Genomic DNA, 57,671 nt, shown 5'->3' with positions numbered 1-57,671 from the left:
TAGGCGTAAGCGAAAGCGAGTGTCACTGCAATAATTGTTGTCGCGCCCGAAATCCATATCGTATTTTGTAATGATTGAACTAGCGTTGGTGTTGTGAAATATTTACTGAAATTCGCAACACCAATGAAAGCTCCATCTTTATCATAAAAAGCTTGTGTAAACAATTGTAATAAAGGTAATACAAGCATGATCAAAAACGCGAGAAGCATACCAATAATTAATAGTCTTTGTATCCACTCTTCTTTACCGATACGTCTCTTAATCTTTTTTTTCGTACTTTCTACCTTGAAATCTTCTAACATCTCCATCTATACAATGACCTTCTTTCCATATGACAACATATGATTTTCTGAGAAAGAGATTTGAATCGGCTTTCCTTTTCTAATTGCGGTTGCTTCTACTTCTGATGCCAATATATCCACTACAATTTTCTCGTTATAAAGATGTGCTTTTTCTTCTACGACTCGCACTTCCGTCCGATATACAGATCCGCGAAATTCCATGTTTTCAACAACCGTTTTAATACCATCCTTTTGTACAACTGTTACATGCTCAGGACGAATTGCATGTTCTTCATTGTTTTTCGAAAAGAAATTAATAGAACCAATAAAATCTGCCACAAACGGATTGGCTGGTCTTTGATAAATCTCCTCTGGTGTGCCAATCTGCATAATTTCCGCATGATTCATTACAACAATTTTATCGGCCATCGTTAATGCCTCTTCTTGATCATGCGTAACCATAATAGTTGTTACTCCTACTTTTTCTTGCAAATCACGCATTTCTCTACGTAACTTTTCACGCACTTTTGCATCTAAAGCAGATAACGGCTCATCGAGTAACAAAATATCCGGAGACAGAGCGAGCGCACGTGCAAGTGCTACTCGCTGCTGTTGTCCACCAGACATTTGAGCAGGATATTTATCTTTTACATTCAGCAAATCTACAAGTTCTAACGCCTCTAACGCTTTCTCTTTTACTTCTGCTTTTCCATATTTTTTTGTCTTTAAGCCGTATTCAATGTTTTCAAGTGCTGTTAAATTCGGAAATAATGCATACGATTGAAACACCATTCCGAAATTCCTCTTTCCAGGAGGTAATGCTGTAATATCTTTTCCATCCACAGCTATACTACCTGTTGTTGCCTCTTCTAGCCCTGCTAAAATTCGAAGCAATGTTGTTTTCCCACAACCACTTGGGCCTAATAAACATACAAACTCATTTTTTTTCACAGTAAAAGAAATATCTTTTAACGCTGTAAATGCATCAAACTTTTTTTGAATGTGTTGAATTGATAAATATTCGCTCATTTTTTCTCTCTCCCACTCACTTACTTACTTTTTCGGTTCTGCTTTTTGGCCAAAATCTTTTTCCCATTTTTCTAAAATTTTGTCACGATTTTCTGCTGCCCACTTAAAGTCATTCTTTTTGTATAACTTTTCTGTCACATCTTTAGGGAATCCATCTGGAAGTTTATAATCATTTTTAATTGTCGCAAATCCATTTTTCTCGAAGTATAACTTCATTACATCATCAGTAATTGCCCAATCCAAAAATGCTTGCGCTAATTTTTCATTTTTTGCATTATCTTTTTTAATAAGTGCGTTCGCTTCTACTTCCCAACCTAATCCTTCTTTCGGCAATACAACTTCAACCGGTGCACCTTTTTGTTTCTCTTTCAAAGCACTATAAACCATTGATACGCCAACTGGATATTCACCTGCGCCTGCTAATTTCGCTGGTTTTGAACCTGAATGAGTATAAGTTGCCATATTATCATGAAGTTTCTTCATGTAATCCCAGCCTTTATCTTCACCCATAATTTGTAACCATGCAGAAACTGTTAAAAATCCTGTTCCAGAAGAAGCTGGATGTGGCATAACAAGCGTTCCTTTATATTCTGGTTTCGTTAAGTCTTCGTATGATTCTGGCATCGGTAAATTTTTCTTCTTTAATTCTTCTTTATTTATAGCAATCCCCGTCATAAATGCCGTATTACCTACCCATTTTTCTGGTTGCTTATCATCTTTAAATTGCGGAAGAACACGATCTGCGCCTTTTGGAGAGTATCCTTTTAACATATCTTTTTTATCTAAAGCTAATAGACTAGACGCTGCTGTTCCCCATACAACATCTGCTTGTGTATTTTTTCCTTCAGCTAGCAATTTCGCTGTAATAACTCCAGTTGAATCACGAACAATGTTCAGTTTCACATCTGGATACTTCTTTTTAAAAGAATCAAGATAAATTGGTACAAGTTCTTCTTCAATCGCTGTGTAAACAGTTAATGATCCAGATAATTTATCATCCTTTACTTTTGCCCCAGCACTTTCTTCTTTCTTTGCACCACACCCCATTAATAACGAAAATACCATTCCAGTTGCTACAGCTTTAAAGATTGTTTTTTTCACTGTCTCTCTCTCCTTTTATAAATCTTATGTACAACTCAAATATAAACAACTAGTGTAAAAGCAGTATTAAACCAACATTAATCTTTTGTTTGTTGTTTGTTTTTGTGTAATACGTTGCTATTTCTATGTTTTTTCGCATTTTTCTGCCAATAATGAACACTAAATTTACAAATAATTAAAAAAACCTTTATAATCCCACAAAAAAATGAGGCGTTTGTAAAAAACGCCTCATTTTTGTTTACCTTTTTTTGAATTACGATTTGCATACTTCGCGCTATTTTCTCCTTCATACTCTAATGCAAATTCTGCATCTGGTAAGCTTTCTTTCGGAGTTTTATTATTGTTGATTGCCGCATTTTGTTTCACTTTTCTTTTTACCAATACATTCACCTGCTCTCAAAAATTCACTTTCTACTCTAGTTTGAAGCAACATTAAATAATTATTACTGGCAAGTGTTAACAAGTACATAAGAGCCGCTAGATGGAAATACTACCTATGAAGAAAGTATTATAAAAGGGGCGATTATTTTGAAGAAGAAAGATAAAATTCAGTCACCAATTTTAGATGAAACGCTCCCGCATCAAATGAATTTCCCATCTTTTAAAGGAACAGGAAAGAAGATGCAACAACCTTTCATAAATCAATATGACGTCGTAATCGGAGACAGTAAATATGATTCCGAGAATAGTCCACTTCACAATTGGACTGATGAAGTAGACCCTGCCATTATGGCTGGAGAAGAATGGATTCATCCTACAAATGATATTGGGTGGATTTCAGAAGAAAATCAAGAGTTGCTAAAAAAAGAAGTGGATAATAAGAATGACGCTTTTATGCATCCGCAATTTGGCATTAACGACTAAAAAACCATTCTACCTCACATAGGTAGAATGGTTTCATACTATCCAATAATAATTCTCTCTTTCGGGTATTTATAGCGAGGTGGCTGTTCTCTTCCCCCACTAGCCAGTATAAATGTTAAAATACCGACACGCCCAATAAACATAAGTACAATGAGTACAAGTTTACCAACAGTTGTTAAATCTGGCGTAATACCTGTCGATAGCCCTGTCGTCCCGAAAGCAGAACACACTTCAACAATTAAACTCATAAGCGGTACATTTTCCGTAATAGATAAAATAAAGAGTGCTGTGGCACATAATAAAATCCCCATCGTCATAACGACAGATGCTTTTAGCACGTCCTCTTCATGTAACTGACGTTTGAAGACTCTGACCGTTCTTCCACCTCTTGCAAAAGTGTATAACGATAATATACTAACAGCAAATGTTGTTGTACGTATTCCGCCCCCAACCGAACTTGGAGATGCCCCTATAAACATTAATATACTCATAAATAAAAGCGTCGGTTGTGACAATTCACGTATATCCATTGTAGCCAGTCCACCACTTCGCGTCGTCACAGATTGGAATAATGTATAAAAAACTGTTTCATGCCATGACTTTCCTGCTAAAAACTGATTTCGCTCTAGTAGAAAAATCATAATTGTTCCAACGATAACGAGTGCAAAAAATGTCGTTGTCGTCAATTTTGTAAACAACGAAAAGCGGAATAGTTGCTGTCTCCTTTTACTAAAGAATTGCTTTACTTCCATTAACACCGGGAAGCCAATCGCTCCTAAAATAATAAGTAACATATGAATCATTTGCACAATATAATCTTTTTTGTACGGAATTAGTGATTGTCCAGTTAAATCAAATCCTCCGTTCGTAGTTGCACTAACAGCGGCAAAGAAACCGTGGAAATAAGCTTCTTGCCAAGTTGGAAAATAAAGTAGAAATCTTGTACCTAATAGTATTGCTCCAATAAGTTCTATCGAAATAATTACAATTAAAATAGAACGCATCAATTCTACAAGGCCTGATAAATTCCCTTGATTATGGTCTGCCATAATGAGTCTTCTTCTCTGCAAACCGATTTTTTTCCCCGTTATAATCCAAACAAATGTACCAAGTGCCATAATTCCTAAGCCGCCTAATTGTAAAATAAGGGCTAACATAATAATTCCTGCCGTAGTAAATGTATCTGAAATTGTAACAACAGACAGTCCCGTAACACTTACCGCACTAACAGATGTAAAGAGGGCATCGATAAATGTCCATTTCACACCAGCCTTCGTAACAAACGGGAAACTAAGCAATATCACCGATACAACTACTGCTAATAAATAAAACAAAACAATAAGTTGTACAGGACGTAATTTTTGTAAAAACTTTTTTATATCTCTCATTCCATCACTTCGCTACCTTTTTTCTATCGATTAAATAAAGAAAAATCTTCACTTTCTTTATTTGTAAATAACTGCTCAAATAATTTGGCAAATACCATTCCATACACAGTTCCATTACCTCCATACGGCAATGCGTAAAATAAATTATGTATCTCTTTGTCTTCTTTTAAAATAGGGAGACCATCATGACTACCGCCAAATGCTGCCGCCCAATAGTACTCTGCCTGTATATTCTTATACTGCGGGAACATCTCTTTTACAATGTTAATAAGGATATCACGCTTATGCAATAATTTCGTATCACCGATTGTTTGAATTTTCATCGCTTCATCTAATCCGCCTACAATAATACGGTTTTGATACGTTCGAAAATATAAGTAAGGCCGTGCTGTTTCCCAAATTAATGATTGTTCATGCCAGCCTTCAAATAAATCTACCTTATTTGTCACCACTGCATATGATGTTTCCACTGTTGTATTTTTTTCTTTCTTTCCGAAAAGTGCTTCATATCCTGTCGCCATAATAATATTCTTTGCTACAATTTGATTTCCTGTTTTCGTGTAACAAATTAAATCATTTTGGCGTTTTTTTATATGTATGGCCTCTGTATGCTCAAGTATAGTAGCTCCCATTTGATTTGCTTTATGCAAAAGGCTATGCGCTAATAAATACGGATTCACTTCGGCATCACCATGCGTATATAACGCTGCTTGTTTTATAAATGAATACTTCTTCTTCATATGTGAATCGGTAAAATATTCAACCGGGAATCCATAATGGCGTAACGTATTATATTCTTCTTGTAAAAACGATACATCCTCATTTCTACTTGCATAATACAAACTACTTCGCGGAATAAACTGGGGATCAATATCGAGAGTCGGTACAACTTGCTCCATTGTTCGTAACGCTTCGTAACATAGCTTATATGCTCGTACCCCTTTTTTTTCACCAAATGTATGGATAAGTGAGGTTAGCGGTTTATCATGAAGAAATTGTAGTAAACCTGTATTAGCAGCTGTGCTACCACATGCGATTGCTCGTTTTTCAATGAGCGTAACACGCATTCCAATTTTCGCTAACGAATAAGCTATATGAGCACCTGCTTCTCCGCTTCCGACTACAAGCACATCACATATCATATCATTTTCTAATGATGGATAACAAGGTATAGAAACTCCTGTATTCCAAAACAACTTACCAGTCATAAGTTTCATAATTATACTCCTAAAATATAAATTTCTCCTTTCTATCTTTTGTTATTTCCCATAAAAAAATCCAACTAACATACGCTAGTTGGATTTTTTATTTTTAATTAGAACGCTCCTCCAGCCAATTTCCAACCGTCGGATATGTTTGTTTTACCGCTGTTCCACCGTAAACGATCGACATATGTCCCGTTGGTAAACATACATATTGTTTATCTGTGCTAGAAATATGATTTAGCAAAGCTTCTACTTGGCAGGGCAGGGCAATATGATCACGTTTCGCAGAAATATTTAAGACATTCGCCTTAATATTTGCAAGGTCTACCTTTTGTCCGCGAATAACGAGTTCACCTTTCACTAATTTATTATTTTGATAAAAATCACGAATCCATTGTCTATACGATTCACCTGGGAATGGAATACCGTCACCAACCCACTTTTGAACTAATTTCCAGCTTTCGACGAAGCGCTCATTTTCTGAACGATCGAGTAAAGCAACATATGGACCTACAAAGTTTGTAATTGGTTTTAACATCTTATTTCCGAAATCAATCATTTCTGGCGGAATATTTCCGAATGTATCAACCGCTTTATCTAAATTGAAGTATTTCTCATCTAATAAAGGACCGTATAATCCTGTTTCGGAGAAATCAAAAGGACTTGTCATAAAGATTAAGTTGCGAATTGGCATGTGCGGATGAAGTGCTGCATAAATAGAAGTTAGCGTTCCACCCATGCAATAACCAAGTAAAGAAATCTCGTCCGATTTCGCAGTTCTCATTACTTTCTTCACTGCTTTTGCAATATAATCAAACACGAAATCATCAAATTTCAAATGACTATCTTCTAAACCAAATGTGCCCCAATCAAGCATATACACATCAAAACCACGATCTACTAAATATTCCACTAAACTATTTCCTGGAGTTAAATCCATAATATACGGTTTATTAATAAGCGCGTATATTAATAGGATTGGAACTCTCTGTGTTTTTTCTTGTTTTGGAATGTAACGATACAGCTTCGTTTTATTCTTCGTCCAAATAACTTCTTTCGGTGTTAAACCAACTTGTGGTTCTGGTTCGCGTAATAAAACTTCGCTCGCTCTTTTCACACGGCGATATGCTTTACGATATTCTTCTGGGTACAACTCCAATTGCTTTTCCCATTCCGTTACGAATGTAGTCATTTTTCTATCTCCTTTTCGGTCGATTTATTTCTAAAAAAAGAAGTGCATTCCTGCTATGGATATGCACTTTTTTCTTACTTCATTACATGTATAATCCGCCGTTAATGTTTAATTGCTGACCTGTGATATACGCACCGTCACGGCATAGATATACTACACCTTTTGCAATTTCATCAGCTTGACCAAAACGTTTTTTCGGGATTTTCGCAACGATTTTTTGACGCACTTCTTCTGGTACTTCTGCTACCATTTCAGTATCAATAAATCCTGGGCAAATTGCGTTTACAGTTACATTTGTTTTTGCAAGCTCTAATGCTAATGATTTTGTAAATCCTAACATACCTGCTTTTGCTGCAGAGTAGTTTGTTTGTCCAAATCCACCAGCTTGGCCAATAATAGAAGAAATACTAATGATTCTTCCTTCTTCTGCTTCCGATATGTATGGAAGTACCGCGCTTGTTGTATTAAATACACTGCTCAAGTTCACGTCAATTACGCGCTCCCAATCTTCACGATTTAATTTTTTGAATGTACGATCTCTTGTAATACCAGCATTATTAACAAGAATATCAACTTTACCAAAATGATTCACAGCTTCTTCTACAAGTCTGTTTGCATCTTCTACTTTAGAAACATCCGCTTGAACTGCATAAACGTCATGTCCTTCTTTTCCTAATTCATTTACTAAGTTTTCAGCTGCTTCTTTACTGCTGTTATAGTTAATAACTACTTTTGCTCCCTCTTGTGCTAATGCTACTGTAATTGCTTTTCCAATTCCTTTTGCCCCACCTGTTACGATTGCTACTTTGCCATTTAATTGAACCATTTCTTTTCCCCCTTAAATGAATTTGTGAACGATTGTTATGAATCATTTTGGTACTCATATGAATAGAGTCCATATATTAATTATGTTTCGTTGTTTATATATGAAAAAGAGATTCTCCCTTTCCCTTTTGCACGTTATAAACAAACGCTATTATCATTTTTTATTTTCCGGCTTATTCGCAGGTTTTACTTCTTCTTTTGCAGGTACTTGTAGTTTCTCTAGTACTGCATTTTGCTTTTCTAGTAACTCTAAAATTTGATCAACTTTCGTTTCTAGCGTGCGAATATCTTGTTTTACTTTCGTAACATCACGCTTTAATGTAGGAGCTTGTCCTAATGAATCCACTTTCTCTTCTAGAATTTCCTCAATGTTATCAACTTTATTTTCTAAATTGATAACAAGCGTAGCTACTCTAGCGATATCCTCTCTCGTCGGCACATTCACCTGTTCTAAATAATTTTTTGTCGTATCATTTAATGCTTTTTGATAAAACAAATTCAAATCTAGAACGCTGCCCATCCAAGCAGAATATTCTTCTGTTTTAATTGTTTCATTGAGCGCTTTTCCCCAAAATGTTTCGGTTTGTTCATAAGCATTTTTCCATGCTTGCAATGGATCGAATTTTTGATCAATCACTTCGCCTACACTCCCTTTTTCGTTTTTGAAACAATTCAACCTATTCACTATTTTCTAATATTCTGAATAAAACTTCAAGTCTATATTTTATTTTTCTTTATTTTCCAATAAATGTGTTGACATTAAAAACAGATAGGTGTAAATTGCACTTATAAGCAAAAAATTCCATCTAACTGATTCATGAGGTGATGCACAATCATGCTACATAATGAACCAGAACACCCAGAAAGTTTGGAAAAAAACCAAGCGAAACAACCAAACTCCATGCCAAAAAACTTCTTAGTTCCTTTCTTACTTCTCTGTCTAAAAGACTGGAGTCTTCATGGTTACAAACTCATTCAAATGCTAATGGACATCGGCTTTTCTTCTGTTGACCAAGGTAATGTGTATAGAACACTACGCAAATTAGAAAAAGAAAACCTTATTTCTTCTACTTGGGATACAAGCGAAGGCGGGCCAGCGAAACGAATTTATTCTTTAACAGAATATGGAGAGCAATATTTAACAACATGTGCGACTTCTTTTGAACATTATCAAAATATGTTGCGGACGTTTTTTACGTTATACACCAATGCATTCTTTCCATTTTCTACTTCTCCAGAAAAGGATGAAAAGGATTCTTCATCTTCACCTGGTGGTACAGCAGAGTAATCTGCGTTCACAATATGCAAAAAAACATTTGGAGGTCAAACAATGGAAACTAAGCCATACGAATTAGTCGATGCATTTTGGAAAAACTGGTCTCAATCTCTTTCCCTCTTCTCTTCAGCTGGGAAACAATTAGAGCAACTTACTTTAGAAACTTTAAAACAACAACAAGACGCTTTGCATAAATTAACATCAGGAGTAGATGAACTAGAAAAAGAACTACAACAATTCACTGCTCAGTTCAATAACCAATATACAGATTACGTGAAGCAATTAACTGGAAACTCCTTAAATGATCAAATTAACGAGTGGCAAGGAAAATGGAATGAACTTTCTACTCAAATGCACCAACTTACTGTTTCTCCTACGAAAACATCTTTGTCTATTCTTACTCAAACTAGCGGTCAATTTGAAGAAACAACAAAACAATTTATCGAACAACAACAATTACAACGTGACGAGGTTCAAAAACAGTTAGATGTTTTTTTGGGAGAGTTCAAGTCCAAACAACTAGAACTCGCAAAGCAGTTCGAGGAAAACTCAAAAAATTTATTTACTTCCATCAAGTAAGAAAGATGTGGGAGCTAACTGCAGCACAAACAAAACTCTTTCTTCCTCCTACTACATCAAGATGGCTGGCATTTTTCGATATGGAAAAGAAGGAGGCCAAAATGAATCCATTTCAAGAAGCACAAACTGTTCCGGAGCTTCGTTATGATGAGATTCAAGTCGGTGATCAAGCATCCCTTACAAAAACTATTACGGATGAGGACGTTATTAATTTCGCAAAATTAACTGGAGATGTGAATCCTATTCACATTTTAGATTCTTTTGCAAAAACGACAATGTTTAAAGAACGTATTGCTCATGGCATGCTCGTTTCCAGTTTCATTTCGACGATTCTTGGAACGAAACTCCCTGGCAAAAACACGATTTATTTATCTCAAAACGTTTCATTCCGTGCTCCTGTCAAAATTGGTGATACACTTCGCGTTGTGGCAGAAGTCATTAAAAAACGAGACGATAAAAAAATCATTACGTTGCAAACAAACATATATAATCAATCCGGTGATATTGTCGTGGAAGGTACAGCGACAATACTGAAAAAAGAGTAGCAAATTTGCTACTCTTTTTTCTATCCAATAACTTCTAATCACACCGATTACTTCCGCGTATGAGTACGTCGTTTCCACATAAAATAACGTTACCAGTTTAGATAGGTACTTAGCTGAACTGGACTACTTATAAGGATGTGTATCAACATGGTAAAAACAAACAAATTACTAGTTCCAGGTGCAGAACAAGCGCTTGAACAATTTAAATATGAAATCGCACAAGAATTCGGTGTTAGCTTAGGTTCTAATACAGCATCTCGTTCTAACGGTTCAGTTGGCGGTGAAGTAACGAAACGACTTGTTGCTTTAGCTCAACAACAATTACGTGGATAATACTATACCATATGGCTTAGAGGCAGATATTCTCTGCCTCTTTCTATTTTTAACATACATAATCGTGCTTTTTCACATACTAGTAAGAGCAAACTGAAAGGAACGATATGTAACATGAAACGGATTAATATTAGCATGAGTCCTCCCCGTGTTCTTACTTTGTCTTTTATTATGTTATCAATTATCGGTACATGCTTATTAAAGCTACCAATTGCTACAACAACGTCTATTTCATGGCTCGATGCTTTATTTACAACCGTTTCTGCTTGTACGGTTACAGGGCTTGGTGTTGTAGACACAGGAAAAGTATTTACCTTATTTGGCCAATGTGTCATTTTAACGCTTATACAAGTGGGCGGACTTGGCATTATGAGCTTTGCCGTTTTAATTGCGATTATGCTCGGCAGAAAAATTGGTCTTCAAAACCGAATTTTACTGCAACAAGCGTTAAATCAAACGAACATTGGTGGCGTCATTCGTCTTGCCAAAGCATTATTTTTATTCTCTTTTACAGTCGAATGTATCGCTACTTTAATTCTTTCTTTTGAATGGGTACCAAAATACGGGATTGCTAAAGGGATCTATTATAGCTTTTTTCATTCGATCTCTGCTTTTAACAATGCTGGTTTTTCTGTGTGGAGCGATAATTTAATGTCCCATTCTCATAGCATTCTTGTCAATCTCGTTATTTCCTCCCTCATTATTTTAGGTGGAATTGGTTTTACAGTAATCGTAGATATAAAAAGAAAGAAAAATTTTAAAAACCTTACATTACACTCAAAACTTATGCTCTCTTCTACTCTAATCGTCAATATTATTGCGACTGTTTTTATTTTTATATTCGAGTTCCACAATTCCCTTTCTATGAGAGAATTTACCCCATTTGAAGAAGGAATGGCCGCTTATTTCCAGGCGGTTTCAACTCGTACTGCCGGGTTTAATACAGTTGATATTTCTGCATTATCAAAGCCTTCCCTACTATTAATGATGCTCCTTATGTTTATTGGCGCTGGTAGTGCTTCAACCGGTGGTGGAATTAAGTTAACAACATTTTTAATCATGTTTTTTGGGGTGTTTAAATTTTTACAAGAACAAGATGATATTGTCGTTTTTAAAAAATCTATTAAAGATACTCTCATTGTCAAAGCATTGACCATCACTATTATTTCCATTTCATTTATCTTTTTTGCTATTTTAATTTTAAGTATTACTGAGCGAGTTCCTCTATTGATGAGTGCTTTCGAAGTATTTTCAGCATTTGGGACTGTCGGTCTCAGTATGAATTTCACACCACACTTAACTATGATCGGAAAAGCTATTATCCTCTTTATGATGTTTTTTGGGAAGATGGGACCTTTAACATTGGCTTTTTCATTTGCACGTAAAAAGAACCGAAAAATAAAATATCCGAATGAAGATATTTTAACAGGTTGACAACCGTATAAATTATCCATATAATGAGAGTACAATAGCATATCTCCAAAGGGGAGTAGCGTCCAAGAATATTTCTTGGAAACAAAGTCGTCATTACGTAGAACTTAGTTCTTCCGGCTTTGTTGGCATTTTCATTACATATGTCTAGCAAGACCTTTGCCTATTAACGGCAGAGGTCTTTTTTGTATTAATTTCCAAATTCTTCCAAAGTTAATAGGCAGGAGTATGGGGAAACTAAATAGTGGGGAAATTCTTCACTTATTTAGTACTTATAGAAATGAGAGGAGAATGTACATGGATGTATCATTATTATTGGAGTATGGTTGGGTATTACTCATCCTAATTGCACTAGAGGGGATTTTAGCGGCTGATAACGCTCTCGTTCTTGCAATTATGGTAAAACATTTACCAGAAGAAAAACGAAAGAAAGCACTATTTTACGGATTAGCGGGGGCATTTGTTTTCCGTTTCGGATCGCTATTTATGATTTCGTTCCTAGTCGACGTATGGCAAGTGCAAGCAATCGGTGCCATTTATCTTATGTTTATCGCTGGTAATCACTTATTTAAAACGTATGTTAAAAAGAATTCGGATGAAGACACAGAAGAAAAAGAAGCAAAGAAAAAACAAGAGAACTTTTGGTGGACTGTATTTAAAGTTGAGGTTGCTGATATCGCCTTTGCAGTTGATTCAATTTTAGCTGCTGTTGCATTAGCAATGACTTTACCAAAAACAGGCTTAGGTACAATTGGTAGTCTTGATACTGGGCAATTCGTTGTTATCTTTGTAGGTGGACTTATCGGATTAATCATTATGCGATTTGCAGCAACTGCTTTCGTACAAATATTAAAACGTAAACCAGGACTTGAAACCGCAGCATTTTTAATTGTAGGTTGGGTTGGTGTGAAATTAGCAATTTATACATTAGCACACCCTGCATTAAATGTAATTCCGCATTCATTCCCAGAATCTACGCCATGGAAACTTACATTCTGGATTGTATTAGTTGGAATCGCAGTTGGTGGCTGGTTCTTCTCGAAAGAAGTAGAAGTAAAAGTAGAAAAGAATTTAGACGAAAAAGCGCTGTAATTACAGCGCTTTTTTTTCCTTCCCCCTCTCAATGTCCAGAAAAAATTCAATTATACTATCTTTTGTAAACGTTTTCTTAATGTATGTATGTCCTTTTTGTGAAACATTGCACAAACTTATTGAAACTAAGAACAATTCCATGTACTTTATTCATATAAGGAGTATTTATAGATGATGTACTAAAGGAGCGTATTACTCATGCTAGAACAAGGATTAGATTATGTTGTCAAACTGGCAAAGAGCAAAAAACAAATGCTAGATACAAACCCGATGCAATATTTCATTCGTGCCGCACTTGCGGGTATTTATATCGGTTTTATTATTGTACTATGTTTTAAATTAGGTAACTTTTTTCACATTGCAGATTCACCAGCAACTTATTTAGCTGCTTCTATGTTTTTCGGAATTGCTCTCGTTCTTATTATATATGGCGGTGCTGAATTGTTTACTGGAAACACAATGTACTTCACTGTAGCAACTTTAAGAAAAGAAACAACGATTTCTGATACACTTCGTAACTGGTTCGCTTGTTATGCAGGGAATTTAGCTGGAGCTTTATTCTTTGCCTTACTATTTTATGCAACTGGAATTTTCGAAGCAATTGATCACGGCCATTTCATGAATAAAGTAGTAGAAGGAAAAATGAATACACCTACAATGCAATTATTCTTTAAAGCAATTTTATGTAACTGGCTTGTATGTCTTGCGTGTTTCTTACCTTCTCAAGTTAAAGGTGATACAGCAAAAATTATGATGATGATGCTACTCGTTTTCACATTCTTCTTATCTGGTTACGAGCATAGCATTGCAAACTTATCACTGTTTGCTCTATCTTTAGTTTCACCGCATCCGGAGACAATTTCTTTTGCAGGTGCTATTCATAACTTAATTCCAGTTACAATCGGTAACATTATTGGCGGGTCCGTCTTTGTCGGTATGGTATACCATTACTTAACAAAGAAAGTACCTGACGTGAAACAAGAAGAAACTGAATTAGTAGCAGCTCAACAAGAAGAAATCATTCCGTTACAAGCACATATGAAACATTAAAAACTCCAAAGTTTTACTTTGGAGTTTTTAGCTCCCCACATATTTAACAACAAGGTGCGGATTAATTTCTCCTTCTTCCTTTCCCTTATTAATTCTCTGTTTCATCTTGTGCATACCGATGACATCATTCGTATGAAGGTGAATTTCATTTACATATAAACCCTCTTTACAAAAAGCCTCTAGAAAATCTAATCCATTTCTTTCCCCCCATCCCATATTAAAATTAAGGGAAAGAATATTCACATCATAATCCCGAACCATGTGCAAAGCACATTCTACTGTAGTGGCGGGCACCTACCCGTACGGACAACTTCTTTGATCATCCATATATACATTCATTTTCTATCCCCTCTCTATTTTATATACGTGACCAACATGTAACATATTGCTCCAAGACTAATAAAAGGACCGAACGGAATTTGGCTCCTCATTTTCATACGTTTTAATACTATACCAACTCCAAAGAAACAAAGACTAAAGCAAGATGCTAAAAATAAGATCATAAAAATCCCTTTCAGTCCCACTATAAATCCAAGTAACGAAAGTAATTTTATATCCCCTTCACCAAGCCCCTCTGGATATATCTTTTGCATGCAATATAACAAAATGAATATAACGCCACTACCAACTATACTATCTGTCCAAGTCACTAACGGTACAAAAATACATTCTAAAATGAGTAAACAGGCAAACCAAGCTAAAATACGATTTGGGATTAACATATATATGTAATCTGTAACTGAAATAATAAGAAGTAGCGAAAATAGCGATAAAATGATGATAAGCTCTCGTTCCACCCCAATCATATATACAGTAAGAAAAAATATCATTCCGGTTACAAGTTCAAATACTACGTACAAAATTGAAATTTTCCTCTTACAATTCGTACAACGTCCCCGTTGTATACAAAATGAAATGATTGGGATCAATTCTTTTGGCTTTAGCACATACTTACAATAATGACAATGTGAACGAGGGGTAATGATAGACTCACCTAGCGGCACTCTCATCGCAATTAACATAAAAAAAGAACCAAACACCATCCCCACTAACAATGCATATAAATAAGTGAACATCCCTTCCTCTCCTTTCCAGAAGAACATAGCAAAAAAAGGAGAGAAATTCTACTTCATATTATTTCTATTCTATTAAAAAAGCAGGCCATTTTCTGGCCTGCTTTCCCCTCTTTTATACGATGAAATATACTGCTTTTAATGGTCCGTGTACTCCGACAACAAGATTCATTTCAATATCTGCCGAGTTACTAGGTCCTGTAATAAAGTTAATACAAGATGCTACTGCCTCGCCATTTTCTACACGTGTGTTCATATCCTGAACAGCTTGTGTAATACGAGGCACAAGTGTTTCACGTGGAATAATAGCAAAGTAAACAGTTGGTAAAAAGTGTAAAGAACGACCTTGACCTTTATGACTTTGTACAACAATCGTACCAGATTCAGCTAAAGTATAATCACTAAATGCGATTCCAATATTCGCTCTTTCTGCGATACGCATATTCTCTTCTTTTTTCTCAGGATCCCATACATTCACTTCAACATTTTGCTTTGGAAGCTCTTCTTTAAATAAAGAAGTCAATCCATAAGAATCAAAACGTTCATCTGCCGATAACATAATAGGTCCCCCGCCGTTTTCCACGATTACTTTTTGAATATCTTCACGTAAACGGTCGTTTGTCGTTTCCACTACAGTTGTATGAATGTTTGTACATTGATTTTTAAATACTTCTAACAATTCTTCTTGTGAATAATCTTTTAGCGTTTCTACATTCACATTACTTTTCCATGCTGGGCGCTTTACGCCTTCCGTTTTCCGCTCACGTCCAAGTTCTTTTGCAATATTATCTAGAAAGGACTCACGGTTTTGAATTAATCCTGTCATTATTTGTCCCCGCCTTTCTTATGATCTTTATACCAATCACGGAATCGTTCTTTACTTGGAGCCGGGAATTCACGAATATCTGTCCAGTTTTTAAGTGGTCCAACACCTTTTAATACACGGTTGCCAGATGTAAATGGACTCATTGCTGCTGGCGCCATTTTTGATCCCATTTTATATAAAGCTGCTGAAGATGCACCCATACTAAACATTTTCATTGCTAATTTTTCTGCAAGTGGTGCACGTCCTTCTTGCTCAACAATTACTTGACGATGTTTTAATAATAAATCATGCAATGGTATTTTTACTGGACAAGCTTCTGTACACGCTCCGCATAAACTAGAGGCATATGGAAGCTCTTTGTAATCATCATATCCGCCTAAAAGTGGTGTTAATACCGCACCGATTGGTCCTGAGTATATAGAACCATACGAATGTCCACCAACGTGACGATATACAGGACATACGTTAACACAAGCAGCACAACGGATACATTGCAATACTGAGCGGAATTCAGATCCAAGAATTTGAGAGCGGCCATTATCAACAACAACTAAGTGGAATTCTTCTGGTCCATCTACTTCCTCTTCTTGAATTGGTCCCGCTACAGTTACATAACTTGTTAATTTTTGCCCTACTGCACTACGACATAGTAAACCAACTAAAACATCTAATTCTTCCATTGTCGGAACCATACGTTCCATACCCATTACTGCAATTTGAGTTTTCGGAATCGACATAACAAGATCGGCATTACCTTCGTTCGTTACTAAACAAAGAGAGCCAGTATTTGCAACTGCAAAGTTACAACCTGTCACACCAATTTCTGCATCCATAAATTTCTCACGAAGTTGTTTACGAACAAACTTTGTCATTTCATATGGATCATCAGAATTTTCATAGCCAAGCTTTTCTTTAAATACATCACGAATTTGCGTTCTGTTTTTATGAAGTGCGGGCGCAATAATATGTGAAGGTGGATCGTTATCTACTTGCAAGATATACTCTCCTAAGTCACTTTCTAACACTTCACAACCAATCTCTTCAAGGGCATGATTCATACTAATTTCTTCAGTTACCATTGATTTTGATTTTACAACTTTCTTCGCTTGTTTCTTTTTTGCAACGTCTTGAATATACTTTGCTGCTTCCTCTTTCGTTTTCGCAAAGTACACATGTCCGCCTCTTTTTGATACATTTTCACTTAACTGCATTAAGTAATAATCAAGATTTTCTAACGTATGTTGGCGAATTTGTTCACCTAGTTCACGCCACTCTTCCCAGTTTCCTAATTCGTCCGCTGCTTTTAAGCGATTCGTATATAAGCGCGTTTGCGCAGAAGATACTGCTCCGCGCATAAAAGAATCTTGAATTCCATCGCCAACGCGATCATTAAATTTTTTCTCACTGATTTTCATAGACATAGCTTATGTTCCCCCTTCATGAGCGACTATTTAGTACCTCAGCAATATGCATTACTTTTATTTCTTTTCCTAAACGCTCAATACGTCCGCCAATGTTTAACAAACACCCACAATCTGCACCGATTAAATAATCAGCACCTGTTTCCATTGCACTATCTACCTTTTCATCTACCATTTGCTCAGAAATTGGAGTCATCTTCACTGAAAACGTTCCCCCAAACCCACAACAATTTTGTTCGTTTGGCAGTTCTCTCACAGTTAATCCTTTTACGTTTGATAATAAAATTCCTGGTGCCTCTTTTACTCCAAGCAGGCGTGTCATATGACAAGATTTATGAATAGTTGCTATCCCTGGTAAGCTTGCACCAACATCTGTCACTTTTAAAACATCTACAATAAATTGTGTAAATTCATATGTTTTATCGGCAACCTTTTGTGCACGTTTAGCCCACTTCGGATCATCTTTAAAAACATGCGGATACTCATGAAACATTGTCGCACAAGAACCAGATGGTGTAACGATATATTCTGCATCTTCGAAAGTTTCAATCATATGTTTCATCGCTTCTTTTGCTGCTTCTACATGGCCGCTATTATAAGCAGGCTGCCCACAACAAACTTGTGCTTCTGGAAATTCAATTTCACAACCTAAACGCTCCAACACTTCAACTGTTGCTTTGCCGACGTTTGTTTCAAACATATCGACTAAACAAGTAACAAATAAAGTAACTTTCATAATTATTACTCCCCCTTTTTACAACTCCACCAACAAACATATGGTCATCAGATGACTAAGGAAAGAAGAAGTAGGCTCAACCATGGCCTACCCTCTCCCCCTTCTAAAGAAAACGCTTACTTAATCTTTCTCTATTTTATCAAAAAATTTGATTTTTAAAAGATTAAATTACGAATTTATATCGTTTTTACCTGTGACAATATGTTCTACATTTGTTAAATGATCTAGCATTGCTTGCTGCGCTAATTCTACATCTTGCTTTAACACTGCATCATATATAACTTGATGCTCTTCTATAAGTCGTTCTGATGTTGTTTGTTCACCATATAAAATAATGCGTCTTGATTCACCAATCGTTTCAGCAATCATCTCTGAAACGTGATTCATGAGTTCAAGCAAAATGTTGTTATGCGAAGACTCCGCAATTCCCATATGGAACTGAAAATCTGCTTTTTCGCCAGCCTTTTCATCTCCAATGCTCTTTGCCATTTCATCTAACCAATGCTTCATATTTTGCAAATTATCTTCCGTACGTTTTGCCGCAGCTGCTCGAACTGCCCCCACTTCAAGCACCTTTCGTACTTCTAATAAGTTCAAAATATCTTCTTTCTTCATTAATAATTTATTGTTTAATGATTTTGTTAATGAAGAAGAATCGAAATTCTTCACATATGTACCTTCTCCTTGTTTCATCTCAATTAAGCCCATTGCTCTTAGCGCACTTAGCGCTTCACGAACAGCAGATCTACCAACTTGAAACTGCTCAGCTAATTGATGTACAGGAAGTAGTTTGTCACCAGGTTTTAACGTACCATTTTTAATCATTGTTAAAATAGCTTCAGATACTTCTTCGTAAATCTTTTTCGGTTTAATAGATTTGTACTCCAGTTAAATCACCTCAGTATCTTCCAAACAACAATTGAAACGATTTATAAGAACTTTGCATCATAACTATTTTAGAACGAATTGGTAAGAAGTACAAATGTTTTGTTCATAAAATCGTCAAATTTTTAATATTTATTTGATATCAATTTATATGTATTCCTCTATTCATTTGTACTCATGAAGAAAAGCATGTCCTTCACGTTAGAACATGCTTTCTTCAACTTGTATTTTCAATTTAATACTAACCGTCGTTCCATGCCCTTTTTCACTTTCAATTCGCCACTGTCCATCATGTATATGAACAATTTGTCTGACAATGGCAAGGCCTAAACCTGTTCCACCATGTTGACGACTTCTCGCTTTATCAACGCGGTAAAAACGTTCACCAAGATTTTCTAAATGCTCTGTTTCAATACCGATTCCTGTATCTTTTATGTTTAATTCACAGTAATCATCTATCTGCCTGAGTGTTATCATAATATCCCCGTTTTGGTTTGTATACCGTATCGCATTATCTAACACGTTATGAAGCACTTGTTGCATGCGATCCTCATCAATCATTACAATGATTTCTGGATTTAAATTTGTTGAAATACGAATTTTCTTTTCTATAAACTTAATCTCATACGTATCTAACACATCTTCAATCAGTTGTGAAAAAACGATAGGTTGTTTCTTTAGCGGAAAATGTTCACCTTCTAATTGTGCTAAATCTAATAAATCATGAACGAGACGCTGCATACGACCCGCTTCTTTATGAATGAGCTGTGTTACTTTTTCCTGTTGTGGTCCCTTCGCTACGCCATCTAAAATAGCTTCACTATATCCTTTTATATAACTAAGCGGTGTTCTTAGTTCATGCGAAACGTTAGCTAAAAATTCCTTACGCTTTACGTCTTCTGTCTCTAAAGAATTTGCCATTTTATTAAATGCTTTTCCTAATCGTCCAATTTCATCTTCAGAAGAAATTGTAATCCGTTCTGAGAAATCTCCCGTAGCCAAATGATTGGCAACTCGTTCCATTTGCGAAAGCGGTCTCGTAATAGCAATAATAATCTTTCTACCAATCCATATTGTCAGTAAAGTCATAGCAAGTGCTAACGGTGCTAAAATAAGGCCCATATCATATATTAAGTCTTTTATACTTTTTAAAGGAATATAAGAATATACAATGCCAACTAACTTTTTATTTTCTAAAACAGGGATGACAACCCCCATAATATTTCGGTCAAAATGTTCCTCATACCCTATCTTTGTCACAGTTTTTCCATCTAATAATGCTTGCCTGTCCCCTTCACTTATAAGAGAATGATGATGCACATCAAAAGGTAAACACGCGCTTAAATCACGCGGATTAGATACGAAAAGAACATCTGAACTAGATATTTGATCAAATGCTCTTACTTTCTCTTCAAAAGTTGCTATTCCTTCACTCTTATCATATTGCGCAGCAAGACGCTTGCCTTCCATTACTAATGAATCTTTTAAATTATCAACGTATAGTTTTTCATACGAGTATAAAGATACAAAATAAAGAAAGGAAACTGTTACACATACTGCACATACTACTGTAAGCCAAAGCTTCTGTACCATCGTAAACATACGTTACACCTCAAATTTATAGCCTACACCCCAAACCGTTTGAATGTAGTTTCCACTTTCTCCAAGCTTCAAACGCATCGTTTTCACGTGCGTATCCACTGTTCTTGTACTTCCCGCATAATCATATCCCCATACCTTTTCCAGCAATTGTTCCCGGCTAAATACTTGTCCCGTATGTTGGCAAAGAAAATAGAGTAAATCAAACTCTTTTACTGTAAGAGAAATCGGCTCACCATCAGCCTCAATCTTCCTACTTTTTTCATTAATAAGGATCGGTCCAAACTGAATCTCCTCTTGTTGCTCTTGCTTTGTATACCGTCTTAACACAGCCTCCATACGAGCAATTAATTCTCCAGGACTAAATGGCTTTACAATATAATCATCTGCTCCCATACGTAAGCCGTTCACCCTATTCCACTCTTCACCTTTTGCTGTTAAAAATATAATTGGTACATCCGACGTTTTTCTAATTTCTTTACAAACTGAAAGTCCATCCATCTCTGGCATCATAATATCTAATACAACGAAATCATAATGATTCGTCTCTAATTTTTTTAGCGCCTCTTTTCCATTTTCAGCTTCTCCCCACTCGTATCCAAAATTATCTAAGTACATTCCAACAAGCTGCCTCATATCACTTTCATCATCTACAACTAGCACCCTATATTTACTCATTGTCCTTCCCTTCCCTCTCTATGAGTTGAAACGGCCCTTTTCCGACTTTAATTGTTTGTTTTATTTTCAAACTCTTCATATCCATGACGCACACTTCATCACTATCATAGCTTGCTACGTATCCTTCTGCTCCGCTCTTCAAAAATGCAAATGGATTCGATCCTACTTCTACAGAAGCAACCTCTTTATACGTGCTAACATCAAACTTTCTAAGCGTATTCGAACCGTGACTTAATGCAAATACATACTTATTATCCTTCGTTATATTCACAGGCATAAACGGAGCATGTAAAGAACGTACCATTTCTCCGCTCTGCAATGAATACACTAATACTTTTTCATTGACTTGATTTCCATCACCATGTCCGCCAATCCATATTTCTTTCCCATCTGGGCTAATTGTCGCTCCCGTTGATGCTGGGGGAATCATAAAGGATTGTATCACTTCTTTTTTCTTTGTATCAATGGTCGTTAGCTTCGTATCATAAAAGTTTAATACAGATAACTGGTTATCGTGCTCTACCATCGTTATTGGTCCTTTTCCTGTTGATACACTCCCTGTCTCTTTCCCTTTTATCGTAAAGAACCTTACCTTTTGAGCAGTTTGATCGGCAGCAAATAATTGTTTTTTATCCTCGGATACAATCACATTTACAATGCCTTTTCCAGTTTTATATTTGTCCACTTGCCTTCCTTCTGCTAGTGAATATACATACATGTACTCTAACTGCTTGCCATATACAAGTATGTCCTCACCGTTTGGAAGTAGTGCAACTCCTGCCATTGGTTCATTAAGTTCCCATGTCGTAATTAACTTTTTAGTTTTTTCATCAACAAAACTGATACTACCTTCTTTTATATTCGTTGTTATAATAACACTTTTCTCTTTAGCAATCGGTGTATATGAACTTCCTTGACACCCTACTAATAGAAATAAAAAACAGAGAAGAAAAACATACTTTCTCAAAAGATTCCCTCCATCTTCGGATGATTTCGTTATAATTGTAAAATAACAAATAAATGTGTGGAAAGTGTGAAATTTCCCTTTCTTACTGCATTTACATATATAATGTACAACAAATAGAATTTGAGGTGTGCAAATTATGCTTTTTCCTGATTTAGCGAATAAAATTGTACGAGAAGTACGCAGACTAATTAAAGAAAATATTATTATCATTAATATACAAGGTGTTATTATCGCGAGTACAGATGTAGAAAGAATCGGCCAATTTCATGAAGGTGCACTCCGATGCGCGAAACAAAAGAAAACTGTCATTATTACAAAAGAAGATGAACGACGTTTGCAAGGCGTAAAGGCGGGTATGAACCTCCCCTTACTATTTCATGACGAAGTAATTGGTGTCATTGGAATTACAGGCGAACCTGAAAACATTTCACAATACGGGGAAATATTACGTAAAATGACCGAACTACTCATTCACGAAAACTACTTTTTAGAACAACTAGAACTTGAACACCGTTCTTATGAAGCATTTGTCTTTGATTGGCTTCAAAATACAGACTGGTCTTCAAGCTTTCTCGATCGTGCAAAAACACTTGGTATTGATTTATATAAGAAGAAACAACTTATTTTGTTCTCTATCGATCAAAATGACACGATGCTTCAGCGTAAGATTTGGCAACACGTACGCAATCTATTAACAAAGGAGCATCTATTTGTTCGTTGGGGAAATGATCGATTCATTTTATTTACAGCCACAAACTCCAAAGAGCAAACGTATCAATTTTTAAAAAGATTAAAACAAGACTGTGAAAATTCGTTTTCTATTCCTTTATATATTGGGATTGGACAATCCGTTACACCAAGCAATATGAACTTATCGTACGAGCAAGCATTACAAGCTCTTTCCGTATCACTTGAAACGAAAAAAATTGTATTTAATGAAGATTTACGTTTAGAAATGTGCTTACAAGATATTTCTGCTGAAACGCGGGAACAGTTTCTAAGGCGCACCATCGAAAACTTACTATCATCTCCTGAGCTTATGCACACTTTACGCTTATTTATTGATTATAACCAATCCTATAAACAAACAGCTGAACAATTACATATACACATTAACACATTGCATTACAGACTTAAAAAGATTGAGGAGCATACAGAACTTGACCCGAAACAATTCAAAGACTTAAACATTTTATACTTCTCGCTCCTCTTATTAGATAATCATACAAAAAATAATGATAAATTAGATTAATCCTTAGATGATTATACATAGAAAGAATCCCCCAATTTTTTTATCATTATAATGAAAGCACTGTTACAACGTTTTTTATGATAACTAAATACGTTAACAGTTTGAGGGGGATTTCCAATGTTAGAAAAGCAAATTATTCATTCATTCGTATCCATTGTTGGCGAAGATAATGTAGATACATCCAATATGGGGCGTTTAACGTATAGTTATGATGCCACTCCAAACTTCCAAGCAATGCCTGATGCAGTCATTGCTCCTCGTAATACAAATGAAGTAGCTGAAGTGTTAAAAATATGTAACACTCACAACATTCCTGTATATGTTCGTGGTTCTGGAACAAACCTTTGCGCGGGGACATGTCCACTTGAAGGCGGTATCGTCCTTATCTTCCGCCATATGAATAACATTTTAGAAATTGATGAAGAGAATTTAACAATTACTGTACAAGCTGGTGTAATTACACTTGATATTATTAAAGCAGTAGAAGAAAAAGGTTTATTTTATCCACCTGATCCAAGCTCGATGAAAATTTCTACAATCGGCGGTAACATTAATGAAAACTCAGGTGGCTTACGCGGATTAAAATATGGCGTAACACGTGATTATGTGATGGGTCTTGAACTTGTCTTACCAAATGGCGATATTATTTGCACTGGCGGTAAATTAGCAAAAGATGTAGCTGGTTACGATTTAACTCGTTTATTTATCGGTTCTGAAGGTACACTTGGCGTCGTAACAGAAGCGATATTAAAACTTGTTCCTATGCCTGAAACGAAGAAAACGATGCTTGCACTATATGAAGATATTAATGAAGCTGCACATGCTGTTTCTTCTATTATTGCAAATAAAATCATTCCAGCAACACTTGAGTTTTTAGACCAGCCGACAATTGAAGTAGTAGAAGAGTTTGCACAAATCGGTTTACCAACTGATGTAAAAGCAATTTTATTAATCGAACAAGACGGTCCGCCTGAAGTTGTCAATCGAGATATTGAAAAAATGGCTAACGTTTGCCGCTCTATGAATGCAGTCGATGTTCGCATTGCAAAAAATGAAGCGGAAGCAGATGCGCTTCGGACAGCTCGCCGTAGTGCACTATCAGCACTTGCAAGATTAAAACCTACTACAATACTAGAAGATGCAACGGTACCACGCTCACAAATAGCTCCAATGGTTGAAGCGATTAATGCAATTGCAAAAAAATATAACATTCCTATTTGTACGTTTGGGCATGCTGGTGATGGCAACCTACACCCAACTTGTATGACAGATGCTCGTAATGAAGAAGAAATGCACAGGGCTGAACAAGCTTTTGCTGAAATATTTGAAAAAGCAATTGAACTTGGCGGCACGATTACTGGTGAGCATGGTGTTGGTGCGATGAAAGCTCCGTATTTAGAAATGAAATTAGGTAAAGAAGGTATTGCTGCTATGCAAGGAATTAAACAAGCCTTCGATCCAAATAACATTATGAATCCAGGCAAGATGTTCGCGAAAGACACTCGCAAAAGAGTGGTGGTTGAGCGATGACAACATTAAATAAAGAAAACATTCAAAAGGAATTTAAAGAACGATTAAGTGAAGATGAACTACTAAACTGTATGCGATGCGGTTTCTGCTTACCAACTTGCCCTACTTACATCCAATCTGGATATAAAGAATCACATTCACCACGAGGACGTATCGCATTAATGAAAGCGGTCGTTGACGGTTTAATTGAGCCAGATGAAGATGTTGAAAATACATTGAATGTTTGCCTTGGCTGCCGTGCTTGTGAACCTGTTTGTCCATCTGGTGTAAATTATGGACATTTATTAGAAGAAACTCGTGATATTATAAATCAAAATAAAAAGTTCTCGATGCCAGTGAGAGCCGTTCGTAAAGTCGTTTTTGAAGGGCTCTTCCCGCATCAAAATCGAATGAGAACATTAACAGGGTTAATCGGATTTTATCAGCGTTCTGGTTTACAAACGCTAACACATAAAACAGGGATTATGAAGTTATTCCCTGAAACACTTGCAACGATGGATCTTGTTTTACCAAAAGTCCCTAAAATGAAAGCAATGAAAGATCGTCCTGCATTTTTACCTGCTGAAAGTACGAAGAAGAAACAAGTTGCATTCTTCACAGGCTGTTTAATGGATACGATGTTTTTAGAAACAAATAACGCAACGATGAAACTTCTTCAGTTAGCTGGTTGTGATATCGTTATTCCGAAAACACAAAGTTGCTGCGGTGCATTACATGGGCATGCTGGTGAAAAGAGTGGAGCGAAAGAATTAGCGAAACGAAATATAAAAGCATTCGAAGATTTAAACATCGACTATATTATTACGAATGCAGGTGGTTGCGGAGCTTACCTCGTAGACTACGATCATCTTTTAAAAGATGATCCACAGTGGGCTGAACGCGCAAAGCAGTTTGTTTCTAAAATTAAAGATATTACTGCTATTCTAGTAGAACTAGATTTCCATAAACGGAATGACTTACGACTTCCATCGCAAATTATTACGTATCAAGACTCTTGTCATTTACGAAATGTTATGCGAACATCTTCAGAACCTCGTATGTTACTAGAAGCAATTCAAGGCGCAACATACTGTGAAATGAAAGATGCGGATCGCTGCTGTGGTTCTGCTGGTATTTACAATATTGTTCATTCAGAACTATCCATGGAATTTCTAGATTATAAAATGGACTGTGTACATGAAACAGAAGCAGCAACTATTGTTACTGCAAACCCAGGTTGCCTACTACAAATGAAATTAGGCATTGAACGAGAAGGACTTTCTCATAAAATGAGAGGAATTCACATTGTAGATTTATTATTAGAAGCAATTGAAACCAACTCGTAATAACTCGTAACATACGTAATAATAGGAAAACGGCTATCTCCTTCGTCTATGTAAAGAGATAGCCGCTTTTTTGTCCGCTACAAGATTAAGAATATGTTACTTTATTATAAAAAAGAACAACAGAAACATTACAGTTGTGTAAAAATCAATCCAGTATATTCCTCGAAAAAACGCTCAAATCATTGATACAATAGGATTCTTCATTTTCAATATAGGTACATTTATCCAAAAACCCCCTCTTAAAACGAAGTATAAAAATGCTGAAAATTCCTTTTATACTCTATGTTTCTCTTATTTTTTCCCTTTTCTTCAATTAGGATAAATTAGGTAATTTTAAAGTCTATGAATTTTTTTCCATCTTTTTTCTCACAAATTGTATGCTACGATGAATTTGTCAGTCAGACAGGCTGTCAAAACAAATCGTGTGAAAACAAATTAAAACTTTATATAGGGGGACACACATCATGAAAAAGCGTGTTTTATTATCTGTAGCTGCTGCAACAGCTCTTACTTTAGGAGTATCATCTTTAGATGCACAAGCTGCAACTGTACAACCATCTAACATAAAGGTTCAAAATATTCAGCATTCAAAAGTGATGATGAAGCAAATGAACCAACAAGAATTACAAGCATTCTTACAATCTATGGGCGTTGAGTCATTAGCACAATGGCAACAAGGAAATTTCCAACCAAACTGCTTCATTCCTGGTCAACAACCAACTGAAAATGTTGTAACTGAGCAACCAACAGCTAAGCCAGAAACTCAAAAGCCTGCTGAGCAAAAACCAGTTGAGCAAAAGCCTGCTGAAGAAGTTCAAAAACCAGAAGCTCAAAAACCAGCTGAAAACAACAATACTCAAAAACCTACTGAACAAAAACCTGCTGAGCAAAAGCATGCTGAAGAAGCAAAATCTTTAAGCGAATTCGAACAACGTGTTGTTGAATTAACAAACGCTGAACGTGCAAAACAAGGCTTACCAGCACTAAAAATCGATACTGAATTAAGCAAAGTAGCACGTGTTAAATCTGAAGATATGCAGAAGAATAACTACTTTGATCATAACAGCCCTACATATGGGTCTCCATTTGACATGATGAAGAAATTTGGTATTTCTTATACATCTGCAGGTGAAAATATCGCTCAAGGCCAACGTACACCTGAAGAGGTAGTACAAGCTTGGATGAACAGTGCTGGACACCGTGCAAATATCTTAAATAACGGCTTCACTCACATCGGTGTTGGCTATGTAGAAAGCGGCAACTACTGGACACAACAATTTATTACGAAGTAAATAGATTAAAAGAGTCTTCTCATAATGAGAAGACTCTTTTTACGTTTCATAACTTTCTATTATGTATGAGTACAATATGTAGAACATAAACAAAATAGAGCCACAACTTATTACACTAAGTAACACATAAAATCCCCATTTCAAGTTCAAAAACAAGGAAAACCATATACTACATGCCATCACTTGAAAAATCCGCCTACTCACTAAACGAATTTTTTGTAATTTGACTGGGTCCTTTTCCGTACTCTTAACTTTTTTAAATCCTTTACTAAGCATAAAAAGAAACAAACTAATTCCAATTGTTAGTCCTGTCTGAAAGGATATCATGCTTCCAAAATTAATAAAGAGAATGAGCAGATGGATAAACAACATAAATAAAGTAATCGTCTTTAGAAATCCACTTATAATGACATGCTCGCCTTCATTAAGCTTATATACATAATGTGAAATAATATACACGAATCCATGTAAAAAAATAATAAGACAAGGAATAAATGCTATAACAACTTGTTTACTCATAAACTCGTTTGGCTCACCATTTTCATTCCAATGTACTGCCATAAGGTTTGGTAAGTATGAATAGAGGCATAGAGTAACTAAAAGACAAGCGAAAAATATTCCTAGTATATATTTATATTTGACCAAGTAATTCTCACCTCTCTTTTCTCTTAACGGCTTCGCTTCTTTTAGAGAAATTCCTGCAAGAATCTATTTTTCTCAAATTTAAACTTACACTTTATGCATTCATTCTTTGAAATTCTTTCATTGTATTATTTAATTTTGTCGGAAATGGTACATCCACTTCGATCTCTTCTTTCGTAATTGGATGCAAGAAATGAATTTTCATCGCATGTAATGCTTGCCTGGATATATATTTCGTTTGTCCACCGTATAATACATCTCCAACTAATGGATTACCATGATAGCTCATATGAACACGAATTTGATGTGTTCTACCTGTTTCTAATTGTAACGTTACGAACGTAGCATTTTGTTTTTTAAAATACTTCTCTACTTTATAATATGTGATTGCTTGGTCCCCCTTTGGAGAAACACGTCGTCTCGTCGCATGATGGCGATCTCTTCCAATAGCTGCGTCAATTGTTCCTTGCTTACCTTTTACTTTCCCTTCCACAAGCGCTGCATATGTTCTTTTAATTTTTCGTTCCATTAATAAACGATCCATAATTGCACCAGCAATTCTATGCTTAGCAAACACGACACCACCTGTCGTATCTTTATCTAACCGATGAATATGACGAATCTTCGTCTCTACACCTTGCATTTGAAAATGAAAAGCAACAAGGTTTGCAAGTGTTCCCGTTCCACCTTTTTCCGCAGGATGCGTATCCATCTTCTCAGGCTTATTTACGATGAGTACGTGATCGTCTTCATATACTACATCTAATTCACCATATTCAGGCTCTACATCGTATTCTTCTTCCATAAACATATGCACTTGTAACTTATCGCCTTCTTTTAAAAGCTCATTCCATCTTCTCTGTTCTCCGTTAACGGTAATACCTTTTTCCATACGAAGCTGATGTAACAACTTTTTCGGTATTTCCCATTCTATTTTTAATAACGAATCAATACTTATGCCATTCCATTTCGCTGGAACAGTAATTTCGCACCATTCGCCCTTCTTCTTCGTTTCCATACTGTATCACCTTATTTCTATTGATTCTCTCATTGTAACGGAAAACACAATTTGATGCACCGTCAAAAATAGAGGACAGTCTTATAGTAGACTGTCCCCCTCACGCTCTACGCCGTTTCATTTCCTGCAATACTTCTTCCGCTTTTTGCTCATACGATAAATCTTTAAAGAAATCCGCCAATCTTTTATAATCATTATACGTATCTAATAAGTCATCAATTTTTTCTACTTTCATCACTTGTTGTTTTTGCTTCATTTTTACTGGATAACGATAGCCCGATACTTCTTGTATTTTGTAATACTCATCCTCTACTTGAATGACCTTTACAAGTTCCTCCTCTTCCGCATCCATCGTATACCCATCAAAATCTCTCAGCAATTCATAAATAATATGAGTCCATTCATCTTTTGGATAAAATCCTTTTTCTAACCGATAACCGACAATGCGATACATATGCCCATCGTTTTCTGCAAACTGTACTGTATCATTTAGCTTAAACTTAAAATAACGAAACATTGCCTTCACCTACTTATATGTAATGTTCTTATCACATACTATTTGCAAAATGTAGGTCTTGCTATTCATAAAAAAATACTCATCTATAAGATGAGTATTTTTTACGATGATTTTTCTCTTTTCTTTCGAAATGGTAACCACCAGTTCCAGTCTCCAAACAATTTCATTAAACTTGGTACAAGCATAAGACGAATAATTGTCGCATCAAGGAATATCGCTAATGCAACGCCAAGCCCCATTTGCCGTACTGGTAAAATATCAGTAAAGGCAAACGCACCAGTTACAACAATCATAATTAACGCAGCTGATGTAATGATTCTACTTGTTGACACAAGTCCTTCTAACGTCGCTTGATCGTTATCTCCTGTTTCTTCATACAGTTCATGGATACGTGAAATAAGAAAGACTTCATAATCCATGCTAAGCCCAAATACGAGACCGAAAATGAAGATTGGTAAGACAAATAGAACAGGACTCGCTTCTAAACCAAAATGCCCACCTTCAAATAACCAAACAACAATTCCTATTGTTGCACTTAAACTAAGTATATTCATAATAATCGCCTTAATCGGAATGAGTATAGATTGGAATGCAAATAATAATATAACAAAGGTAGATCCAAATATAACAGACATACCAATTGCAACTTTATCTTTAATTTCATCTTCTAACTCTTGTTGGAACGTCGTCATCCCACCTAAATAATACGTAACATCTGTTTCTTTATAATTTTGTTTAAAATTACGAACCCACTGTTTAGCAGTTTCAGTACGTGGTTTTGTTTTCAAAAAGATTTCTATCGTCGTCTTATTTCCTTTCGTATATGCTTCAAATATAGGAGCTAGTTTCGCAGCTTCTGGCGACTCTAACATTCCAGCAACTTGATCTGCTTTCATACCAGTTAACCCGTCGTATAAGCTTCTCACTTCATATACTTTCTTATCATCTTTTAACTTTTGAACGACTTCTTCTATCTTTTGTAAACTTTCTTTTTCTTTCATATCTTTTTTCGTCTCTACCACTAACGTAACATCAGCATGTTTTTTTGCCGTTTTATTAAATGCCTCTTCGTACTTATCATATGCAATTCTTGTATCACTTTGTTTAGGTAGAGCTTCTACGTCAGGGAACTGCAAATTAGCTGTACGTAACGGTAATAAGCAAATAACAATAAATGTTGTAACAACAATAATCATCGCAATTGGATGTTTCATTACAAATTGTGCAAACTTACGCCACGCCTTTGCCGGCGTATGCGCTACTTGATTCTTTTTTAATATTCGTTTCCCAATTAATGACAATAACGCTGGAAGAAGTGTGAGTGAGAATAAAATACTCATAATCACAACAATCATTCCACTAATTGCGACAGACTGAATATAATCGATTTTAAAGAAAAACAAGCCGGATAATCCAACAAATACACATAATCCTGAAAATACGATAGCGCGCCCTGCTGTTTGATATGTAATTGCTATCGCTTCTTTTACCGTTCGCTTTGCAACTTCCTCTCGAAAGCGATTTACAAATAATAGTGCAAAATCAATAGATAGCGCAAGTCCAATCATCGGTGCAACATTTAACACAAAGATAGATAGTTCCTTATCACTACCTATAAAGTATAATATGCCCATCGTACTAATAACACTAAGTGCCCCATTTACAATTGGTAAAATAGATGCTAAAAGGCTACCAAATGAAAATAGTAATACGAGAAATGCAATCGGTAACCCAATCATCTCTGCTACTTTTAAATCATTTTGCGTTCTTTCATTAATCTCTTTATTAATTTTTGGAAACCCTGTAGGCGTTACTTTTAACGCTGCATTACTTTCCTTTTCGATTTTATCAGCAAATTGTAATGTCTTTTCCATTCGTTCCTTATTTGTTTTCCCGGAAAATAAAATTGTCGCATAGCCGATATCATCTTGTAACATTTCTTTATTTTGCACTGGGTGATGGAAAGATTCATATGTCTCTTTCTCTTGTACATTTTTTACAATTCCCTCTACTTGCTTTTGAAATTCCTCATGTGAAGCACCCTTATTTTTTTCAAAAACGAGTAAAAGTGTATCTTGAGACCTCTTAAAATCTTTATCTAAAATTTCTTTCGTTTTTTGATAGTCCCCTTCCGTTTGGAAACCGTCACCACCTAATACTCCTGGTAGCTTTGGAGCAAAAATACCAAGTGCGATCGCAAGCAATAGTAATGCTACAATTACTGTATAACGAAACTGATACAAAAAAGCTCCTAACTTCCCCCACTTATCTACTTTATGTACATTTGTCTTCACACATTTTCACCTACTTTAAATAATTCAATTGTCATTTATACTGTATCACATCTTCGTACAAACAAAAAACGTCTAGAAACACTATAATGATAGTTTTTCTAGACGTTTTTTTATCTCTCTTTATTAAGCCCCAATCTCTCGGTAAGTAAACGATGACAGTAAATCGCTATAATTAACAAAATACCACCTACGCAATAACCAGCTAAAATATCAGTTGGATAATGTACATTTAAAATAACTCTACTTAATCCAATCGATACAATTACGATTCCCATCAAAATCGTTATAACATATTTCCCCGTTACACTCTTCAAATTTGCCGCAATGATATAAGCAAGAAATCCGAATGTCATAATAGATAACATTGCATGCCCACTAGGGAAGCTATATCCAAGCGCATCCAACGCTTCATTTAACGACGGACGCTCTCTTTTCACAATTTCTTTTATCCCTTTATTAACAAGATGTGTTATTAAAATGCCCATTGGATACACGATCATCGCAGCATAATAACGTTTTCTCCAAAAAACAAGTAAACTTATAGCCAGCGTAGTTACAATCCCGATAGCAGAACCTAATTTTGTATAGTGTGAAAAAAATGTAAGCGAACCTTCTGTTTGTAATCCTGTTACTAATGCTCGGACATATGTATCCATCACTGTAACGCCACCCGCATGTACGCGCCAAGCAACAATGCCAAATACAGCAAGTAATAAAACGATACATACTACCTCATATTGTTGCAACTTCTTTTTCAAGCGATTTCCTCCTACTATGAAAAAATGCGATTTCTACTTTAGAAACCGCATTTCCTTACTTATTTACCTTTTGTTTTTAACTCTGTCCAGTAACGATCATAGTCTTTTAGCTTATCGTCTACATCAACAAGCCATTCCGTACGATCTAATTCTTCTTTCGTTAAGAAGATCATATGATTATCACGATATTCTTTACTATGAAGAGGATGAGCTTTTTCATTAGGATTACTGTATCCAATTGACTCGTAGTTTTTCACACTTACTTTTTCATCTAATAAGTAGTTCATAAACTTCTCTGCAAGCTCTTTGTTTTTCGCACCTTTTGGAATTGCTAACGTATCAGCCCAAATTGTGCCGCCTTCTTTTGGTACAACGTACTCTACATCTTTATTATCTTTTGCGATAAATGCTGCATCTCCAGACCAAACTGTTCCGATCCAAGCATCTTCTGTAATGAATTTTTGTTTAATATTATCTGTATCAAATGCTAATAAGTTTGGAAGCAGCTTCTTTAAATCATCTGCTGCTGTCTTTAACTGTGTATCGTCTTTCGTGCTGTTTGAGAATCCATGCTTTTTAAGACCCATTCCTAACACTTCACGAGAATCATTTAATAAAGTTACATGCCCTTTATATTTTTCATTCCATAGGTCAGCCCAGCTTGTAGGAGCTTCTTTCACATACTTTTTATTGTATGCAATACCTGTTACACCCCAAGTATATACTAAAGAATATTTATTCTCTGGATCAAACGCCGGTGTTTTGAAGTTAGAAACCATATTTTCGATATTCGGGATATTCTTTTTGTCTAACGGCGCTAATAAATCCATTTTCGCCATTGTTTTAACCATGTAATCAGACGGCTGAATTAAATCATACTTCGCGCCACCTGCTTGTAATTTCGCAAGCATTTCTTCATTACTTGCATACTTATCATAGTTAACTTTCACGTTATATTTCTTTTCAAAATCTCTTAGCACTTGCTCATCAAAATTGTCAGCCCAGCTATAAATATTTAACTCTTCTTTCTTTTCACCACAACCAGCAAGTACACCAGCAACAAGGCTAAAGCTAATTGCTGCGCCGGCTAATCTTTTTATTAATTTCATCGGTTTATTACCTCCTCGTACTTTCTATATCGTTCGTATTATAAAGGAAGGTGTCCTCCAGAGTTTTCTTCACCATCTGCACCTTTGTTACGGAAGATTTCAGATAGAACCATTAATCCTACGATAGCCACAATTAAAATTGTAGAAAGTGCATTAATTTCTGGTGATACTCCGCGCTTAACCATACTGTAAATGTATAATGGCAATGTTGTTGATCCTGGTCCTGATACGAAGAAACTAATTACAAAATCATCAATTGATAATGTGAATGTTAATAATGCGGCTGAAACAACTCCTGGTGCAATTGCCGGGAACGTTACATAACGAAATGTTTGCCACGGCGTTGCTCCTAAATCATTGGCAGCCTCTTCTAAATCACGTCCCATTCCAGAAAGACGTGCTGCTAAAATAACGACAACAAATGAAATACTAAATGTAATGTGCGCAATAATAATTGTTGTTTTGCCAAGCTCCATACCTAATTGACTAAATAAGATAAGTAAAGATAATCCCATTAAAATATCAGGAATTAAAATTGGTAAATACACAAGACCGTTAATAGCCCCTTCATAACGATATTTATAACGATGTAATGCAATCGCGAAAATCACACCAAGAACTGTCGTTACAACCGTCGTTACGATCGCAATCGTCATACTATTTACAAACGCATCAATAACATCTTGCTTTTGAAATAAATCTGTATACCAATGGAATGTAAAACCTTCCCATTCCGCATTAATGCGAGAATCATTGAAGGAATATACCATTAAAACCATCATTGGAAAATACAAGAACAATAAAATTAACCAAGAATAAGAAACTAAAAACTTCTTCATCTTTGCCTATTCCCCTCCGTTTCCATCATATTTATATACTTTCGTTGCACGATAATATAAGTAAATTAACAGAACAGAGAATAGAACAACAATCATAGATAACGCAGATCCAAACGGCCAGTCACGCGCTCCTAAGAATTGATTTTGAATTACGTTTCCGATTAATGCTACTTTCGATCCACCCATAACGTCTGATACAACAAACATTCCGATAGAAGAAACAAACACTAAAATAGAACCAGTAGCAATCCCTGACATCGTCATTGGTACTGTTACATTCCAAAATGCCTTTGCTGGTGTTGCTCCTAAATCATAAGCTGCTTCTAGCTTACGCTTATCAAGCTGCTCAATCGCTGCATACACCGGTAAAATCATAAATGGTAATAAAGAATAGACCATTCCGAGTATTACAGAAGGTGTGTTATATAGTAAATTTAAAGGTTCACTTATAATACCTAGTTTCAATAGCAATGTGTTTACAAGACCTTGTGAACGTAAAATAACAATCCATGCGTATGAACGAACAAGGAAGTTAATCCAAAACGGGATCGTTGCCAATAATAAAAGAATGGAACGGTATTTGCGATCAACAATTGTAATTGTATAAGCAAATGGATAACCAATTACTAAACAGATTACTGTTGTAATAACTGCAATCTTAACAGTTTCCCATAACGTTCCCATGTATAGTGGATCAAACACACGAGCTATATTCTCTAACGTAAATTGCATTTCCACTGTTCCATATGCCCCGCGCTGCATAAAGGCAAATGCCAATACAAACAGAAGGGGAATTAGGAAGAAGATTAACAGCCACGCGACTGTCGGTAGTGCGAGTAATTTCCCTTTTTTCAATTTAAGGTCACCTCGTCCTCTTGCTCCCAGCCTACGTATACATTATCTCCAATGCTCCACTGCGCTGCTTCTTCAGCAGTTTGATATGCCATTAGTAATTCTGATGTTTTCTCGTCACGTACATACAGCTTTTCCATATTTCCAACAAACTCAACGTCTTCAATATGTCCAAGATGGTATTCTTTTAAAATCGGCTCTTCAACCGAACGTACCTTTACGTTTTCAGGGCGAATTGCTACATAGCCTTCCCCGTTTTTCACAATATTATTTTCACCGATAAATGTCGCAACGAACATTGTTTTCGGCTTATTGTAAATTTCTTTCGGCGTTCCAATTTGCTCAATATGTCCTTTATTCATAACGACAATACGATCACTCATGCTCATCGCTTCTTCTTGATCGTGCGTTACGTATATGAATGTAATTCCTAAATTACGTTGTAAGTTTTTTAATTCACGTTGCAAATCTTTTCTTAACTTAAAGTCTAACGCCCCAAGTGGCTCATCTAGTAATAATACACGCGGGTTATTTACAATCGCTCTCGCAATTGCTACACGCTGTTGCTGTCCACCAGAAAGCTTTGCAGGTTTACGATTACGGAACTCAAGTAACTGCGTTAAACGCATTGCCTCTTCAGCACGCTCTTTCTGCTCTGCTGCCGGTACTTTCTGCATTTTCATACCGAAACAAATATTTTTCTCCACATTCATATGTGGGAATAGCGCATAATGTTGGAACACTAAGTTCATATGACGCTTATATGGTGGCAAATCGTTAATCTTTTCATCATCTAATAAAAGATTCCCTTTAGTTGGCGTTTCAAAACCTGCGATCATGCGAAGTAACGTTGTTTTCCCGCAACCACTCGGCCCTAAAATCGTTAAAAATTCCCCTTCTTTAATGTCTAAAGAAAGAGGTGGGATAATCACTTGATTTCCAAAATGTTTTTCTACTGCTTCAACTTTAATAATCTTTTTCATTTTCCCGTCCTATCTACCTTAAATTTTAATTTTTATATTCATGAATAAATATTTATGTTCTATAGACTATTTTTTGTTTCGATCCAAACAAAAATGGTTGTTTAGCAGCGTTCTCTTCTATTCTTTATGTAGTATGTTTGATTCATTTTTGCATGATACATATGTCGAACAGAAAAACCCCTTCCATTGCGAAGGGGCTATTATCATACGGCTACGCCTACTGATAAACACCATCATCATTTTAACAACTTTCGTATGAATTTTAAAGCACTTTTTGTAGAAGAGTAACGAATTTTCATATCGAATGCCGTAGATTGGGCTAAAATGCTTTTATAATGTGAAAAAGTCCGAAAACTTTCTTCCCCATGATAACTACCTAATCCACTACTTCCAACACCACCAAAAGGTAAATATGGCGTTGCAAGATGATAGACAACATCATTAATACAGCCTCCGCCATATGAAATATTACTCGTCACTTTCTTTTGTACTTCTTTATCTTCAGAAAATACATATAACGCTAACGGCTTTGGTTGTTGCTGAATTGTTCCAATTACCTCTTCTATGTTGTCGTATTCTACAATTGGTAAAATCGGACCAAAAATTTCATCTTCCATAACAGTACTTTGCCATGTAACATTTGTTAACACTGTTGGTTCTATATGTAAAGTTTCTTTTTTATAGTTCCCGCCGATTACCGTTTTACCATCTTTCAAAAATGCACATAAACGTTCAAAATGACGTTCAGTCACAATTCGTACATAATTGTCATTGTTTAGTGAATCTTTTCCATACTGCTCCGCAATTTCGTGTCGTAATGCCTCGATTAACTGTTCTTTCACCGAAGCATGCACATACATATAATCAGGTGCTACACACGTTTGCCCTGCATTTAAAAACTTCCCCCACACAATTCGTCTTGCTGTTACATCTATTTTTGCATCTTTATGTACAATACATGGGCTTTTTCCCCCAAGTTCTAACGTGAGTGGCGTCAACCGTTTCGCCGCTGCTTCCATCACAACTTTTCCAACACCGACACTACCTGTAAAGAAAATATAATCAAACGGTTCCTTTAACAATTCCGTACTCTTTTCTACACCGCCTTCTACTACCGCTACAAGCTCTTCTTGGAATAATTCCTCTAACATCCTCGTAAGCACTTTGGAAACGTTTGGCGTTAACTCTGATGGCTTTAAAACAATTGTATTTCCAGCCGCCAACGCTCCTACAAGAGGTGCAATTGCTAATTGAAATGGATAGTTCCATGGTGCAATAATAAGTGTCACACCGTACGGTTCAGGAACTACTTTCCCCTTTGATCCAAAATGAGTGAGTGCTGTTCGAACCCGCTTCGGTTTACTCCACGATGAAATATGCTTCAATTGAAAGGAAATTTCTTTTAATACATATCCAACTTCCGTTGTAAACGACTCATGAACTGACTTATTTAAATCTAATTTCAATGCCTGAAATATTTCTTCTTCAAAACGCTGAATGCCTTCATAAAGCTTCTTCAAATTATTCTTTCTCACTTCTACACTTCTTGTATGGCCATTATAAAAATATGCTTTTTGTTTATTTACAATAGAAGAAACACTCATTCATTCACCTTCTCCCACTATTTTTATCCAATTCTTTCATTATTTATATAGACTTCATATATAATAAATTTCTATTCGTAAAGTTACATTATATATAATTTCTTCTTTTATATAAAATTCATTGCTCACAAAAAAACTACCGAAAGAAAATCTCTCGGTAGTTTTACTGTATTAACGATATAAGCGAACAGCACCTGCAGAATTATCATCAGCTTGTCCTACTACTTCAAACTTTAGGCCAAGGTTCGGTAAAATACGTCCTGCATCTGGAATCTGTTGATTAATATACGTTTTTGAATCATCAAACTTCGACACACCTGCTAAGCCGTTATACGTATACGTTCCACGAGTTGGAGATACAACTTTCCATGCTGGCGTTTTATCGAATGAGAACGCCGCATCAGCGATTTGGAATCGTGTACTACTGTCAATTGTCGGTTTACCATTTAAAGTTCCTACAATTGCTTCTGGATGAGAGTCAACTACACCAAGGAAACCATGTCCTGGATGTAAACCAACCCAGTTATCTGTGTAAGCTGAGTCTGCATACCATACAACCATACCAGAGTTATATTCTGGACCGCGAGCAAATTTCAATGCGCTATCTGATCCAGTATGATTTCTCCACTCTACATAGTAGTTATGTTTTTTCTTCTCAGTTCCGTTAGAAACTGCGAAACCATCTAGTTTAAATTGTGGTGTACCTTCTGCATCATCAGAGAATACTACTTTGCCATCTACTGTTAATGAAGCATTATCAAGTAGGAAACCGTTTAATGCTAAACCACCATCTGTAATGTATTCAAATGTTAATTTTACTTTCTTACCTTTGAATTGGCTTAAATCATATGATTTATCAACCCATTTTCCATTTGTCGAATGTGCATTTCCACTATTTGCTTTCTCACCAAGTTTTTCAATTAGCGTTTTTTGCCCATCTTCTGTTACAGCATGTACTTCAAGGAAATCATACTCTGCTTCAATTTCATATAACGATTTGAAATCAAATTTCGCATTCGTTGCATTCGTTAAATCGAACAATGGTGTTTCTAACGTTGTATGAAGATTGTCACCTTTTGTGCTGTAGTAGTACTGCTTACCAAATGCTGGAGCAATCGTTTTTATATCTTTATCAGGTAAGTTTACACGAATCATACCTGGACGGTTCGTTTTCGTAACACTTTGGTCTAAATATGTTGCTAGACCGATACCTTTATTTAATTTCTCGTAATCTACTTCTACGATATTCGCCCAGTTACCACCAATTGTTTTTTGGAAAAACTCTTTATTTTGTGGTGAGAAACTCGTTGGCGTTGTTCCTGCAATCTTACCAGCCCAGCTTCCGCCACTCATAACAGACCAAGCTTGAATTGGCTCACCATGACCAGTATAGTCTGTATCATACTCATCTGGAAGGCCTAAATCATGACCATATTCATGCGCGAATACACCAACTGCGCCATCTTCTGGCTCAATTGTATAGTCGAATGCCGCTATCTTTCCGCCCCAATATGGAACTTTCGCTTGTGTACCTTCAATTGGGAATGGTTTTGGTCCAACTGTCCAGCGATGTGACCAAATTGCATCGTCACCTAATTTACCACCGCCTGCTTCTTGTCCAACACCTGCATGAATAATCATTAAGTGATCAATTAACCCGTCTGGTTGCTTTTGATTTCCATCACCATTTACATCGTATTGATCGAACTGATCAAACTCAGATAAATCAATACCGCTATCTACAGCTGCTTTTAATGCATCTTTTACTAAATCACGTGGTCCTTTTGGTCCTTTATTATCATGACCTGTAGCAGCATCCGCACCGTAATCAGCAGCTTTACCAGGAACTGTTAACCATTTTGTAACCGTTCCGTCTACTGTGTAACTACCACCAGATTGCTCTTCATAATATTGTTTAAACGTTTCGATTTTGCTTCCATCCTCTAACGCAAATGGCTCATTACCGAATAACATTTTTTCATAATGTTCTTTGTTAAAGTCTTCCGAATACATATAGCCAGGCTCTTTATCGATATTGTTATGTTTAAAGTCAGCGTACTCTACAAGTAAAACGAGTACTTTATCTTTACGAACTTCACCGTTATATTCTTTTCCCTTTGCTGGAGATGTTGGTACTTTACCATTTAGACCACCCTTAACTGGGCCTGTCGCTGCAGGTGTTCCTGTTGCTGGTTTGTCTAACTTTTCTTTCGTATCTGCTTTTGCATCTTTCACTTTCTTTAAAAAGTCAGATGCTTCTTTCGTAAGTGGGTCCCCATTTGTTACTTCTTTCCCAGGATTTTCACCCTTTTTGTTCTCTACGTATTTTTCGACAGCTTTCTTTGTTTCTTTCTCTGAAGCCTTCGAATCAATTACCCCACGTTTTTTTAGCGCATCCGCTAAACGTTCTTCTGGAATTAAATGATCATCAACTGGGCTCGTAGCTGTCTTATTCACAGGCGTTTCAGCATATGCAGATTGAGTACCAGCTCCGAACGAAAGACCTAATACAGCTGTCAAAGCGATTGATGACAAAACTTTGAACGGTTTCTTGTTCATCCCTTATTGCCTCCCCTAATAAATAATATGTATTACAAATTGAATTTTATTAAAAATTCAATATTTTTTCAATATTTAGTCATATTATGTAATGTTTTTAATATATTTGTAAAAATTCCATAGTTAGCATACGAATATATCACAATTCAACAATGTTTTCTGAAAATATTGAAAATACTTGTCAGAAACTTTATAATTTCCATAGAGGGAATTTAATGGGGATTTTATCTTTGTTTTATCTACAAAATATTTGATAATTCACTATATAAAACACAAAATGCGATTGCATTATCATATATTCTGTAGCAGCAGTTATGACCGATAATTAGGGAGGAATTACATTTGTACAAAGATAAGACTGACGCACTGGACCAAGAATGGATTGATTTAATACTTGAAGCTCTAGATGCTGGTATCGCCCTGCAAGATATCGAACATTTTTTCCAACGTATGAAGCCATCCAGTCAGGCTCAATAGGCTTGTTCTTTTTAACGAAGTTTATGTTATAATAATGACATCATAAGACGACTACATATTGATAGAAAGGTGCGCAAATATGATTGGAGAACGTATAAAACGCCTTCGCTTACAAAAAGGTATTTCATTAACTGAACTTGCCGAAAAAGCTGGTGTTGCTAAATCTTACATTAGTTCTATAGAACGAAATTTACAAAAAAACCCTTCCATTCAGTTTCTTGAAAAAATTGCAGCAGTTCTACAAATTCCAGTTGATACTCTACTTCATGATGAAACAGCAAAGGAAAATCACTTAGACTCCGAATGGACACAACTCGTTAAAGATGCGATGAGCTCAGGTGTCTCCAAAGAACAATTTCGTGAATTTCTTGAATTTACAAAATGGAAGCACGATCAAAAATAATAAATAGAAAGAAGTGCTTACAACCAGCACTTCTTTTTTCTTTATAAAAAAAGCGGGGAATCCCCGCTTTTTAATTATTTTTCTTCGCCAGCTTCTTGGTTAGCATTGAATGTCCATTCTAAATTCAATGAATCACCTTGGAAGATATTTTGTTCTTTCCCATTATCTACAAATTCAAATTGTACCCACAGATAATCCTCTGTGCCTGCTTCTAATCCACCCTTTTCTCCCCACTCAGGAGCAAAGATGTCTTTAGCTAAAAGATCTGGATCAGCATTTTGTAAATCTGCTAAAGTTGTTTCATATACAGGCTCACTTTGTTTATCCCAGTTCCAAAGGAATTTCACTTTAACGTGCTTACCAAAGTCTTCACCAGCATTATCGCCTTTTGCATCTTTCACAGTATACTTTGTTGCTAGTTTAACGTCTTTAATTGTTAATGTACCGCTATTCTTTAATAAGAACTCTTTCTTAATAGAATCCCCTGGTTTTAAATCTTTAATATCTACAAGCGTTTTAGGGTCTAATGTAAGATCTAACGTCCCAGCTGCAAATGTATTGTTAGATACTTCTTTATCGCTAAAGTAAGCGAATGTTCCTCCACCAATTAAAGATAACCCCAATGCTGCTGATGCAACTCCCATACCTAATTTCTTTTTCAGACTCACAATCAATTCCCCCTAGCTGTTTTTTATATTTTTATTGCTATCTCTTATTTAAAATAAGAGATGTAACTAAAACTATATTAGCTTAGCTAATATTTGTTCTTTTTTAAAAACCTTATGTTCATTATAACGAACAAACCTATATAAATACAACACATATTTATTAATATTTTCAGTTATTTTTATTTCTCAATATTATTTTGATTTTTCAGTAAAATATCAAGAAATCAAGAAAAGATTTTGTTGATTTCTTGACCTATCTCCACTAATTAGTATCCCTCATCCATCTAACTACCTCTAGGTGGCTAAATAAGATGAGAAGGATACGAAAAATAGGCGAGTGATAGTGCCCTCCTCACCTATTTGTTTTATGATCCCTATTTGCTCTGGAATGTTACTATATTTTACTTGCTATCTTTATTTTTCTGTTCTTCTTGTTTCTTCTTCTCTTCTAGCTTTTTCGCTTCTTCTTGTTTCTTCTTCTCTTCTAACTTTTTTGTTTCTTCTTGCTTCTTACTCTCCTCTAGCTTTTTCGCTTCTTCTTGTTTCTTACTTTCTTCTAACTTTTTCGCTTCTTCTTGTTTCTTACTCTCTTCTAACTTTTTCGCTTCTTCTTGCTTCTTCTCTTCTAATTTTTTCGCTTCTTCTTGTTTCTTACCCTCTTCTAGTTTTGCTGTTTCATCTACTAGTAACTTCTCAAAATCTTGAATTTGTTTATCAATCACCTGTAACTTTACCTCTTTATCAACATACTCACAATTGTCTTTCACTATATGGAAGCCCGCATTCACATACGAGAATACTTGCTTATTCGATTCGGTTGTATTACTTTTTAACTCTTCTTGCACTTGATTATAAGGACTCTCTATTGATACATATACTTTTTGTAACAATTCTCTTTCCGCAACTATTTTCTCACGCCCTTGCTTCCACGTAGTAAGCACCTGCTCTAACTCTTGAATGGAAGTAAAGGTTAATTTCAATTTCATCCCTTCATACTCACGCAAAATAACTTCCTTATGTTGCTTAGCTTGTTCTGTTAATTGATCAACTGTTTTTGGAAAAATACTTGCTGTAGAAATGGTAGCCGTTACTTTCGTTTCATGAACGAAAGCTGCTTCTGTATAAGTCATCATTTGAGAGCCTAAATAAAAAGTAATAGAACATAAACATGGCAATATAAGCATCTTTTTGAAATTGCTAGGTGGCTTCAGCATTTTAATCTCTCCTATCGAACAACTTGTTCTTTATCAAGAACTATATCTTTATTATAATAAAGTGAATTATAAAATGATATAAGAAATTATGTTTCTTTTTACATTTCACTTTTAGCAGAAAAAGAGACTATCACTTTTGATAGTCTCTTTTTATTGTCCTTATTATTTTGCTTCAGCATCGCCTTGTTGTGCATCAAACGTCCAAGTTAATTGTAGTTTATCACCTTGGAATTCATTTTGATCTTTTTTATTATCAACGAATTCAAATTTCACTTTGAATTTATCAGATTTACCTGCAGAAATACCTTTTTCATCCCAGAACCAAGCAGCTAAATCATTATCTACTGCTGTAAGTGTATCACCCTTCAATTTATCTAATGTAGTTTGTTTCACAATCGTCTCATGCTTATCTACATTTTTTAAGAATGTTACTTTAATATGTTTACCAAAATCATCTTTATTATCTTTCTTCGTATCTTCTACACTATAGTCTGTTTTTAATAGAACTTTTTTAATATCTAATGTACCTTTATTTTCTAATTTAAATTCTTTTTCAACTGTATCACCAGGTTTTAAATTCGATACATTAACAACTGTTGATGGATTTAATGCTAAATCAAGCGTACCAGCCGCAAATGTATTGTTTGATACTTCTTTATCGCTAAAGAATGCAAATGTTCCTCCGCCAACTAATGCTGCTCCTAATACTGCTGATGCAATACCCATCCCTAATTTTTTCTTTAAAGTCATGTCCATATCCCCTTAATCTATATATTTGTCAACTTCCTAAACGGAAAGTATAACCAAAATAACTAGACGGATTGTTCTACTTTTTTCTCTTTCTTTTCTCCGTCAATGCTACGAATAGCGCTAAAAATAGAAATCGCGGAATACCCTAGCAAAAAGACTCCTGGAATAATAAGAAGCAATGCCGCTCCCGCTTTTGAATTCGCATAATTTAATGCATACCCTGCATAAGGTACTGTTATATCCGCATATTTACCAATAACATTGTCCGCAAGCACCGGTTCTAAGTCTGGTCCGTTGTTGTTATCCCCTTTTGTTTCATACATTACTTTTCCATTTATATCTTTCACACCGATAATACGGTGGGTGATAATTTTTTCATCTTTCTCTTTAAAAGTAATAACATCACCTTTTTGATATTTAGAACCATCTTTCGTCGGCTCTATTGCAATGATTGATCCTGTTAAAAATGTTGGTTCCATTGATCCTGAAAGTACGCTCTTAAATTGATATCCCAGCACTGTTGGATCACCACCACTCGCTTTTGAAGAAATAACTATAAAAGCTAAACAAACCATCAACGCAAATAAAACGAATGAGATAACGTTGCTAATCACCTTCCAAATTAATTTCATCGTCTCTCTCCCTCTCCGTTGTTTTATATTATTTGAAGTATGCAATATTCACTATCGTTCTTTAACAAGAACACAAGTAAATAATATAACGAACAAAACGGAAATGCAATAAGAAAATTTACAATTATTAGTTATTTTTAATATATAAAAAAAGACTGTGACAAAGTCTCTTCACAGCCTTTTAACTAGTAATTTATTTTTCTTCTGATTTCATTCCTGTTGTATTTCGGCGTAGCACTACAAATAAAATAGCTCCAAATAATAGAGCGGCACCTATCCCAATGCTTATTATTTTCACATTTGATTCGTTTACTTCAGGCGTAGCCGTATCTTTTTTAGGCATCGCAAAAGTAACATCTTCTTTGGAAAGAACATTTATCGTCGCAATTGTTTGATTGTTTTTCGTAATATCAACTGCACCAACTACCTCACCACGATGAATTCCTTTATGATACAAAGAATCTTTATCTAATGAAGCTGTACGGAAAATCGTCCTCACGTTTTTCCCTTCATCTTTCTTAAGCATAAGTTCTGCACTTTTTTCAAGTTCGCTATCAATATTTTTATTTAAATACGTTGTCTTTTGGTGCCAACTATGTTTATCTAGTACAGTTTGCTTCACAAATTGACCGAAAGAATAGTCCGCCATCTGCTTCAAATCTTCATAAATTTCAGGTCTTTGAGAAGCCATCACTACATTTATAATACGATTTCCATCCTTCTCATTTAATAAAACGAGCGTATTGCGCGCTTCATTTGTAAAACCCGTCTTTCCACCAATGCTATATGGGTTTTCAAAATAAGTAGACTTGTTAAAAATAGAAACCGTCTGTCTAGATGTCGTAACTGTCGTTCTTTTCGTATTCATTGCTTGCAAAATTTCAGGATACTTTTGTACGCCTCTCGTAATCATAGCCATATCAAATGGCGTTGTATAATGGTTCGGATCATGCAATCCATTTGGCGTTACAAAGTGACTATCTGTAGCACCTAATTGCTTCGCTTTCTCATTCATCAGATGAGCGAAATTCTCAACACTTCCCCCAATACGCTCCGCAATCGCATGCGACACATCATTGGCACTCAGTACCATTAAAATCATAAGCGCAGTATTTCTATTAATCGTCTCACCAGGTTGAAATTCAATTTGATAATTACTCTTCTCTTGATCTAATGCTAATTGTGAAAACGTAAATTGATCCTCTGGCTTCGTATGCTCCATAAGTAAAATCGCCGTTAATACTTTCGTCATACTAGCGGGAAATGCACGATGATGTGCGTTTTTATCATACAAAACATCTCCAGTTTTCGCATCAATCGTAGTTGCAAACTGACTAAAAACATTTGGCCCTTCCTTAGGTGGTGGTGCCACTTGCTCCGGATTCACTCCAATATTCGTCTCAGCACGTAACGTCATAGGTGTCAAAAAAAATAAACAAATAACGGTAATAAAAGCCAAAATTTTCTTAAAATTTACCATATGACTCTCCCTTTTCCTATACTCTCACAGTCTAAAAACTGAATCTACCAATCCATACGTAATTTGTATTAAATTGGAAGAATATTCACTGTTTTTTACTATATCATACTTTTACGATAAAGAACATAAATATACAATAAAAAATAAGAAAGAATTATTCTTTCTTATCCTTCTCATCAATTAATGAATCTATTAAATTTTGACTAGCTTCCTCAGGTGTAATCTCATCTGTCATCCCCATAAATGACCAACCTTTAGAATCGACCCACTCAACAAACTCTTGTAAAAACTCATCATGTGTAACATCCACATCAAGAATTGATCCATTAATCGAAATCGTTCTATTTCTAGATACACGCATCTTGAACGTTTTCCTTACCATTACAATAATTCTCCCTCTACTCTTGAATATTTATAAAGTGAAACTTTAATCCGTGGGGGTTTTCTTCATCTCCCACGGATTATTAGTTGAACCAATCGGGCTTTTACGGGCAGTTAATCTCCCACCTAACTTCTTCGCTTTCGCTGAATTTTGAGCAGGGATCTTACTGCCCGTTAATGCGGGGTAAAATAATCTTGTATCTCTGTTATACATGATTTTAAGTAAATTGTAAAAAGGATATATTGGCCAGTTTGCATATTGAATCCAAAAACCTATCATCCTGCAAAAATATCAAACGATATGTAAATGATCATAAATGACTAAATAAATTCACATAAAAATAAAACAACTTACCTTTTATCACACCAAATACAAATGACTTTCGTACAATAGAATGGAATATAATGGTAGAAAACTTAACGTGAGGAGGAACTCTATGGCGCGTTGTACGTATTGTAAAACGAAGTGGACAATAAAAGATGTATGGTCAATACTCGTGACATTTGAAAAAGATTGTCCGTATTGTTTCGGAAGGCAGTATCTATCAAAGAAAACATTGAACGCTATGCCAGAACTTATTAGCTTACCTTTACACTTCTTATTCCCTTTTCTTGTTGATTTAAGTGATGAAGGTCCTTTAGATTGGTATCGAAAAAAATAATATAACCACTTTATTCGAATCGACTTTTCATTACATTCTCTACTTATATATTCCTTAATACACGACTAGCACCATTCCAACTACTTTCCCTTCAAAAGTTTAATATAAAAATATTGTAAAATTTCAGTCAATTATATATAATTACTTTAGCATAAAGATTAAAGTTGCTGGTACATACGCATTTTTGAAGATCCCGTAGCTCAGCAGGGAGAGCGCCACCTTGACAGGGTGGAGGTCGTGAGTTCGAGCCTCTCCGGGGTCATAAAACCTAATAGTATCAGGGCTTGAGAGGATATTCTCAAAAGCTAAAACTGTGGGGGTCTCCATCAGACACCACAAGTTAACAGAGGACTACTTCTAGTCAGCAAATCAGCTGGCTCTTTTTTGTTTCTATAAAACCGAGAAAGGACTGACAAGAAAATGCTACTTAAGTTTGTATAGTAATTAAAATTATAGTTTTTACACTCTTTGAAATCAGTGAGATAACTCTTAAGACTACTGTTTATTTAACTCAGATTCCCAGTTTCACCTACAGTAATCCCCCTCAGATATCCTAATTTAACGATACTCTACTTAGTAATTCTATACAAAAAATAAAGCAAGGATTTCTCCCTGCTTCTGTTAGCTTCTTTTATTGAGAAGATTAACCACCAATATTCTTATCTGCCATTCTATACAGTTTATATCTATTTTGCCCTCTTCTTTTTTCGATTTCTAAATATTACCTCTAACACTACTACTGCGATGAATCCTACAGTTAGTTGTAAACCTGTAAACAGAAGTTTAACATTTAGAGGAATGTCAGGTGCACTCCACATTAACGCTGGAGGAATAAGGATACCAATAATTACAACAATTCTCATTACCTTCCCCATTTTTTTCTCCTATCATATCTTTAAGATTTACGTTTCTTTTTACAATTCTACTAATTTCTCACGTAGAGCCAATTCACTCTCAGTCATATACCCTCTCATTTCTTCCACAATCTTATCGTGATTAAAGCATAATACTTTTTCCTCACCCAAATAGCCAACTGGATAAGGAACACCTATATAATTGAACTCACGATTATCCGCTGAAATAACCATTCTTCCAATAATCATCACAAATTGTTCTATATCTTCTAGCTTCACAACTGTTCCAATCGGTAAAAGTTTCATTTATTTATTCCCCCTTTTTTTATTGACTTTTTCCATAAGATTTATAACAAATGAGTTCCACACTAGAGAAAATCCAGTAAATATAAGAACAGCCAGCGAAATAACAATTTTATCTTTCCACGTTTCTCCATTTATCATAGCTAGTATAATTAATAGTACCGCTGCAATACATATTACTACTTGTGTGACTCTACGCATTTTAACCCCATCCTCACTCTTCCTTCTTAAATTTAAATGAGAATCCTCCACCATAACCATTAGGTGCTGTTGCGGAAAATCCTGATTCTTCACCTGCACGGATTTTATAACCATATCCACCCAGTATGATTTCACCTTTAACATCTATATCATAGTCACCTAATACAGGGATATAATCAGGGATCTTAATCTTCGTAATTTCCGCTTCGTATACTTGTAAAGCTATCATGCTTTCACTTTTAAAAGAAAATCCCTCAATCCCCTGTACATAAGAAGCTACTCCTTGTTTGCTAGTAAGAGTTAATTCCTCCCCAAAACCTTTAGAAGAATTATATTTATAGGCTATCGTCTCTTCTGCAACAGCGCCTTCTATTTTTAGTAGTTTTTTTACTCGTTTCGATTTTCTTCGTTACTTCTCCGAGCCTTTGCCCGACTTCTTCTGCTTTGACAGGTTCATTCGTAACATAGTATTCTTGATCCTTCCATACTAACATCGGTGGCACTTGTTCTCGTTTGTTACATATTATATAAGTAATACTAGCTATAAGTAGTAGGCATGTTAATAAAAAGAAGATAGTTTTTTTATTCATATACTATGCTCCCTACCTATCATTTTATTAAATTATATAATACCCATTATATGTAGTAAATGGATATAGTGGGAATTTTCGGATTTTATATCAAAAAGAAAAACCTTACTCAAGTAAGGTTCATTCTATAGTGACTGATTTATTAAAACGATCATTACGATAATCGCTATAAACATAACAACTAAACAGCCGATCATTTTATAAAAGCCTCGTTTCGTTAACGTCCCACCTTGAACGTCTTTCCGAATAAATAAGAATACGGCTAAAAATAATACAATCCCAATGCCAAAAGCATACATCATTTGCATATATTAATCTTCCTTTCTCTCTTCCATCTTAATATCTTTTCGATAAAACAACAAATGAGATAAAAACTGTACTCATCGTAAGTGCCATTAGTATGTTTAATAGTTCAACCGCAGATAGTGTAATTACGTGTAGATTTAAACCGAAAGAGAAAAGAAGGTAATATGCCGTTAGCGCAAAAAAGCTGAAGAACATTCCTTTATAACGAATGAGTTTCATTCGCTCATCTTTTTCTTTAAATTGCGGATGTAAGTAACTTAAGCAGAAACACATAATCATCATCGCAAGTACTGTATACGTTGGAGCCGGTGGTGCGGAATGCGTCATTATGCCCGCTAATATCATGGTTCCACTCATAATACAGAAAATAATTCCCATAATTAAAAAGTACTTTTGTGAATAATTCATCCCTATTCCCCCTCTTCTTTTCCTTCATAAATAAATACATGTTCTATCGTTGTCTGAAATTTTTTTGCTATTTCAAATGCTAACGGAAGTGATGGATCGTATTTTCCCTTTTCAATTGAAATGATGGTTTGTCTGGAAACTCCAAGTTTCTCAGCCAATTTTTCTTGAGATAGTCCAAATTTTTTTCGGTATTCGACCATTTTATTTTCCAAGGAAATTTCTCCCTCCTCCCTTATCTCGAGTATATATGTAAAGTAAGCTTTACGTCAAGTTTCCTTTACATGCATTTCAGTTTGTTTCACTCTATTTATATAGAAGAAACTTTTTCATTTTCAGCACGTCTATTTTAAAATGAAATATGGAACACTGTAATGAACCTTTACTATATCTCCTCCTCTCTATTTTTAAAATTTAATATCTCCCTATTTGTTTTATCCTTTTAAAATATTTCATTCATCTCTTTATTCCACGAAATGCGTTATTGGTTTTACGGTGTTTTTCGTCATATTTATAGAAACTAACTGTTTATGAAGCATTTTTTATGTTTAGCAACTTTTTTTGTAGAAATCCTTCACTTTCCTTTCAATATTTAACACTATCTAAATAAAGTTTACGATAAATTCATAATTTTTTATTTTTTATACTATATTCCGTTATATTGTTGTATAATATCAATGAAAGCGCTTATTATTTCAATATACATAATTCGAACTCATTTTTATCGAAACATTCCAATTATTATACTTATATTTACATGCAACAATTTTAGTTATTCGTGTAGGTATACCAAATATATCCACCCCATTTTTCTGTAAAATTACTTTATAACATGAAAGATTAACTTGGGTGATAAGTTATTGTGAATGTTTTTTTACAAAACAGATAAGTAATAGTGTTTGGTATTATGTAAATTATTGTAATAACATAAGAGTAAAGAAAACATTTACATTGATTATTGGTTCATCAATTATTGAAAAGAGCAAAATGCACCTTTTGTATGGAAAAAGGATTATATGCATTGGGAGGTTTAAACAAATGACGAGGAAGAATACAACGACAAACCCTTGGGCCAAGTTCCATGGTCCGAACCTTGGTTATGTTATTGAGCAGTATGATCTTTACGTAACTGGAGCAGGTTCTGTTGATCCGGAATTACAAGAGCTTTTTGAAATTTTTGGAGCTCCTTCGTTTCAAGATAATGTCGTAACAGGGGACAACACAGCAACAAATTTTTCTCCTCAAAACACAGGGAACATTGAAAAAATTCTTAAAGTCGTTCAGCTTGTTGAACAGATTCGTTCATTCGGGCATACGTTGGCTCACATCAATCCGATGGAAGATGTTGCTAATGGACAATCTCTTCTTGAGAAAGCAATGAACGAACTGAGCGATGCTGACTTGAAAGCGATTCCAGCAAAAACAGTATGGCAAGATGCACCAGAAGGTATTCACACTGCACTTGATGTAATTCATAGATTAAAAGACGTTTATACAAAATCTTTAGCTTATGAATTTTCTCATATACAAGATAGTGAAGAACGCGCGTGGTTGCATCAAATGGTGGAATCAAATTCATTGCGTCAACCACTACCAAATAAAAAACGAACTGCTCTTTTAAAACGTTTAACAGCTGTTGAAGGTTTCGAGCAATTCTTGCATAAAACATTCGTTGGGCAAAAGCGTTTCTCTATCGAGGGCGTTGATATGCTTGTACCTGTTCTAGATGAAATTGTTCTAGAAGGTGCAAAGGGCGGCGTAGAAGATGTCATGATTGGTATGGCTCACCGCGGTCGTCTAAGCGTACTTGCACACGTATTAGAAAAACCATATAGTCACATGTTTGCTGAGTTCAAACATGCAAAAATAGAAGGCGCAGTGGCAAATTCTGGCTGGACTGGCGACGTGAAATACCATTTAGGTAGAGAACAAGTCGTTAGTAACGAAGAAGTTAGCACTCGCGTTACATTAGCAAATAACCCAAGTCACCTTGAGTTCGTTAACCCTGTTGTAGAAGGTTTTGCACGTGCGGCTCAAGAGAATCGTAAAAAATCTGGTCTTCCAGAACAAGATACTTCAAAATCATTCGTAATTTTAGTTCATGGTGATGCTGCATTCCCTGGTCAAGGTATTGTATCTGAAACGTTGAACTTAAGCAGATTGAACGCGTACCAAACAGGCGGAACAATTCATGTTATCGCAAACAATGCAGTTGGTTTTACAACTGATAGCTATGATTCTCGTTCTACGAAATATTCAAGTGACCTTGCAAAAGGTTTCGATATTCCGATTGTTCACGTGAACGCTGATGATCCAGAAGCTTGTCTTGCTGCTGCTAACCTTGCGATTCAATATCGTACATTGTTCAAAAAAGACTTCTTAATCGATTTAATTGGTTACCGCCGCTACGGTCATAACGAAATGGATGACCCAGCAGTTACGCAACCACAAGTGTACAAAAAGATTAAAAATCACCCAACTGTAAGAGCGATTTATGCAGATCAATTACAAGCTGCCGGTGTTCTAAATGCAGATGAGGTTGAAACAATGACTCAGTTTATACAAGAGCAATTAAAATCTGACTATGCACAAGTACCGCCAGCTGATACGAGCGCTGCAACAATTCACGTTAAAGTGCCAGATGTTGTTGCAAAAGGCATTCAGCCAATTGATACTGGTGTTGAGATTGACTCACTTCGTGCAATTAATGAAGGTCTACTATCTTGGCCAGAAGGCTTTAACGTATATCCGAAAGTGAAGAAAATTCTTGAGCGCCGTAAAGATGCTCTTGAAGAGAACGGTAAAATTGAATGGGCACTTGCTGAGTCATTAGCATTCGCTTCTATTTTACAAGAAGGTACGCCAATTCGTTTAACTGGTCAAGATTCACAGCGTGGTACATTCGCGCACCGTCATATCGTATTACACGATACTGATACAAATGAAACATATTCACCATTACATCGCTTACCAAACATTAATGCATCCTTCTCTGTTCATAATAGTCCGTTATCAGAAGCTGCTGTTGTTGGTTACGAGTATGGTTATAACGTATTCGCTCCAGAAACTCTTGTTATGTGGGAAGCGCAATATGGTGACTTCTCAAATACTGCGCAAGCATTATTTGATCAATATGTTTCAGCAGGAAGAGCAAAATGGGGTCAAAAATCTGGTTTAGTTCTTCTATTACCGCACGGTTATGAAGGTCAAGGACCAGAGCATTCTAGTGCACGTCCAGAGCGATTCTTACAGTTAGCTGCTGAGAATAACTGGACAGTTGCAAACTTAACGAGCGCGGCACAATACTTCCATATTTTACGTCGTCAAGCATCTATCTTAGGAACAGAAGCTGTTCGACCATTAGTATTGATGACGCCAAAGAGTTTATTACGTCACCCACTTACGCTTTCAACTGCTAGTCAGTTAAGCGAAGGACGTTTCCAACCTGCTCTAGAACAAGAAAACCTTGGTACAAAACCAACTAAAGTAAAACGTCTTGTTTTAAGCACAGGTAAAATGGCGATTGACTTAGCAGCAGAAATTGAGTCTGGTAAACATGAGTATAACTTAGATGAAGTTCATGTCGTTCGTATTGAACAGCTTTACCCATTCCCCGCTGAGAAAGTTCAATCTATTATTAAACGCTTTAAAAACTTAGAAGAAATTATTTGGGTTCAAGAAGAACCTCGTAATATGGGCGCATGGCATTACATGGCTCCAATTCTGTTCGAACTTGCTGGAGATAAAGTGAAAACAGGTTATATTGGACGCCCAGATCGCTCTAGCCCATCTGGTGGCGATCCATTCGCTCACAAAGCTGAGCAAGAACTAATTGTTGCACACGCTTTAGATGTGAAATATAACTTCCGTCAAGATAAACAAGAAATTGAAGTTTTCAGCAACTGAAAGTAACAATGAAGGTTTCTAGCCTGCTCCCCGGACAGATATTCTGCCCGGGGGCAAGCTAACAAATGGAGATTACCGAAGACAAAAGAAGAAAAAACACACCGTTAGGCAAATAAGGGGAGGACATTTAAAATGATCGAAATTAAAGTACCTGAGCTTGCAGAATCTATTACTGAAGGAACTATCTCACAATGGCTTATCAACGTAGGCGACAAAGTTGAGAAAGGTGGCAGCGTTGTTGAGCTTGAAACTGATAAAGTCAATGTAGAAATCATTGCAGAAGATTCAGGTATTGTATCGAAGTTACTAGGCGAACCTGGGGATACAGTTGAAGTTGGTGCAACTATCGCAATTTTAGATGCAAACGGAGCACCAGTTGCAGTAAGTACACCTGCACCGGCTGCTGAACAGCCAAAACAAGAAACAACTGAAGCACCGAAAGCTGCGGCACCAAATGCTGAGCAAACTACAACTTTACAAGGTTTACCGAATACGAACCGTCCTATCGCATCACCAGCTGCTAGAAAAATGGCTCGTGAATTAGGTATCGACTTAAACGATGTACGTAGCACAGATCCACTTGGACGTGTGAGACCACACGATGTACAAGCTCATGCTGCCGCACCAAAAGAAGCACCAGCTGCTCCAAAAAGTCCAGCTCCTGCTCCAGTTGCAAAAACGGAATTCGAAAAACCAGTTGAGCGCGTGAAAATGTCCCGCCGCCGTCAAACAATTGCAAAACGCCTTGTAGAAGTTCAACAAACATCTGCAATGTTAACAACATTTAACGAAGTTGATATGACTGCAATCATGGAATTACGTAAAGAGCGTAAAGATGCTTTCGAGAAAAAACATGATGTACGTCTTGGTTTCATGTCATTCTTCACAAAAGCAGTTGTTGCAGCATTAAAACAATTCCCATTATTAAATGCTGAAATTCAAGGCGACGAGCTTATCATAAAAAAATTCTATGATATCGGTATTGCAGTAGCAGCTCCAGATGGATTAGTTGTTCCAGTTGTACGCGATGCTAACCAATTGAACTTCGCTGAAATTGAAAGCGAGATTCGTAATTTAGGTATGAAAGCACGCGATAACAAACTTTCATTAAAAGAGTTACAAGGTGGTACATTCACAATTACAAACGGTGGTGTATTCGGTTCTCTAATGTCAACACCAATCCTAAATAGCCCACAAGTAGGTATTCTAGGAATGCATAAAATCCAAGTACGTCCAGTTGCGATTGATAACGAGCGTATGGAAAACCGTCCGATGATGTACCTTGCACTATCTTACGATCACCGTATTGTTGATGGTAAAGAAGCAGTTAGCTTCCTTGTTGCTGTTAAAGATATGCTTGAAGATCCAAAATCATTATTATTAGAAGGTTGATAGATTAATAATCTATTAAAGGCTGTAGAATGAATTATTCTACAGCCTTTTTTTATTGCATTCATACGGGACAAATTTCATAACATAAGCTAATAATGTATGCCTAAAACGTAAGGAGGATTAAAATGAATAACCTTCCAATTGATGCAAAACTTAAAGCAAATAAGGATACTTTTTTCCTTCCCGACTCAAACGGGGGTGTCTATTTTCGAAATAATGCCAGTTCATTTCGTATGGACGGTGATGGAATTTACAACTGGATTGAAAAATTAATGCCAATGTTTAACGGGAATTATTCTTTAGCAGAAATAACCGATGGTCTCCCTCTCCCCTATCAAAATCGTGTATTTGAAATTGGAGAGATTTTATATGAAAATGGTTTCGTTCGGGATGTAAGTCAAGATGCACCTCATGCATTAAATAGCGCATTACTTGATAGATACGCTTCACAAATTGAATTTTTAGAAGCTGATTCTCATTCAGGCGCTCTAAAATTCGAAACGTATCGCGCGGCAAACGTCCTTATAATTGGTTCTGGAGATATGCTTACTTCCTTAGTTTCTTCTTTATTAGAATCAGGATTACCTACCTTTCATTACCTTGTTACAGATTATGAGGAAACAAATTACGATCGCATTCATGAGCTAGTAGAACTTGCACATGAAGTTGATGATCATGTCCTTGTTCAGGAAATAGATACGACAATTGATCGTCCCCTGCATGAAGTGTTCGAGCCTTTCGACTGGATTTTGTATGTTTCTCAAAATGGAGATATTGAAGGCCTAAGAGCAGTTCACACGATTTGTAGAGAAGTAGGAAAGAACTTCATACCTGCCGTCTGTTTATCAGCACTTGGTATAGCCGGCCCTATCGTAATAGCTAATCGTGAAGAATGCTGGGAATCCGCATGGCATCGGCTACATGAAACGACTTTACAAAATGAACATTCATCAGCATCATTTTCACCACTTCCATCTGCAATGTTAGCAAATATAATCGTATTTGAATTACTTAAACGTGTCGCTGATGATTCTTACCGGGAAAAAGAACCACAATTCTTTTTATTAAATTACGAAACACTCGAAGGAGCATGGCATCCTTTTATAAAACATCCTCTCGCAACTGATGAAAGTTTTACAATTGATACGATAGAAAACCTTTCTGAACAACTTGAGCAGCGTTCCAACCAACATACCTCAACTGATTTATTCCGCTTTTTCGACTCATTAACTTCTAAAGAAGCTGGTTTATTCCATGTATGGGATGAACAAGATTCATATCAATTACCGTTATCACAATGCCATATTCAAGTAGCTACTCCACTATCAGATGGCCCTGCTTCCCTCCTGCCTCTTATGACTTGTGGTGGTTTAACTCATAATGAAGCGCGCCGAGAAGCTGGTTTAGCAGGAATTGAAACATATGTAGCGGAAATTATGCACCGCCTTATTCCTGAACATAATGATATCGGTATTGGCGCTGGAGAAACGATGACAGAAGGTGTATACCGGGCGCTACAACAACATTTAAATAATAAATTGTATGAGCGGCAGTCACATATGCTAGAAGAAATTACGACGATTGATTTAACTGAAATTCATGATAAACATTGTAGATTTTATTACGATGCTCTCTCTACAATTCATGAAACACCTAAAATAGCAGTAAGCGAAGAGATTCTCAGCTTCCCTGTCGTTTGGGTCGGTATAAATGATCGATGGTACGGTGCATCTAATATTAATATGACGTTAGCCTTACGAAACGCACTACAACTATCACTTCTTCATATTCAAAATGAAGAGACTCCTTACAGAGCTAATATCTTGCCTGAATCCTCTATTATTTTATATGACACGGATTCTTTTAGAGTGGAAATACAAGCGGAAGAAGAAGTTCCAGGTGTGCAATCTGTGCGGCTTGCCTTGCAACATTTAGAAGAACATAATTTTTATCCATTCGTGTTTGATTTAGCCATTGAATCATTTTTGAAAGAAAACTTAGATGGTGTGTACGGTGTATTAATTGCAAAGGAGGACAGTCTATGACTCAAAATATATTGCTTATAGGAGATGGCTTACTTGCAAACTATGCACATGA

The 57,671-nt window shown here is 35.8% G+C and carries 61 protein-coding genes, 1 tRNA gene, 1 pseudogene and 1 riboswitch (2 of these 64 running past the window's edge); of the genes and pseudogenes, 20 read left to right on the top strand and 43 right to left on the bottom strand.

Features of this window, described 5'->3' with window-relative positions:
• The 4 genes from NHG49_RS06780 to NHG49_RS06765 all read right to left on the bottom strand — a co-directional run.
• Nucleotides 1-308 carry the beginning of a putative 2-aminoethylphosphonate ABC transporter permease subunit gene (locus tag NHG49_RS06780; RefSeq protein ID WP_142315487.1) on the bottom strand. 1,450 nt of this gene lie to the left of the window's left edge, so only the first 308 of its 1,758 coding nucleotides appear in the window; the start codon lies at nucleotides 306-308; the stop codon falls past the left edge of the window.
• Nucleotides 309-1,310, bottom strand: coding sequence for a putative 2-aminoethylphosphonate ABC transporter ATP-binding protein (locus tag NHG49_RS06775; protein ID WP_064476731.1), 1,002 nt, complete (start codon nucleotides 1,308-1,310; stop codon nucleotides 309-311). It lies immediately after the preceding gene.
• A 24-nt stretch (nucleotides 1,311-1,334) separates the two neighbouring features.
• On the bottom strand, nucleotides 1,335-2,411 hold the full coding sequence (locus NHG49_RS06770; protein ID WP_088048360.1) for a putative 2-aminoethylphosphonate ABC transporter substrate-binding protein: 1,077 nt from the start codon (nucleotides 2,409-2,411) through the stop codon (nucleotides 1,335-1,337).
• A gap of 228 nt (nucleotides 2,412-2,639) precedes the next feature.
• Entirely contained in the window at nucleotides 2,640-2,792 is a 153-nt protein-coding gene (locus NHG49_RS06765; RefSeq protein WP_000240799.1) for a hypothetical protein, read from the bottom strand.
• A 147-nt stretch (nucleotides 2,793-2,939) separates the two neighbouring features.
• On the opposite strand from NHG49_RS06765, the gene NHG49_RS06760 reads away from it, so the two are divergent.
• Nucleotides 2,940-3,275 carry a DUF3905 domain-containing protein gene (locus NHG49_RS06760; protein WP_002070938.1) on the top strand — a complete coding sequence of 112 codons (336 nt, stop codon included), beginning with the start codon at nucleotides 2,940-2,942 and terminating at the stop codon, nucleotides 3,273-3,275.
• A 38-nt stretch (nucleotides 3,276-3,313) separates the two neighbouring features.
• Here the strand turns inward: NHG49_RS06760 and NHG49_RS06755 are convergent, their stop codons facing one another.
• From NHG49_RS06755 to phaR, 5 genes are all read right to left on the bottom strand, one after another.
• Complete coding sequence (locus NHG49_RS06755; RefSeq protein WP_001204688.1) at nucleotides 3,314-4,663, bottom strand: TrkH family potassium uptake protein; 1,350 nt, start codon at nucleotides 4,661-4,663, stop codon at nucleotides 3,314-3,316.
• Nucleotides 4,664-4,686: 23 nt separating this feature from the next.
• Nucleotides 4,687-5,880 carry an NAD(P)/FAD-dependent oxidoreductase gene (locus tag NHG49_RS06750; RefSeq protein WP_258125633.1) on the bottom strand — a complete coding sequence of 398 codons (1,194 nt, stop codon included), beginning with the start codon at nucleotides 5,878-5,880 and terminating at the stop codon, nucleotides 4,687-4,689.
• Between the two features lie 94 nt (nucleotides 5,881-5,974).
• Nucleotides 5,975-7,060, bottom strand: a complete 1,086-nt coding sequence (gene phaC / locus NHG49_RS06745; protein WP_258125632.1) for a class III poly(R)-hydroxyalkanoic acid synthase subunit PhaC — start codon at nucleotides 7,058-7,060, stop codon at nucleotides 5,975-5,977.
• A gap of 82 nt (nucleotides 7,061-7,142) precedes the next feature.
• On the bottom strand, nucleotides 7,143-7,886 hold the full coding sequence (locus tag NHG49_RS06740) for an acetoacetyl-CoA reductase (RefSeq protein ID WP_000250411.1): 744 nt from the start codon (nucleotides 7,884-7,886) through the stop codon (nucleotides 7,143-7,145).
• Between the two features lie 153 nt (nucleotides 7,887-8,039).
• Nucleotides 8,040-8,522 carry a polyhydroxyalkanoic acid synthase subunit PhaR gene (phaR, locus tag NHG49_RS06735; protein ID WP_000566955.1) on the bottom strand — a complete coding sequence of 161 codons (483 nt, stop codon included), beginning with the start codon at nucleotides 8,520-8,522 and terminating at the stop codon, nucleotides 8,040-8,042.
• 198 nt (nucleotides 8,523-8,720) lie between these two features.
• On the opposite strand from phaR, the gene phaQ reads away from it, so the two are divergent.
• The 7 genes from phaQ (at nucleotide 8,721) to NHG49_RS06700 (ending at nucleotide 14,191) form a co-directional block, all read left to right on the top strand.
• Nucleotides 8,721-9,173 (top strand): poly-beta-hydroxybutyrate-responsive repressor, encoded by a 453-nt coding sequence (gene phaQ, locus NHG49_RS06730; RefSeq protein ID WP_000903018.1) that lies wholly within the window; start codon nucleotides 8,721-8,723, stop codon nucleotides 9,171-9,173.
• A gap of 42 nt (nucleotides 9,174-9,215) precedes the next feature.
• Complete coding sequence (gene phaP, locus NHG49_RS06725; protein WP_000448584.1) at nucleotides 9,216-9,740, top strand: polyhydroxyalkanoic acid inclusion protein PhaP; 525 nt, start codon at nucleotides 9,216-9,218, stop codon at nucleotides 9,738-9,740.
• A gap of 101 nt (nucleotides 9,741-9,841) precedes the next feature.
• A complete protein-coding gene (locus tag NHG49_RS06720; protein ID WP_001067917.1) occupies nucleotides 9,842-10,285 on the top strand; it encodes a MaoC family dehydratase in 444 nt (147 codons plus the stop codon).
• Nucleotides 10,286-10,432: 147 nt separating this feature from the next.
• Nucleotides 10,433-10,618: an alpha/beta-type small acid-soluble spore protein gene (locus tag NHG49_RS06715; RefSeq protein ID WP_000241212.1), complete on the top strand. Its 186-nt coding sequence runs from the start codon at nucleotides 10,433-10,435 to the stop codon at nucleotides 10,616-10,618.
• 114 nt (nucleotides 10,619-10,732) lie between these two features.
• Nucleotides 10,733-12,052: a TrkH family potassium uptake protein gene (locus NHG49_RS06710; RefSeq protein ID WP_088048358.1), complete on the top strand. Its 1,320-nt coding sequence runs from the start codon at nucleotides 10,733-10,735 to the stop codon at nucleotides 12,050-12,052.
• Nucleotides 12,053-12,090: 38 nt separating this feature from the next.
• A riboswitch (yybP-ykoY riboswitch) is annotated at nucleotides 12,091-12,256 on the top strand.
• Nucleotides 12,257-12,346: 90 nt separating this feature from the next.
• Entirely contained in the window at nucleotides 12,347-13,141 is a 795-nt protein-coding gene (locus tag NHG49_RS06705; RefSeq protein ID WP_000383306.1) for a TerC family protein, read from the top strand.
• Between the two features lie 198 nt (nucleotides 13,142-13,339).
• Complete coding sequence (locus NHG49_RS06700; RefSeq protein ID WP_000893044.1) at nucleotides 13,340-14,191, top strand: formate/nitrite transporter family protein; 852 nt, start codon at nucleotides 13,340-13,342, stop codon at nucleotides 14,189-14,191.
• A gap of 27 nt (nucleotides 14,192-14,218) precedes the next feature.
• Here the strand turns inward: NHG49_RS06700 and NHG49_RS06695 are convergent, their stop codons facing one another.
• The 9 genes from NHG49_RS06695 to NHG49_RS06655 all read right to left on the bottom strand — a co-directional run bounded on the left by NHG49_RS06695 (nucleotide 14,219) and on the right by NHG49_RS06655 (nucleotide 22,376).
• Nucleotides 14,219-14,485, bottom strand: a complete 267-nt coding sequence (locus NHG49_RS06695) for a cyclic-phosphate processing receiver domain-containing protein (RefSeq protein WP_316250393.1) — start codon at nucleotides 14,483-14,485, stop codon at nucleotides 14,219-14,221.
• A gap of 59 nt (nucleotides 14,486-14,544) precedes the next feature.
• The gene (locus NHG49_RS06690) at nucleotides 14,545-15,267 is read right to left on the bottom strand and encodes a prepilin peptidase (RefSeq protein ID WP_098102703.1); all 723 of its coding nucleotides are present in this window, start codon (nucleotides 15,265-15,267) and stop codon (nucleotides 14,545-14,547) included.
• A 112-nt stretch (nucleotides 15,268-15,379) separates the two neighbouring features.
• Complete coding sequence (locus NHG49_RS06685) at nucleotides 15,380-16,090, bottom strand: LutC/YkgG family protein (RefSeq protein WP_000147205.1); 711 nt, start codon at nucleotides 16,088-16,090, stop codon at nucleotides 15,380-15,382.
• Nucleotides 16,090-17,511, bottom strand: coding sequence for a LutB/LldF family L-lactate oxidation iron-sulfur protein (locus NHG49_RS06680; RefSeq protein ID WP_154131604.1), 1,422 nt, complete (start codon nucleotides 17,509-17,511; stop codon nucleotides 16,090-16,092). The genes NHG49_RS06685 and NHG49_RS06680 overlap by 1 nt, the downstream gene beginning before the upstream one ends.
• 16 nt (nucleotides 17,512-17,527) lie before the next feature.
• Entirely contained in the window at nucleotides 17,528-18,247 is a 720-nt protein-coding gene (locus NHG49_RS06675) for a (Fe-S)-binding protein (protein ID WP_000869144.1), read from the bottom strand.
• A 168-nt stretch (nucleotides 18,248-18,415) separates the two neighbouring features.
• Nucleotides 18,416-19,105, bottom strand: coding sequence for a FadR/GntR family transcriptional regulator (locus tag NHG49_RS06670; protein WP_254913065.1), 690 nt, complete (start codon nucleotides 19,103-19,105; stop codon nucleotides 18,416-18,418).
• A 228-nt stretch (nucleotides 19,106-19,333) separates the two neighbouring features.
• On the bottom strand, nucleotides 19,334-20,734 hold the full coding sequence (locus tag NHG49_RS06665) for a sensor histidine kinase (protein ID WP_098102702.1): 1,401 nt from the start codon (nucleotides 20,732-20,734) through the stop codon (nucleotides 19,334-19,336).
• Nucleotides 20,735-20,737: 3 nt separating this feature from the next.
• A complete protein-coding gene (locus tag NHG49_RS06660; RefSeq protein ID WP_064476740.1) occupies nucleotides 20,738-21,409 on the bottom strand; it encodes a response regulator transcription factor in 672 nt (223 codons plus the stop codon).
• On the bottom strand, nucleotides 21,402-22,376 hold the full coding sequence (locus tag NHG49_RS06655; RefSeq protein ID WP_103655957.1) for a YncE family protein: 975 nt from the start codon (nucleotides 22,374-22,376) through the stop codon (nucleotides 21,402-21,404). Before NHG49_RS06655 ends, NHG49_RS06660 begins: the two co-directional genes overlap by 8 nt.
• A 136-nt stretch (nucleotides 22,377-22,512) precedes the next feature.
• Here NHG49_RS06655 and NHG49_RS06650 point away from each other — a divergent pair, with 136 nt between their 5' ends.
• The 4 genes from NHG49_RS06650 to NHG49_RS06635 all read left to right on the top strand — a co-directional run bounded on the left by NHG49_RS06650 (nucleotide 22,513) and on the right by NHG49_RS06635 (nucleotide 27,775).
• Complete coding sequence (locus NHG49_RS06650; protein WP_098102700.1) at nucleotides 22,513-23,628, top strand: CdaR family transcriptional regulator; 1,116 nt, start codon at nucleotides 22,513-22,515, stop codon at nucleotides 23,626-23,628.
• A gap of 117 nt (nucleotides 23,629-23,745) precedes the next feature.
• Nucleotides 23,746-25,158, top strand: coding sequence for a glycolate oxidase subunit GlcD (gene glcD, locus NHG49_RS06645; RefSeq protein WP_258125631.1), 1,413 nt, complete (start codon nucleotides 23,746-23,748; stop codon nucleotides 25,156-25,158).
• Nucleotides 25,155-26,483, top strand: coding sequence for a (Fe-S)-binding protein (locus NHG49_RS06640; protein WP_064476744.1), 1,329 nt, complete (start codon nucleotides 25,155-25,157; stop codon nucleotides 26,481-26,483). The genes glcD and NHG49_RS06640 overlap by 4 nt, the downstream gene beginning before the upstream one ends.
• Before the next feature lie 464 nt (nucleotides 26,484-26,947).
• Nucleotides 26,948-27,775 carry a CAP domain-containing protein gene (locus tag NHG49_RS06635; RefSeq protein ID WP_258125630.1) on the top strand — a complete coding sequence of 276 codons (828 nt, stop codon included), beginning with the start codon at nucleotides 26,948-26,950 and terminating at the stop codon, nucleotides 27,773-27,775.
• A 39-nt stretch (nucleotides 27,776-27,814) separates the two neighbouring features.
• Here the strand turns inward: NHG49_RS06635 and NHG49_RS06630 are convergent, their stop codons facing one another.
• The 11 genes from NHG49_RS06630 to inhA1 all read right to left on the bottom strand — a co-directional run bounded on the left by NHG49_RS06630 (nucleotide 27,815) and on the right by inhA1 (nucleotide 40,950).
• Nucleotides 27,815-28,420 (bottom strand): DUF1648 domain-containing protein, encoded by a 606-nt coding sequence (locus NHG49_RS06630; protein WP_064476746.1) that lies wholly within the window; start codon nucleotides 28,418-28,420, stop codon nucleotides 27,815-27,817.
• A gap of 91 nt (nucleotides 28,421-28,511) precedes the next feature.
• Nucleotides 28,512-29,435 (bottom strand): RluA family pseudouridine synthase, encoded by a 924-nt coding sequence (locus tag NHG49_RS06625; RefSeq protein ID WP_258125629.1) that lies wholly within the window; start codon nucleotides 29,433-29,435, stop codon nucleotides 28,512-28,514.
• Nucleotides 29,436-29,535: 100 nt separating this feature from the next.
• The gene (locus NHG49_RS06620) at nucleotides 29,536-29,952 is read right to left on the bottom strand and encodes a hypothetical protein (RefSeq protein WP_000490295.1); all 417 of its coding nucleotides are present in this window, start codon (nucleotides 29,950-29,952) and stop codon (nucleotides 29,536-29,538) included.
• Nucleotides 29,953-30,053: 101 nt separating this feature from the next.
• On the bottom strand, nucleotides 30,054-32,246 hold the full coding sequence (locus NHG49_RS06615; protein ID WP_258125628.1) for an MMPL family transporter: 2,193 nt from the start codon (nucleotides 32,244-32,246) through the stop codon (nucleotides 30,054-30,056).
• 110 nt (nucleotides 32,247-32,356) lie between these two features.
• Nucleotides 32,357-33,004, bottom strand: a complete 648-nt coding sequence (locus tag NHG49_RS06610) for a phosphatase PAP2 family protein (protein WP_258125626.1) — start codon at nucleotides 33,002-33,004, stop codon at nucleotides 32,357-32,359.
• A gap of 59 nt (nucleotides 33,005-33,063) precedes the next feature.
• Nucleotides 33,064-34,113: a spermidine/putrescine ABC transporter substrate-binding protein PotD gene (gene potD, locus NHG49_RS06605; RefSeq protein WP_064476750.1), complete on the bottom strand. Its 1,050-nt coding sequence runs from the start codon at nucleotides 34,111-34,113 to the stop codon at nucleotides 33,064-33,066.
• 38 nt (nucleotides 34,114-34,151) lie between these two features.
• Entirely contained in the window at nucleotides 34,152-34,952 is an 801-nt protein-coding gene (potC, locus tag NHG49_RS06600; protein WP_064476751.1) for a spermidine/putrescine ABC transporter permease PotC, read from the bottom strand.
• A gap of 6 nt (nucleotides 34,953-34,958) precedes the next feature.
• Complete coding sequence (gene potB / locus NHG49_RS06595) at nucleotides 34,959-35,807, bottom strand: spermidine/putrescine ABC transporter permease PotB (protein ID WP_000715495.1); 849 nt, start codon at nucleotides 35,805-35,807, stop codon at nucleotides 34,959-34,961.
• The gene (potA, locus tag NHG49_RS06590; RefSeq protein ID WP_000720323.1) at nucleotides 35,804-36,787 is read right to left on the bottom strand and encodes a spermidine/putrescine ABC transporter ATP-binding protein PotA; all 984 of its coding nucleotides are present in this window, start codon (nucleotides 36,785-36,787) and stop codon (nucleotides 35,804-35,806) included. Before potA ends, potB begins: the two co-directional genes overlap by 4 nt.
• Before the next feature lie 236 nt (nucleotides 36,788-37,023).
• Nucleotides 37,024-38,391, bottom strand: a complete 1,368-nt coding sequence (locus tag NHG49_RS06585; protein ID WP_064476752.1) for an aldehyde dehydrogenase — start codon at nucleotides 38,389-38,391, stop codon at nucleotides 37,024-37,026.
• A gap of 171 nt (nucleotides 38,392-38,562) precedes the next feature.
• A complete protein-coding gene (gene inhA1 / locus NHG49_RS06580; protein WP_064476753.1) occupies nucleotides 38,563-40,950 on the bottom strand; it encodes a M6 family metalloprotease immune inhibitor InhA1 in 2,388 nt (795 codons plus the stop codon).
• 342 nt (nucleotides 40,951-41,292) lie between these two features.
• On the opposite strand from inhA1, the gene NHG49_RS06575 reads away from it, so the two are divergent.
• Both NHG49_RS06575 and NHG49_RS06570 read left to right on the top strand, forming a co-directional pair.
• Nucleotides 41,293-41,427, top strand: coding sequence for an anti-repressor SinI family protein (locus tag NHG49_RS06575; RefSeq protein ID WP_000276217.1), 135 nt, complete (start codon nucleotides 41,293-41,295; stop codon nucleotides 41,425-41,427).
• A gap of 79 nt (nucleotides 41,428-41,506) precedes the next feature.
• On the top strand, nucleotides 41,507-41,830 hold the full coding sequence (locus tag NHG49_RS06570; RefSeq protein ID WP_000578867.1) for a helix-turn-helix domain-containing protein: 324 nt from the start codon (nucleotides 41,507-41,509) through the stop codon (nucleotides 41,828-41,830).
• A 74-nt stretch (nucleotides 41,831-41,904) separates the two neighbouring features.
• Here the strand turns inward: NHG49_RS06570 and calY are convergent, their stop codons facing one another.
• The 6 genes from calY to NHG49_RS06540 form a co-directional block, all read right to left on the bottom strand.
• Entirely contained in the window at nucleotides 41,905-42,498 is a 594-nt protein-coding gene (calY, locus tag NHG49_RS06565; RefSeq protein ID WP_064476754.1) for a biofilm matrix protein CalY, read from the bottom strand.
• Between the two features lie 401 nt (nucleotides 42,499-42,899).
• Entirely contained in the window at nucleotides 42,900-43,712 is an 813-nt protein-coding gene (locus tag NHG49_RS06560; RefSeq protein ID WP_064476755.1) for a DUF4047 domain-containing protein, read from the bottom strand.
• A gap of 162 nt (nucleotides 43,713-43,874) precedes the next feature.
• Nucleotides 43,875-44,462 (bottom strand): CalY family protein, encoded by a 588-nt coding sequence (locus tag NHG49_RS06555; RefSeq protein ID WP_064476756.1) that lies wholly within the window; start codon nucleotides 44,460-44,462, stop codon nucleotides 43,875-43,877.
• A gap of 62 nt (nucleotides 44,463-44,524) precedes the next feature.
• Nucleotides 44,525-45,094: a signal peptidase I SipW gene (sipW, locus tag NHG49_RS06550; protein WP_064476757.1), complete on the bottom strand. Its 570-nt coding sequence runs from the start codon at nucleotides 45,092-45,094 to the stop codon at nucleotides 44,525-44,527.
• A 193-nt stretch (nucleotides 45,095-45,287) separates the two neighbouring features.
• Nucleotides 45,288-46,574, bottom strand: coding sequence for a D-alanyl-D-alanine carboxypeptidase family protein (locus NHG49_RS06545; RefSeq protein WP_088048348.1), 1,287 nt, complete (start codon nucleotides 46,572-46,574; stop codon nucleotides 45,288-45,290).
• A 154-nt stretch (nucleotides 46,575-46,728) separates the two neighbouring features.
• Nucleotides 46,729-46,956, bottom strand: a complete 228-nt coding sequence (locus NHG49_RS06540; protein WP_000251865.1) for a hypothetical protein — start codon at nucleotides 46,954-46,956, stop codon at nucleotides 46,729-46,731.
• Nucleotides 46,957-47,392: 436 nt separating this feature from the next.
• Here NHG49_RS06540 and NHG49_RS06535 point away from each other — a divergent pair, with 436 nt between their 5' ends.
• Both NHG49_RS06535 and NHG49_RS06530 read left to right on the top strand, forming a co-directional pair.
• Entirely contained in the window at nucleotides 47,393-47,617 is a 225-nt protein-coding gene (locus NHG49_RS06535) for a hypothetical protein (protein ID WP_063260295.1), read from the top strand.
• Nucleotides 47,618-47,806: 189 nt separating this feature from the next.
• Nucleotides 47,807-47,879: transfer RNA gene (locus tag NHG49_RS06530), tRNA-Val, on the top strand.
• A 424-nt stretch (nucleotides 47,880-48,303) separates the two neighbouring features.
• Here NHG49_RS06530 and NHG49_RS06525 read toward each other — a convergent pair.
• The 8 genes and pseudogenes from NHG49_RS06525 to NHG49_RS06490 all read right to left on the bottom strand — a co-directional run bounded on the left by NHG49_RS06525 (nucleotide 48,304) and on the right by NHG49_RS06490 (nucleotide 50,491).
• A complete protein-coding gene (locus tag NHG49_RS06525) occupies nucleotides 48,304-48,492 on the bottom strand; it encodes a hypothetical protein (RefSeq protein ID WP_258125625.1) in 189 nt (62 codons plus the stop codon).
• 39 nt (nucleotides 48,493-48,531) lie between these two features.
• Nucleotides 48,532-48,777: a DUF4176 domain-containing protein gene (locus NHG49_RS06520; protein WP_064476760.1), complete on the bottom strand. Its 246-nt coding sequence runs from the start codon at nucleotides 48,775-48,777 to the stop codon at nucleotides 48,532-48,534.
• Nucleotides 48,778-48,975 carry a hypothetical protein gene (locus NHG49_RS06515; protein WP_064476761.1) on the bottom strand — a complete coding sequence of 66 codons (198 nt, stop codon included), beginning with the start codon at nucleotides 48,973-48,975 and terminating at the stop codon, nucleotides 48,778-48,780. It lies immediately after the preceding gene.
• 13 nt (nucleotides 48,976-48,988) lie between these two features.
• Entirely contained in the window at nucleotides 48,989-49,204 is a 216-nt protein-coding gene (locus NHG49_RS06510; RefSeq protein WP_064476762.1) for a hypothetical protein, read from the bottom strand.
• Between the two features lie 142 nt (nucleotides 49,205-49,346).
• Nucleotides 49,347-49,565, bottom strand: a pseudogene (locus NHG49_RS06505) (hypothetical protein); the annotation flags it as partial.
• 125 nt (nucleotides 49,566-49,690) lie between these two features.
• Nucleotides 49,691-49,873: a DUF3976 domain-containing protein gene (locus tag NHG49_RS06500; protein WP_064476764.1), complete on the bottom strand. Its 183-nt coding sequence runs from the start codon at nucleotides 49,871-49,873 to the stop codon at nucleotides 49,691-49,693.
• 28 nt (nucleotides 49,874-49,901) lie between these two features.
• Nucleotides 49,902-50,279: a permease gene (locus NHG49_RS06495; protein ID WP_088048347.1), complete on the bottom strand. Its 378-nt coding sequence runs from the start codon at nucleotides 50,277-50,279 to the stop codon at nucleotides 49,902-49,904.
• A gap of 2 nt (nucleotides 50,280-50,281) precedes the next feature.
• Nucleotides 50,282-50,491 carry a helix-turn-helix transcriptional regulator gene (locus tag NHG49_RS06490; protein ID WP_098101841.1) on the bottom strand — a complete coding sequence of 70 codons (210 nt, stop codon included), beginning with the start codon at nucleotides 50,489-50,491 and terminating at the stop codon, nucleotides 50,282-50,284.
• An 823-nt stretch (nucleotides 50,492-51,314) separates the two neighbouring features.
• Between NHG49_RS06490 and odhA the strand changes: the two genes are divergently transcribed.
• The 4 genes from odhA to NHG49_RS06470 all read left to right on the top strand — a co-directional run.
• A complete protein-coding gene (gene odhA / locus NHG49_RS06485; RefSeq protein ID WP_098101839.1) occupies nucleotides 51,315-54,182 on the top strand; it encodes a 2-oxoglutarate dehydrogenase E1 component in 2,868 nt (955 codons plus the stop codon).
• Nucleotides 54,183-54,314: 132 nt separating this feature from the next.
• On the top strand, nucleotides 54,315-55,574 hold the full coding sequence (gene odhB, locus NHG49_RS06480) for a 2-oxoglutarate dehydrogenase complex dihydrolipoyllysine-residue succinyltransferase (RefSeq protein WP_088048345.1): 1,260 nt from the start codon (nucleotides 54,315-54,317) through the stop codon (nucleotides 55,572-55,574).
• 125 nt (nucleotides 55,575-55,699) lie between these two features.
• Nucleotides 55,700-57,619, top strand: coding sequence for a putative thiazole-containing bacteriocin maturation protein (locus NHG49_RS06475; protein ID WP_258125623.1), 1,920 nt, complete (start codon nucleotides 55,700-55,702; stop codon nucleotides 57,617-57,619).
• Nucleotides 57,616-57,671: the start of a TOMM precursor leader peptide-binding protein gene (locus tag NHG49_RS06470; RefSeq protein WP_098101835.1), read on the top strand. The gene runs 1,894 nt beyond the window's last position; 56 of the gene's 1,950 nt are visible here — the first part of the coding sequence; the start codon lies at nucleotides 57,616-57,618; its stop codon lies off the right edge, out of view. Before NHG49_RS06475 ends, NHG49_RS06470 begins: the two co-directional genes overlap by 4 nt.

It is taken from the genome of Bacillus sp. IBL03825, from assembly GCF_024712505.1.
Taxonomy (GTDB): Bacteria; Bacillota; Bacilli; order Bacillales; family Bacillaceae_G; genus Bacillus_A; species Bacillus_A wiedmannii.
This window is presented reverse-complemented; position numbering and strand designations above follow the sequence as displayed.

Excerpts from the sequence above, each read along its gene's own strand:
- NHG49_RS06775 (WP_064476731.1), bottom strand. The coding sequence starts at position 1,310 with ATGAGCGAATATTTATCAATTCAACACATTCAAAAAAAGTTTGATGCA.
- NHG49_RS06755 (WP_001204688.1), bottom strand. The coding sequence starts at position 4,663 with ATGAGAGATATAAAAAAGTTTTTACAAAAATTACGTCCTGTACAACTT.
- NHG49_RS06750 (WP_258125633.1), bottom strand. The coding sequence starts at position 5,880 with ATGAAACTTATGACTGGTAAGTTGTTTTGGAATACAGGAGTTTCTATA.
- phaC (WP_258125632.1), bottom strand. The coding sequence starts at position 7,060 with ATGACTACATTCGTAACGGAATGGGAAAAGCAATTGGAGTTGTACCCA.
- NHG49_RS06740 (WP_000250411.1), bottom strand. The coding sequence starts at position 7,886 with ATGGTTCAATTAAATGGCAAAGTAGCAATCGTAACAGGTGGGGCAAAA.
- phaQ (WP_000903018.1), top strand. The coding sequence starts at position 8,721 with ATGCTACATAATGAACCAGAACACCCAGAAAGTTTGGAAAAAAACCAA.
- phaP (WP_000448584.1), top strand. The coding sequence starts at position 9,216 with ATGGAAACTAAGCCATACGAATTAGTCGATGCATTTTGGAAAAACTGG.
- NHG49_RS06720 (WP_001067917.1), top strand. The coding sequence starts at position 9,842 with ATGAATCCATTTCAAGAAGCACAAACTGTTCCGGAGCTTCGTTATGAT.
- NHG49_RS06715 (WP_000241212.1), top strand. The coding sequence starts at position 10,433 with ATGGTAAAAACAAACAAATTACTAGTTCCAGGTGCAGAACAAGCGCTT.
- NHG49_RS06710 (WP_088048358.1), top strand. The coding sequence starts at position 10,733 with ATGAAACGGATTAATATTAGCATGAGTCCTCCCCGTGTTCTTACTTTG.
- NHG49_RS06705 (WP_000383306.1), top strand. The coding sequence starts at position 12,347 with ATGGATGTATCATTATTATTGGAGTATGGTTGGGTATTACTCATCCTA.
- NHG49_RS06700 (WP_000893044.1), top strand. The coding sequence starts at position 13,340 with ATGCTAGAACAAGGATTAGATTATGTTGTCAAACTGGCAAAGAGCAAA.
- NHG49_RS06690 (WP_098102703.1), bottom strand. The coding sequence starts at position 15,267 with ATGTTCACTTATTTATATGCATTGTTAGTGGGGATGGTGTTTGGTTCT.
- NHG49_RS06685 (WP_000147205.1), bottom strand. The coding sequence starts at position 16,090 with ATGACAGGATTAATTCAAAACCGTGAGTCCTTTCTAGATAATATTGCA.
- NHG49_RS06680 (WP_154131604.1), bottom strand. The coding sequence starts at position 17,511 with ATGTCTATGAAAATCAGTGAGAAAAAATTTAATGATCGCGTTGGCGAT.
- NHG49_RS06675 (WP_000869144.1), bottom strand. The coding sequence starts at position 18,247 with ATGAAAGTTACTTTATTTGTTACTTGTTTAGTCGATATGTTTGAAACA.
- NHG49_RS06665 (WP_098102702.1), bottom strand. The coding sequence starts at position 20,734 with ATGTTTACGATGGTACAGAAGCTTTGGCTTACAGTAGTATGTGCAGTA.
- NHG49_RS06660 (WP_064476740.1), bottom strand. The coding sequence starts at position 21,409 with ATGAGTAAATATAGGGTGCTAGTTGTAGATGATGAAAGTGATATGAGG.
- NHG49_RS06650 (WP_098102700.1), top strand. The coding sequence starts at position 22,513 with ATGCTTTTTCCTGATTTAGCGAATAAAATTGTACGAGAAGTACGCAGA.
- glcD (WP_258125631.1), top strand. The coding sequence starts at position 23,746 with ATGTTAGAAAAGCAAATTATTCATTCATTCGTATCCATTGTTGGCGAA.
- NHG49_RS06640 (WP_064476744.1), top strand. The coding sequence starts at position 25,155 with ATGACAACATTAAATAAAGAAAACATTCAAAAGGAATTTAAAGAACGA.
- NHG49_RS06635 (WP_258125630.1), top strand. The coding sequence starts at position 26,948 with ATGAAAAAGCGTGTTTTATTATCTGTAGCTGCTGCAACAGCTCTTACT.
- NHG49_RS06625 (WP_258125629.1), bottom strand. The coding sequence starts at position 29,435 with ATGGAAACGAAGAAGAAGGGCGAATGGTGCGAAATTACTGTTCCAGCG.
- NHG49_RS06620 (WP_000490295.1), bottom strand. The coding sequence starts at position 29,952 with ATGTTTCGTTATTTTAAGTTTAAGCTAAATGATACAGTACAGTTTGCA.
- potD (WP_064476750.1), bottom strand. The coding sequence starts at position 34,113 with ATGAAATTAATAAAAAGATTAGCCGGCGCAGCAATTAGCTTTAGCCTT.
- potC (WP_064476751.1), bottom strand. The coding sequence starts at position 34,952 with ATGAAGAAGTTTTTAGTTTCTTATTCTTGGTTAATTTTATTGTTCTTG.
- potA (WP_000720323.1), bottom strand. The coding sequence starts at position 36,787 with ATGAAAAAGATTATTAAAGTTGAAGCAGTAGAAAAACATTTTGGAAAT.
- NHG49_RS06585 (WP_064476752.1), bottom strand. The coding sequence starts at position 38,391 with ATGAGTGTTTCTTCTATTGTAAATAAACAAAAAGCATATTTTTATAAT.
- inhA1 (WP_064476753.1), bottom strand. The coding sequence starts at position 40,950 with ATGAACAAGAAACCGTTCAAAGTTTTGTCATCAATCGCTTTGACAGCT.
- NHG49_RS06570 (WP_000578867.1), top strand. The coding sequence starts at position 41,507 with ATGATTGGAGAACGTATAAAACGCCTTCGCTTACAAAAAGGTATTTCA.
- NHG49_RS06560 (WP_064476755.1), bottom strand. The coding sequence starts at position 43,712 with ATGCTGAAGCCACCTAGCAATTTCAAAAAGATGCTTATATTGCCATGT.
- NHG49_RS06555 (WP_064476756.1), bottom strand. The coding sequence starts at position 44,462 with ATGACTTTAAAGAAAAAATTAGGGATGGGTATTGCATCAGCAGTATTA.
- sipW (WP_064476757.1), bottom strand. The coding sequence starts at position 45,094 with ATGAAATTAATTTGGAAGGTGATTAGCAACGTTATCTCATTCGTTTTA.
- NHG49_RS06545 (WP_088048348.1), bottom strand. The coding sequence starts at position 46,574 with ATGGTAAATTTTAAGAAAATTTTGGCTTTTATTACCGTTATTTGTTTA.
- NHG49_RS06540 (WP_000251865.1), bottom strand. The coding sequence starts at position 46,956 with ATGGTAAGGAAAACGTTCAAGATGCGTGTATCTAGAAATAGAACGATT.
- NHG49_RS06535 (WP_063260295.1), top strand. The coding sequence starts at position 47,393 with ATGGCGCGTTGTACGTATTGTAAAACGAAGTGGACAATAAAAGATGTA.
- NHG49_RS06525 (WP_258125625.1), bottom strand. The coding sequence starts at position 48,492 with ATGGGGAAGGTAATGAGAATTGTTGTAATTATTGGTATCCTTATTCCT.
- NHG49_RS06520 (WP_064476760.1), bottom strand. The coding sequence starts at position 48,777 with ATGAAACTTTTACCGATTGGAACAGTTGTGAAGCTAGAAGATATAGAA.
- NHG49_RS06515 (WP_064476761.1), bottom strand. The coding sequence starts at position 48,975 with ATGCGTAGAGTCACACAAGTAGTAATATGTATTGCAGCGGTACTATTA.
- NHG49_RS06510 (WP_064476762.1), bottom strand. The coding sequence starts at position 49,204 with ATGATAGCTTTACAAGTATACGAAGCGGAAATTACGAAGATTAAGATC.
- NHG49_RS06500 (WP_064476764.1), bottom strand. The coding sequence starts at position 49,873 with ATGCAAATGATGTATGCTTTTGGCATTGGGATTGTATTATTTTTAGCC.
- NHG49_RS06495 (WP_088048347.1), bottom strand. The coding sequence starts at position 50,279 with ATGAATTATTCACAAAAGTACTTTTTAATTATGGGAATTATTTTCTGT.
- odhA (WP_098101839.1), top strand. The coding sequence starts at position 51,315 with ATGACGAGGAAGAATACAACGACAAACCCTTGGGCCAAGTTCCATGGT.
- odhB (WP_088048345.1), top strand. The coding sequence starts at position 54,315 with ATGATCGAAATTAAAGTACCTGAGCTTGCAGAATCTATTACTGAAGGA.
- NHG49_RS06475 (WP_258125623.1), top strand. The coding sequence starts at position 55,700 with ATGAATAACCTTCCAATTGATGCAAAACTTAAAGCAAATAAGGATACT.